Raw genomic sequence first — 52,412 nt, forward strand, 5'->3', positions numbered from 1 at the left:
CTACCTCCCGCCAGGGGTGATCAAGGAATATCGCAGACCGTATTTCGCATACAGTCCGCAAAGCAAGAGGTCGGCTCACATGACGGACAGCTTTTACCTGACGATCGGATAACGGAGCGGCGGCGACCGGGCAGCCGGCAGCCCGGCTGCCGCCCCACAGCGGGACACACGGCATCCACGGGCCCGCCACCGGGCCCCGCACACCGCCTCGCGGTCGTATACCAAAGCGGAGCCGGTCGCTCCACGGAGCCGCGGCCATGACCGCGGAGCCTTCCCCCGGCCGCGGAGCCGTGGCCCGGCCGCGGAGCCGCCGGGCCTCAGGGAGCCCTGAAGTACTCCGGGAACCTGGGCCCCCACCACGGCTTGCGGCCCCACGCGAGGACCCGGCCCCTGGCCATGGCGCCCACCGGTGAGCAGCGGCCGAGGGCCATCAGCAGGAAGGTGACCGGCTCGATGGAGATCGTGCAGTCCGGGCGGTCCGGAAGGTCGTGACCCACGGTCGCCGTACCGTCGGTGAACGTCACCCCGAACCGGCCGCCGCCCCACAGCCGGACCGCGTAGCGGGCGTTCAGCCCCGCCGTGGTCGCGGCGTCGGTCACCCGTGGCATCGCCTCGACCATGAACGGGAGCGTCAGCGCGACCCGGGCGCGGTCGAGCATGTGCGGACGCCCCAGCGCGCGGGCCAGGTCGTAGCCGTGGCCCAGCATGTGCGTCAGGAGGTACGAGCCGAGAACCGCCCGGTTCATCGGGCCCATCGGCGTCATCAGCGTCTCGTCCACGGGGTGCCCGGCCACCGCGTCCAGACACGCGCCGGCGTGTGTCTCGATCATCGCGGCCAGCGGCTCCACCCGCCGTTCACGGAAAGCGGCCAGGGCCTGCTCGTTGGCGGCGGCGATGCCCTGCGGAGTGCCGTCGCCGTAGGGGTGGGGCCGCCCCGCCGCCACCTCCGCCATCAGCTCGTTGGCCTGGGCGAGGTGCGCGGCCAGCTCCCCCACCGTCCACACCAGCCCCGGCACGGGAGCGCCGCTGTCAGGTGCGCCGCGCAGCAGCTCCGCGATCTCCCCGGCGGTCGCGCGGACCGCGTCGGCCAGCCCCTCGGGAAGGCACTCGGGAAGGCTCTCGGGGCCCGTCTCCCGGACGTCCCGCCCCTGATCCGCCGCTGAGCCCATACCGTTGCCACTCCTCTGAACGCGGGCCCGTCGCCCGGACCCGCCACCCGTGCCGATGGCCTGCGGATACACAAGAGCAGTCCGTACGGCTTCCCGGCAAGGGGCCGGTAGCCGTTCGTCACGAGCGAGCATTAGAGTCCGATATGACGCATGTGCACGGTTGTCCGGATGTCGGAGCACCAGGCTCCCGGTCCACGCCGTGCACGGGAAGGAACTCCGCCGTGCACGGTGAGTACAAGGTCCCCGGCGGCAAGCTGGTCACCGTCGATCTGACCGTCGAGGGAGGGGCCCTGCGTGACGTGCGCGTCGCCGGGGACTTCTTCCTGGAGCCCGACGAGGCGATCCTCTCGATCAACGGGGCCCTGGAGGGCGCTCCCGCGTCGACGGACACCGCGGGCCTGGCGGCCCGGATCACGGCGGCGCTGCCGGAGTCGGCCGTCCTGCTGGGACTCACCGCGGAGGGCGTCGGCATCGCCGTACGGCGCGCCCTGGCGCACGCCACCGAGTGGAGCGACTACGACTGGCAGCTGGTGCACACCGAGCCGCAGGCCCCGGCCCTGCACATGGCGCTGGACGAGGTCCTCACCGCCGAGGTGGCCGCGGGACGGCGGGCCCCGACCCTGCGCGTCTGGGAGTGGGCCTCCCCCGCGGTCGTCATCGGCAGCTTCCAGTCCCTGCGCAACGAGGTGGATCCGGTGGGGGCGGCGCGCCACGGGATGACCGTGGTGCGCCGTGTCTCCGGCGGCGGTGCCATGTTCGTCGAGCCCATGAGCACGATCACGTACTCGCTGTCCGTGCCGGAGTCTCTGGTGTCGGGGCTGTCCTTCGCCGACAGCTACGCCTACCTCGACGACTGGGTCCTGGGCGCGCTGGGCGACATGGGCATCAGGGCCTGGTACCAGCCGCTCAACGACATCGCCACCGACGCCGGCAAGATCGCCGGTGCCGCCCAGAAGCGGATGGTCGGCCCCGACGGCGGCCCCGGGGCGGTCCTGCACCACGTGACCATGTCGTACGACATCGACGCCGAGAAGATGCTCGAGGTCCTGCGGATCGGCAAGGAGAAGATGTCCGACAAGGGCACCAGGAGCGCCAAGAAGCGCGTCGACCCGCTCCGCCGCCAGACCGGCCTCGCCCGGGAGCAGGTGATCGAGAACATGATCGCCTCCTTCCGCGGCCGCTACGGGCTGACCACCGGCGGGATCACCGCGGAGGAGCTGGCCCGGGCGCAGGAGCTGGTGCAGACGAAGTTCGCGACCGAGGAGTGGACCGCGCGCGTGCCGTAGGCGCCGCCGGGCCCCGGTCGCCCCGGGGCCCGTACGCACGACCGCCCCGGCGGGCGGGAAGCCTGCCGGGGCGGTCGTGCGTACGGTGTGCGGTCCGGGGTCAGCCCAGGGTCGCGATGGCCTTGTTGAAGGTGGCCGACGGACGCATCACGGCCTCCGCCTTCGCCGGGTCGGGCTGGTAGTAGCCACCGATGTCGGCCGGCTTGCCCTGGACGGCGGCGAGCTCGCCGACGATGGTCTGCTCCTGCTCGGACAGCGTCCTGGCGAGCGGCCCGAACGCCTCGGCGAGCGCGGCGTCGTCGGTCTGCTGCGCCAGCTCCTGGGCCCAGTAGAGCGCCAGGTAGAAGTGGCTGCCGCGGTTGTCGATGCCACCGATCTTGCGGCTCGGGGACTTGTCCTCGTTGAGGAAGGTGCCCGTCGCCCGGTCCAGGGTGTCCGCGAGCACCTTGGCGCGCGCGTTGTCCGTGGTGGTGGCCAGGTGCTCGAAGCTGACGGCCAGGGCGAGGAACTCACCCAGGCTGTCCCAGCGCAGGTAGTCCTCCTTGACCAACTGCTGGACGTGCTTGGGCGCGGAGCCGCCGGCGCCCGTCTCGAACAGTCCGCCGCCGTTCATGAGCGGGACGACGGAGAGCATCTTCGCGCTGGTGCCCAGCTCGAGGATGGGGAACAGGTCGGTGAGGTAGTCACGCAGCACGTTGCCGGTGACCGAGATGGTGTCCTCGCCGCGGCGGATGCGCTCCAGGGAGAAGGCGGTGGCCTCCTCCGGCGTCCGGATGGAGATGTCCAGGCCGTCGGTGTCGTGGTCGGCCAGGTAGGTGTTGACCTTGGCGATGAGGTTGGCGTCGTGCGCGCGGCCCTCGTCGAGCCAGAACACGGCCGGGTTGCCGGTCGCGCGGGCGCGGGTGACGGCGAGCTTGACCCAGTCCTGGATCGGCAGGTCCTTGGTCTGGCACATCCGGAAGATGTCACCGGCGCCGACGGCCTGCTCCAGCACGACGTCGCCCTTGGCGTCGACGACCCGCACGGTGCCCGTGGTGGGGACCTCGAAGGTCTTGTCGTGGCTGCCGTACTCCTCGGCCTTCTGCGCCATCAGACCGACGTTGGGTACGGAACCCATGGTCGACGGGTCGAAGGCGCCGTTGGCGCGGCAGTCGTCGATGACGACCTGGTAGACACCGGCGTAGCTGCTGTCCGGGAGGACGGCGATGGTGTCGGCCTCATTGCCGTCCGGGCCCCACATGTGGCCGGACGTGCGGATCATGGCCGGCATGGACGCGTCGACGATGACGTCGCTCGGCACGTGCAGGTTGGTGATGCCCTTGTCGGAGTCGACCATCGCCAGGGCCGGGCCCTCGGCGAGCTCGGCCTCGAAGGACGCCTTGATCTCGGCGCCGGCGTCCACGGAGTCGAGGCCCTTGAGGATGCCGCCGAGGCCGTCGTTCGGGGTCAGGCCGGCCGCCGCGAGCGCGTCGCCGTACTTGGCGAAGGTGTTCGGGAAGAAGGCGCGGACCACGTGGCCGAAGATGATCGGGTCGGAGACCTTCATCATCGTGGCCTTGAGGTGGACGGAGAACAGCACGCCCTCGGCCTTGGCGCGCGCGACCTGGGCGGTGAAGAACTCGCGCAGCGCGGCGACGCGCATGACGGCGGCGTCCACGACCTCACCGGCGAGGACCGGGACGGACTCGCGCAGGACGGTGGTGGTGCCGTCGTCGCCCGCGAGCTCGATGCGCAGCGAGCCGGCCTCGGAGATCACGACGGACTTCTCCGTCGAGCGGAAGTCGTCGACGCCCATGGTGGCGACGTTGGTCTTCGAGTCGGCGGTCCAGGCGCCCATGCGGTGCGGGTGGGCCTTGGCGTAGTTCTTGACCGACGCGGGGGCGCGGCGGTCGGAGTTGCCCTCACGCAGGACGGGGTTCACCGCGCTGCCCTTGACCTTGTCGTACCGCGCGCGGACGTCCTTGTCCTCGTCGGTCCGCGGGTCGTCCGGGTAGTCGGGAAGCGCGTAGCCCTGCTCCTGGAGCTCTGCGATCGCGGCCTTGAGCTGCGGGATCGAGGCCGAGATGTTGGGCAGCTTGATGATGTTCGCGCCGGGAGTCCTGGCCAGCTCGCCGAGCTCGGCGAGCGCGTCATCGATACGCTGATCGGCCTTGAGACGCTCCGGGAAGCCGGCGATGATCCGCCCCGCCAGGGAGATGTCGCGGCGCTCCACCGTGACACCCGCGGTCGAGGCGTAGGCCTCGATGACGGGCAGGAACGAGTACGTCGCCAGGGCAGGGGCCTCGTCGGTGTGCGTATAGATGATGGTCGAGTCAGTCACCGGGTGCTCCGCTCCACGTCTGCAACATTGCTTGACATCAAGATATCTCGTGACCGGCCCCCTCTCCACAGTGGCCCGCGCCCATTCCGGCGGAACCGGTCACTCCTGCCCGGCGGGGCCTGTCGCGGGGCCCCGGTCCTGCCGCACGGGCGGCCGGTGCTCGTACCAGCGCAGGTCGGCCTCCAGCTGGGCGGCGAGCGAGATGAGCCGCGCCTCGCTGCGGGAGGGGCCGAGGAGCTGGGCACCCAGCGGCAGGCCGTCGCGGGTGAATCCGGCCGGGACGTTCACCCCGGGCCATCCCAGGACGTTCCAGGGCCAGGCGTAGGGGCAGGCCGAGGTCATCGCGAGGTCGGTGCGCCAGGCGCTGAGCCGGTCGAACTCCCCGACACGTGGGGGCGGGGCGGCGGTGGTCGGCGTGAGCAGCACGTCGTACGTACGACCGCCCTCGCCTCGCGCCGCCTCGAAGAAGGCACCGATCCTGGCGTGCTGGCGCACCTCGCGTGCGCGGGCGGCCCGCACGATCCGGCCGCCGAGCCGGGTCCCGGTGCGCAGGGCGCTGCGGGTGCGGGGGTCCAGGAGCGCGGGCTCGGGGTGCAGCGCGGCGAGCTCGGCGATGCCCGCGGTGGCCCTGGGGACGAAGGAGAGGCCGATCAGCCCGTAGCGGGGGCGGGCCTCCTCGACGTCGTGACCGAGCCGCGCGAGGGTCTCGGCGAGCGCGGTGACGGCACGCAGGACCTCCGGGTGCGGCGCGTTGCGGGTGAGGGTGAGCGGAGGCCGCAGCGACAGGCCGATGCGCAGCCGGCCGGGGTCGCGGCGGGCGGCCGCGGACGCGTCGACGGAGGGCGGGCGGTGGTGGTCCCGGGGGTGCGCTCCGGCGGCGGCGTCCAGGAGGAGGGCGGCGTCCGCGACGGTACGGGCGAGGGGGCCGTTGACCGTGAGGCCCTGGAAGGCGTCGCTGTGGGGGTGGACGGAGATCCGGCCGCGCTGCGGCTTGATACCGACGAGGTGGGTCCACGCGGCGGGGATGCGGATGGAGCCCGCGCCGTCCGAGCCCAGTGCGGCGGGCACCAGCCCGGCGGCGACGGCTGCCGCGGAGCCGCCGGACGAACCGCCGGGCGTGTGTCCGGTGTTCCACGGGTTACGGGTGACGCCGAAGGCGGGCCCCTCGGTGAAGGCCCACTGGCCCAGCTCGCAGGAGTTGGTCTTGCCGACGATGACGGCCCCGGCGGCCCGGAGCCTGCGTACGGCCTCGCTGTCGGCGGTGGCGGGCGGGAGCGTGCCGTCGCAGCCGAAGTAGGTCGGCATGCCGGCGACATCGGTGTCGTCCTTGACGGCGACAGGCACCCCGAGCAGCGGAAGCCGCTCCCCCGCCGCGAGCCGCCGGTCGGCCTCGGCCGCCTCGGCGAGCGCGGCCTCCGCGCGCAGCTGGCGGAAGGCGTTGAGGGTGGGCCGGCTCGCCTCGATACGGGCGAGGGCCGCCGCGACCAGGCCGGACGAGGTCGCCCCGCCCTCGGCCAGCTCCCGGGCGCAGTCACCGAGTCCGGGCTGTGCGGGCGGCTCCACCGGCCTGGCCGGCCCGGTCCGCTCCGTGGGGTCCGCCGAGGACATCGCCACCGCCTCCTCACGTCCGCCGGGGCCTCGGCCCCGGGGTCCGTCCGGAGTCCGCCCGCGCGGTCTACCGGAGAGTAACGAGGGTGCGGGGCCCGCTCAAGCACGCCGCACACGGATCGGGACCCGGCGCGGCCCCCAGGCCGCGTCAGGTCCCACGGGCGCACCCCTTCGCCGAGGGCGCGTCCGTCCCCTACGGCCGTACTTGGATCTCGCCGATGCCCGTGCCGAGTCCGGCGCAGTGCGCGGTCGACTGCCCGGACTCGCCGGGCCTCAGCGTGACGTGCTCACCGTCCACGTCGGGCGACCAGCCGCAGACCAGGTGGACCCAGAAGACCTGCGTGGCCGACCCGTTGTTCCTGCAGAGCGCGTACCCCGTGTAGTCGTCGATCGCGTGCTTGCCGGTGTCGCAGGACAGTCCCGGCGGGATGGCGGCGGGTGCGACGGCCACCGCGGCGGTGACGGGCACGGCGAGTGCGACGGTCATCCCCGTGACGGCCGCGGCCCGGGCCAGCGTGCGGACGGCGTTCCCCTTGAACAGCTTCTTCATGTCTCCCCTTGATTCCGGTCGACGCTTCCGTCGAGTTCCGGTGATCTCCAGGGCAGTGCTCCCCCACGTTCCGTAGCCGAAAACAGCGCCGAACCTCACCCTCCGTACACCCGGTCGGCGGGGCCCGCAACCGCGCGCGGGCGTACGCTCACCGGATGGGGTGAACTCCTCCCGCGTACGTCCTGACCAGGGAGCCGGAGACCATGAACGACGCCGCCGCCGGGGACGACCGGTCCGCCCGCGACCCCTATGCCGCGTATGCGGCCACGCGCTCCGAGTGCCCCGTGCGGGCGGTGGCATCCGGATCCGGCGGACGCCTCAGCTATCTGGTCACCGGCTACGCGGAGGCCCGGCAGGCCCTCGGCGATCCCCGGCTCTCCAAGGACACCGCCGCCTTCTTCGCCGGGAAGGAGTCGCAGCGCCGTCTGCACCCCGCCGTCGCCCACACCATTCTGGCCAGTGATCCGCCCCGGCACACCCGGCTGCGCCGGTTCGTCACCGGTGCGTTCACGAGCGGCGCGGTCGCCGGCCTCTCCCCCTTCATCACCCGGCTGACCGACGAGCTGCTGGACCGGTGGCCGGCCACCGGTCCGGTGGACCTCGTGGCCGGCCTGGCCGCCCCTCTCCCGGTCATGGTGATCTGCGAGCTGCTGGGCGTTCCCGAGGGCGACCGGCCGCAGATCCAGCTCTGGTCGGCCGACCTGTTCGCCGCCGGACAGCCCGGGCGCGCCGACGCCGCCTCGCACGCCGTCGCCGCCTACATGTCCGGCCTCATCGCCTCGAAGCGCCTCCACCCCGGCGGTTCGCTCCTGGACCGCCTCATCGCCCTGCGCGACGGCGAGGACCGGCTCACCGAGGAGGAGCTGGTCTCCCTGGCCGTGCTGCTGCTCGTCGCCGGCCACGAGACGACCACGCACTTCCTCGGCAACGCCGCCCTGGCCCTCCTGCTCCACCCGGCCCAGCTGCAACGTCTCCGCGACGACCCCGGGGCCGTCCCCGGCGCACTGGACGAGCTGCTCCGCTTCGACGCCCCGGTCGCCACCTCCACCTTCCGGTTCACCACCGAGGCCGTCACCCTCGGCGCGACCGAGATCCCCGCAGGCGTCCCCGTCCTGGTGGCCATCGGAGCCGCCAACCGCGACCCGGGCCGCTTCCCGGCGCCGGACCGGCTCGACCTGGACCGGGACGCGACCGGTCACCTCGGCTTCGGCCACGGCATCCACCGCTGTGTCGGCGCGCCCCTCGCGAAGCTCGAAGCCGGGATCGCCCTGCGCGCGGTCCTGACCCGCTTCCCCGGTATCCGGCTCGCCGGGACCACGGACCGGCTGGAGTGGCGGAACACCCGCCTCGTCCGCGGGCCGGCCGCTCTGCCCGTCCTGGTCTGAGCCCGGCGTACAGCGCCGCTCCGGCGCCGGATTTCTCAGGGAGCGGTACGTGTACGCAGGACGAGCGCGGCGGTGACCGCGAGCGCGCCCGATCCGATCAGCGCGAGCGTGCCCGGGGAGCCGATCACGCGGTGGGAGCCGATGGCCATCACGGAACGCCGTGCCTGGATGGACAGCGCGCTTCCGGAGCTCTGGATGGACCCCAGCGACACCAGGGACAGCGCGGAGCCGATCGAACCGACGGAGAGCGAGGAGCCGATGGACCCGATGGACAGCGCGCTGCCGACCGACCCGATGGACAGCACGGACCCCACGGAACCGATGGAGAGGAACGAGTCCTTCGACCACAAGGAGAGCGAGGAACCCCGGACCGGACGAGCGGAGATATGCGGCATGGGGGTCATTATGCTGCGAGCGGGCCGGGATCGGCACGACGGACGACGACAACTTCACCGCCTCGCCGGTGACACCCCGTCAGGCTCCCAGCCGGCGGGCAGCACCTCGTCCACGGGTCCGCGCCGCACACAGCGCCCGCCTTCGAACAGCACGGCCTCCGTGGTCAGCGCACGCACCGCGGGCAGATCGTGGCTGACGAACAGCAGGGCCGTTCCGGCGGGGGCGAGCAGACGGGGCAGCGCGTCCAGGACCCGCTGCCGGGAGACGGTGTCCAGCGCCGAGGTCACCTCGTCGCACACCAGGAGGGCCGGCCGCGCCGTCAGCGCCCGGACCAGTGCGCAGCGCTGGAGCTGGCCGCCGGAGAGCCGGCCGGGAGTGCGGTGCAGGAGCGCCTCGTCGAGTCCCAGCGCCCCGGCGGCCTCCACCGCCTCCGCCGTGGCCCCGGCCTCCGGGAGACCGCGCAGCAGCCGTGCGGTGTCCGCCAGTTGAGCGAGCACCGGGCGGTGGTCCTCGAAGGATCCGGCGCTGCTCTGGTGCACGTACTGGACGGCGCGGCGCAGTTCTGCCGTGCGCCGGTCGACGCGTCGCGCCAGCGGCCGGCCATCGAACCGTACGTCGCTGCGGGAGGGCGTCGTCAGCCCGGCCAGGACCCTCGCGAAGGTCGTCTTGCCCGAACCGGAGGGGCCGAGCAGCGCGGTCCTGCTGCCGGGCGGGAACTCCATCGACACCGGTCCGGCGAGCGGATCGCCCGACCGGCGGCGCACGACGACACCCGTGGCGGTGACCCCGCCGCGCCCCGGAGGGAGGGCGGGCGCGGTCCTCGTCCCGGCGGCGCCGGTGCCGTGTTCCGCGGCGAGCAGGTCCCGGGTGGCCCGGTGGCGGGCGGCGGGAGGCCCGGCGGCGGTCACGGGGGCGCCGGTGCCGAGGATGTCCGACGCCGCGCCGTCGTCCACGACACGGCCGTTCTCCAGCACGAGGACCCGGTCCGCCGTCGCGCGCACCAGCCGAAGGTCGTGGCTGAACAGCAGCACACCGGTGCCGCCGTCCGCGAGCGCCCGTACCGTGCGGCCCAAGGCGTGTGCGAGCGCCGGGTCCAGACCGCTCGTCGGCTCGTCCAGCACCAGCAGTGCCGCCCCCGTGACCAGGGCGGAGGCCAGCGCCAGGCGCTGCTGCTGGCCGCCGGAGAGCTGGTGCGGGAAACGGCGCCGGACGGCCGTCCACTCCAGGCCGGCCAGGGCCGTCGCCCGGCGTGCGGCGGACGTCCGCGCGGCACGTCCCGCGTGACCGAGGGTGGCCAGCTCCGTCAGCGCGCCACCGGACCTGCGCAGCGGGTCCAGCACCGTCTCCGGGTGCTGGGGCAGGTGTGCGGCCGTGCCGGCGCGGGCGCCCGGACGCCGGGCGGGTGCCAGGGACAGCAGGTCGGTGCCCGCGAGCAGGGCACGTCCGTCCAGCCGTACGCCGTTCCGGGAGGCACCGAGCGCGGCCAGGCCGAGCGTGGTCTTGCCGCTGCCCGACGGGCCGACGACGGCGGTCACGCCGCCCGCCACGACGGTCAGCGCGACCCGGTCCAGCAGGGGGCGGTCCGCCCCTTCCGCATGGGCGGAGAGGTTCTGGAGATCCAGCAGCGGCGGGTCCACCCGGCCGGTCATCGGTCCCTCCTCCGCCGTGCGAGGGCACGGTCCACGAGCAGGTTGCCGCCGACGCACAGCGCCGTCAGCAGACCGGCCGGGACCAGTACGGCGGCGGGCTGGGTGAACAGGGCGTCGCTGTTCCGCTCGATGAGGACCGCCCAGTCCGGGGACGAGGCGGGCAGCCCCAGACCGAGGAAGTTGGCGGACGCCAGCAGGTACAGCACCACCGCGAAACGGCCGCCCGCGTCGGTGGCCAGGGGGGCGGCGAGCTGCCGCGCCAGGTGGCGGAGATGGATGTACGCCCAGCCGTGCCCCTGCATCCACAGCGCCTCGACGACCGTCCGGGAGCCCGGTTCGAGCGCCGCCCCGCGCACCAGGCGTGCCACCGCCGGAACCTGGAGGATCCCGGCGACCGCCACCAGCCAGTACCGGTCGCGGTGGCCCGTCGCGGCCAGCGTCATCAGGACCAGCAGCCCCGGGAAGGCGAGCAGCAGATCGAGCCCGCGCATCACGGTCTCGTCGAACCCGCGCCGCGGTCCCGCGGCGAGCAGCCCCAGCGGCACCCCCACGACCAGGCCGACCAGCAGTGCGCCCAGGGCGCTGCCGAGGACGGAGGCCCCTCCGTGCAGCACGAGCCACAGCACGTCGCGGCCCAGCACGTCCGTACCGAGCGGGTGTCCCGCACCGGGCGGCTGCGACGGCAGCGCGCCCTCGGCCCACGGCGCGTCCCCGGCCGCCCACGGCCCCGCCAGGGCGACGAGCACGGGCACACCGAGCAGGATCGTGGCGATCCACGGGTGGCGGGGCCCGGTGCGTACGGCATCGGTCTTCGTCCGTACGGTCATGCCGTGACCTCCCGGCGCGGTGCCAGCCGGAAGGCGACCAGGTCGCCCACGAGATTCACCACGACGGCGGTGCCGGCGAACAGCAGCGCGTACGTCTGCACCTGGGGCAGGTCCCTGTTCTGCACCGCCTCGACGAAACCGCTGCCCAGCCCACGGAAGCCGAAGACCGCCTCCACCAGGACCGCGCCGCCCAGCAGTCCCTCCACACAACGGGCGAACTGCTGCGCGGCGGGCCCCAGGGCCCCGGGCAGCACATGGCGCAGCACCACCGTCCTCTCCCGCATCCCCAGCAGCCGCAGGTGCTCGGCGACCTGGCCGTGCCGTCCCGCCGCCACACCGGCGCGGACCTGCCGTGCCAGGTCGCACAGGTGCCTGGCCGTCAGGACGGCGACGGGCAGCACCAGCACGGCCGGCTCCGCCATCAGCGCGGCCGTGTCCATGCCGATGGCGGTGGCGGGCAGCAGTCCGGCCGCCAGCGAGACGGAGGCGACCAGCAGCAGCCCGAGGACGAACTCCGGGACCGCGTGCAGCACGACGGCCACCGTGTTCAGCGTCCGGTCGGTACGACTGCCCTCCCGCAGGCCGGACACCGTGCCGAGCAGCGGCGCCACCAGCGTGACCAGCACCAGCGCGGGCACGCCCAGCAGCAGCGTCACGCCGACGCGGTGGCCGATGTCGTCGCCCACCGGGACCCCGGTCGTCAGGGAGTTCCCGAGGTGACCGGTGAACAGGCCGCCGAGCCAGTGCCCGAAGCGCGTCCAGGCCGGCTCGTCGAGACCCAGCCGGGTGCGGAGCGCCGCCACCTGTTCCGGCGTGCCGAGTTCGCCGCGGAGCACGTCGGCCGTGTCGCCGGGCAGCAGCGAGCCGACGGCGAACACGGCCACCAGCACCACCAGGCACTGGAGGACCGCGAGCAGCGAACGCCGAAGGAGATAGGCGCGCACGTCAGCCGACGCGGACCCGGTCGAACCGGGCCCAGTCGTGCGAGTTGGGCGGTGCGGCGCGCAGGCCGCGCACCGACGGTCCGACGGCGTCGTTGGCGTCGGAGAACGCCCACACCAGCAGCCCCGACCCGTCCCGTGCGATCTTCTGGGCCCGGGCGAGCAACGCCAGCCGTTCCCGCTCCTCCCGGGTCGTACGGGCGCGGTCCAGCAGCGCGTCGAACTCCTTGGAGGCGTACTGCGTCTGGTTGCGGGCCGCGCCGCCACGGACCCGCTGCTGGAGGAAGTCGGAGACCGGCAGGGTGGAGGTGGTGTTGAAGGCGGCGACCCCCTGCGTCCTGATCTCGCTGAAGTACGTGCTGGAGGCCCGGGTGTTGGAGGTCATCCTCAGCCCGATCTCCCGCAACTGACGGCCCATCAGCTCTGCGGCGGGCTCCCACGCGGCGTCGACGGAGCTGGTCTCGACGGTGACGGACAGGCCCTCCGCACCGGCTTCCCCGACCAGCCTCCGCGCCTCGTCGACGTCCCGCTCACGGGGTTCCAGGTCGGCCGGGTAGCCACGCAGGCCCATCCCGAACAGGTCGTTGCCGACCTCGCCGTGACCGGCCAGCGCGACCCGGACCAGCGCCTCCCGGTCGATGCCCAGCTGTACGGCCCGTATCAGGCGGGGGTCGTCGAACGGCTTGCGGCCGGTGCGCAGCAGCAGTTGCTGCGCGGTGGCTCGCGGCGCGGTCAGCAGCCGCGTGGAGCCCTCCTTCTTCAGCCGTTCCACGGAGGCGCCGGCCATGTCGGCGGCGTAGTGCACCTGCCCGGACAGCAGGGCGTTGAGCCGCGCCGACTCCTCGTTCGCGGGGACGATCTCCAGCTCGGCGATGTGCGGGGCACCGTCCCAGTGGTCGGCCCAGCGCCGGTACCGGGCGGTGCCGCCGGGTGTGAACGACACATAGGTGAAGGGGCCCGAGCCGACGGGCTCACGGAAGTCCGTCGTCCCGTCGGGGATGATCTCGGTGCCGGGGCCGGCGAGGACGGTGGGGAACTCGAAGTTGGGTGCCTTCAGCACGAGGAGGACGGACCGTTCGCCGTCGGCCCTGGAGGCGTCGAAGTCGATCGCGGAGAGCAGGACCTGCGAGGGCGAGCCGGTCGCGGGGTCGGCGGCGCGCCGGTAGCTGTACAGGACGTCCCCGGCGGTGACCGGTTTCCCGTCGTGGAAATCCGCCCTGCGCAGGCGTATGCGCCAGCGGGTGCCGGAGGTGTCGCTCTCCCAGGACTCCGCGAGCCGCCCGCGGACGGACATGTCGTCCGCGTAGGTGGCGAGGGTGTCGTACAGGGCCTTGGCGCGGGCCTGGTCGACGAAGTTCGGGGCGACATGCGGGTCGAGGGTCTCCTGCGAGCCGCCCGCCGTGAAGGCGGCGCGGAACCGGTCGCCGCCTCCCCCGTCCTTCGTGTCCCCGCCGCAGCCGGCGAGCAGGCCGGACGCCGCCAGCCCCAGGGCGCCTCCGGCGGCCAGTACGCTCCGCCTGCCGGGCTCGGGGCGGCCGCCGGGCCGCGGACCCGATGCCTTCCGGGCATGCCTCGTCACAGTCGATCCTCTCCGGGGTGTCCTCGCCCCTGCTGTCGGACCGGCGACGGGTCAGTCTCCTGGCTCCCGGATCATCGCTCTCCTCCGCCTTCCCGTCCGCACCCGCGGACAGTGACATACAGGAGGACCGCTCCCCGGTCACAGTGGCGGGACCGCGCCGGACTCGCACCGGCTTCCTGATCCCCGTCGCCTCGTGCCCCCATTGTGGCCCACGCCTTTTCGCCGGTTCACCCGGCCACGGACTCGCCGGGCCGGGGGCGGCCCGGCAGGCCGGTCACCCGGCGGTGAGGGGCGCCGCGCCGTGGCTCAGCGTCCCCTCGGCACCTCGATGTCGTAGACCAGCGCGTAGACGATGTCCCGGGCCTGACGCAGGTCGTAGCCGGTCGAGTCCACGATCACCTTGACCGCGCGGATGGCATCGCCCCCGAGCATGAACATGCGCGCGTCGGCCTGCGCCTCGGCCGGAACCGGCAGCGTACGGGCCCGCCGTGGATCCACACTGCGCGGGATCTTCGGCAGCCCGCCCGTCTCTTTCCTGCCCCACAACACCTTGCTCCCCCTTGTCGCCGCGGCCGGTGCACGACCGGTGTGCACCGGCCCAGCAGTACCGTCCCCGGCACATCCGGTCAACCTCCGTCCTCCCGGCCGTCCTGCGCGCGTCCGTACGCGGGCGTACGCTCGCTAGGTGGGTGATTCCCGCTTGCAAGGCCCTGAGCAGGGACGTTTCCGAGGAGGCGCCGTGGCAGGACAGCGCATCGCCACCCGTGCGGGCGCCTGCGCGGCTGTGGTCGTGCTCGCCGTCGCCGGTGGTACGGCGGCCCACGCGGACGACGACATCGAGTCGCTCCCCGCCGAGCAGATCGCCGACCGCTCCCGTGACGCCCTGCTGGACGCCGGCTCCGTCCACCTGCGGGCGCGGGGCGACCTCGGGAAGGGCCGCTCCCCGATGACGGTGGACCTCACGCTGGACCGGAACGGCAACTGCGCGGGCGGGGTCGACCTGGGCGAGGACAAGGGCTCGGTGAAGATCGTCAAACGGGGCGACTCGGTCTGGCTGAAACCGGACGCGGCCTTCTGGGAGAACCAGGTCCCGGTCGGCGGCTCGGCCTTCGAGGCCGTCCTGGCCGGGCGGTACATGAAGGGCTCCGCCTCGGACTCCCGGCTGCGCCCCGTCGTCGAGGCGTGCGACCTGGACACGTTCCGCGAACTGGTCTCCGACAACGCGGGCTCCGGCGCCGGGAGCTACAGCAAGGGGAAGGTGACGGCGGTCGACGGCGTACGGACCGTCCCGGTCACCAGGGCCCTCGGCGAGCAGAGGCTGACGGCGTACGTGGACACCGGCGGCAAGCACCACCCGGTGCGGATCACCGTGCGCGGTGCAGGGGCGGACGCGGCCGTGGACTTCTCCGGCTTCGACGAGCCGGTGCCCACGGCCACGCCCCCGGCGGACGAGACGGTGGACGTCAGCGCCGTGCTCGGCCGGGGTCCCGCGCAGTCCTGACGCCCCGGCTCAGCACCGTGTACAGGAGCAGCGAGGAGACCAGGCCGACGGCCCAGCCGTAGTCGGCGAGCGGTCGGAGGAACGGGATCAGCCCGTCGGCCGGGAACGGGCCCTTGCCCGGGGCCGAGTGGGAGCCGCCCACCGCGAGGACGCCGCCGACGGCGAAGGCCACGACGGCGCGCCAGTTCCAGCCGCCCCGGTACCAGTAACGGCCTCCCGGCAGATAGAGGTCGGGGAGGTCGAGCACGGTGCGGCGGATGATCCAGTAGTCGGCGATCAGGATCCCGGCCACGGTGCCGAGGAGACCGCCGACCAGGCCGAGCCAGGTGAAGATGTACAGCTCGGGTGTCTCGGTGAGCTTCCAAGGCATGATCAGGACACCGACGATCCCGGTGATCAGCGCGCCCGTACGGAAGTTGACGAACTTCGGGGCGAGGTTGGCCAGATCGTACGCGGGTGAGACGACGTTGGCCGCGATGTTCACGGAGATGGTCGCGACCAGCACGGTGATCAGTCCGAGGAGCAGGCCGAAGACGTTGTCGGTCTTCGCGACGAGCTGGACCGGGTCCCAGATCGCCTCCCCGTACACGGCCTGGGAGCCGGAGGTGACGAACACGGAGAGCAGGGCGAAGAAGGTCATCGTGGTCGGCAGCCCGAGCACCTGGCCCCGGATCTGGGCGCGTTGGCCGGCACCGAAGCGGGTGAAGTCGGGGATGTTCAGGGAGAGCGTCGACCAGAAGGCGATCATCCCCATCAGGGACGGGAAGAAGACCGGCCAGAAGTCCGCGCCCCAGCCGAGCGCGGACGGCTGGTCCAGGAGTGGCCCGAATCCGCCGGCCCTGACCGCGATCCAGACGAGCAGGACCACCGCGCCGACGATGACGAAGGGCGCGGCCCAGTTCTCGAAGCGGCGCAGGGTGTCCATCCCCCGGTGGATGATGGCGAGTTCGAGCGCCCAGAAGAGGACGAAGCACAGCCAGAGCGTCCAGGGCTGCCCGCCGACCTCACCGGCCTGTGCCCAGCCGCCGAACATCTTGCCGAGCAGCGTGAAGATCCCGACGCCGCCGATCCAGGTCTGGATGCCGAACCAGGCGCAGGCGACGGCCGCCCTGATCAGCGCCGGCAGGTTGGCGCCGCGCAGTCCGAAGGAGGCCCGCGCCAGGACCGGGAAGGGGATGCCGTACTTGGGTCCGGCGTGCCCGGTGAGCAGCATCGGTGCCAGCACGATCACGTTGGCCAGCGCGATGGTGAGGACGGCCTGCTTCCAGTCCATGCCGAGCGCGACGAGCCCGGAGACCAGCAGCCAGGACGGGATGTTGTGGGCCATTCCGATCCACAGGGCCGCGAAGTTGTACGTCGTCCAGCGGCGCCGCTCCAGGGGCACGGGCAGCAGGTCGTCGTTGACGAAGCGGGAGCCGGCGGGCACGGCCCCGGGGGCGAGCTCGACCCGGCCGCCCGGCGGGCCGGTTATCGGCTCCCCGGACGAGGCTGGTGGGACGGGTGGGACGGTAGCGGTCATGGTGGCGTGACCCTTCGCTCGGGAGAGGTGCCGTGCGGGGCGCGGGGATGCGGTGCCTGGACAGCCGCTGCGGGCGGGCGGCGGGACGTGGCGGGGCGTCAGGCGGACAGCGCGGGGATGACCGTGGAGCCGTAGGCGTCGATGGTCGCCTCACGCGCGTCGTGCATGTTGTAGACCGCGAACTGGTCGACGCCCAGGTCACGCAGGGCCTGGAGCTTCTCGATGTGGGCCTCGGCGGGGCCCAGCAGGCAGAAGCGGTCCACGATCTCGTCGGGGACGAAGGCGGTGTCCGGGTTCCCGGTACGGCCGTGGTGGCTGTAGTCGTAGCCGGAGCGTCCCGCGATGTACTCCGTGAGGGCCTCGGGTACGAGTCCGGAGTGCTCGCCGTAGCGGGAGACGAGGTCGGCCACGTGGTTGCCGACCATGCCGCCGAACCAGCGGCACTGCTCGCGCGCGTGGTCCAGGTCCTCGCTCACATAGGCGGGCGCGGCCACGCAGATGGTGACGGAGTCCGGGTCGCGGCCGGCCTCGGCGGCCGCGTCGCGCACCGCCTTGACCATCCACTCGGTGAGGTAGGGGTCGGCGAGCTGGAGGATGAAGCCGTCGGCCTTCTGCCCGGCGAGCGCGAGCGCCTTGGGTCCGTACGCGGCCATCCAGACGGGGAGGCTGCCGTCCTTCACCCACGGGATCTGGACCGGCTGCCCGTCGACGGTGGCCTCACGTCCCTCGGCGAGGTCCCGGATCACGTCGATGGCCTCGCCGAGCCGGGCCAGGGTGTTGGGGCTGCGGCCGGCCACCCTCATGGCGGAGTCACCGCGCCCGATGCCGCACACGGTGCGGTTGCCGTACATGTCGTTGAGCGTGGCGAAGGTGGAGGCGGTGACCTCCCAGGTGCGGGTCCCCGGGTTCGTCACCATCGGCCCGACGCGCATTCGCTCGGTGTGTTCCAGGATCCGGCTGTAGATGACGAAGGGCTCCTGCCAGAGCACCGCCGAGTCGAAGGTCCAGCCGTAGCGGAATCCGTTCCGCTCCGCGCGGCGCATGAGTCCGACGACGGCAGAGGCGGGCGGGTCGGTCTGGAGGACGAGTCCGAAATCCATGACAGATGCTCCTGGTCCAGGTGACGGCAGGCAACGCGAGGATGTGGCGGCCGGGACCGCCGGAGCTCGGGAAAACCTCCGAGCCGCGGTCCTCGGGTGTCCCGGGGGCGCGCCGAAGCGGCTCCGTGGGCGCGTCCGTGAGCGGCGTGCTCCGATAGAGCTTTCCACATCGGGGCGCGTCGAACCTCGTACGACGGCCGTCTCCCGGGCGAGTCGCGCGGGAGCGGTCCCTGCCGGTCAGGGGCGGGTCATGGGCGGGTCATGGGTCCGGTGCCGCGTGGACTACTGGGCGTACTCCTCGGTGAGGAACCGCATCGTCTGGTCGATGAAGACCCGCATCTCACGGGTCAGCGTCTTGCCCCGCCGCCAGGCGATCTGGGTGTACACCGTGAAGGGGATGGCCCAGGGCAGGGAGACCAGGGTGCCGGCTTCCAGGGCGTCGGCGACCGTGGCCGTGGGGAGGAGGCTGACGCCGAGTCCGGCGGACACCCCGCGCTTGATGGACTCGATCGTGCCGAACTCCAGGAAGGGCAGCGACTCCCCGGTGCCGTCGTTCAGTTCCGTCTCGAAGAGTTCCCGGTAGGCGCAGCCCGCTTCGGCGGACAGGACCTGGACGTCGCGGAGGTCCTCGGTGGTCACCTTCTCCGCCCGGGCCAGCGCGTGTCCCGGAGCGGCCACGAGGGTCAGCGGTTCGGAGCCCAGGACCTCGGTCTGGACGCCCGGGTGGCGGGTCTCGGCCTCCATGAGGAAGCCGAGGTCGAACAGGCCCTGGCGCAGGGCGTGGCAGGTCTCGGCGCAGAGGCTGGGGCGCAGGACGATCTGGAGGGCCGGGTGACGGTGGTGGAAGAACTCCAGCAGCATCGGCATGCGGTAGGAGGTGATGCTCTCCATGGATCCGACGGTGAGCGCGCCCGTGGGCTCGTCGGAACCCAGGGCGGCGCCCCGTGCCTCGCCGGCGAGCGTGAGCATCTGCTCGGCGTAGGGAAGCAGCCGCCGACCGGCCTCCGTGAGCTCGATCCGGCCACCGAGGCGGTCGAAAAGGCTGACCTCCAGCGATTCCTCGAGGCTCTTGATGTGGGCGGTCAGACTGGATTGCGCATACTTCAGTTCAGCCGCCGCGCGAGTGAAACTGAGCAGCGTCCCCACCTTGTGAAACGTCGCCAACTGCCGAATATCCATGTCCCCTCCGAGGTCCGGTTTTCGCCGAACGTGGCGGACACAAGAAAATCAGCCCACCGGAGGGTGAGGCCAGAACTGCCAGCTGTCTAATCGAGGACAGACGCCGTCAGGAAACGGCCACGCTTTCGTCGTCCTGTCCGAGCCCTTGCTTGGCGAGCAGGATCCCTGCCTGGAATCGGCTGGTCGCTCCGACCTCCCCCATGATTCCGGAAATATGACGGCGGCATGTGCGCGTGGAAATTCCCAGACGGCGGGCGATCACTTCGTCCTTGAGGCCCATGGCCATCAGCCGGACGACCGAGATCCGCAGGTCCTCGGCGTGGTGGTACTCGGCGGTCTCGCCGATGTCGAAGGCCTGGCTCCCCTGCCAGACCGACTCGAAGGACCTGTACAGATAGGCGACGATCGTGGGGTCGGTGACGATCGCCGCGCCGGGCGGCTCCTTGCCCGTGCGTTCCTTGGGGATGAAGGCGAGCTTGCGGTCGTAGATGATGAGCCGCTCGGAGAGTTCCTCGGCGGTGCGGACCTCGGCGCCCGCCTCGCATATCTGGCGTACGTAGGCGCGGGTCGCGAGGCTGGCGGTCGCGGTGTGCTGGTACAGCGTCCGGATCCGGACACCGCGCTCGCGCATCTCCAGGGTCTGCAACAGGTCTTGGTCGAGGAGTTCGGCACTGCGGCCTCCGCCGGGCTGGAGCGTGATGCGCTCCTCCGTACACCGTCTTCGCGCCAGGTCGATCTCGCGCCGTACGTCCTCGAAGTCGTCGAGGACACGGATCGGTACGTCCTCCGGCTCGGGCTGGGCCCGCGCGCGGTACATCGCGGACAGGGCACGCAGCTGCTGGTGGATGCTGGAGATCTCGCGGCGGCGCTGGGCGATCGAGAGCTCCAGCGGCGTGACCAGCTCCGCCTCGGCGATCTCGGGGTCGAGCGCCACCACGGCGCGATCGTCCCCCGTCGAGGCGAGCAGCCTCAGATCCTGCAGGGTCTTGCGCGCCTGGGTGACCAGGCGGACGTCGACACCGAGATGGCCGGCCACGTCCTCGTCCCCGAAGGAACCGGTGCGCAGCGCGAACTCGTAAGTCGCGACGGCTACTTCGTCCAGTTCGTATTGCTCGTCCATCGGCATCCAACCCCCATCGCATGCCCGATATGTCGCTATCCACTTGCTGCCGCTCCATCATAGGACACCCCGTGGCTCTCGAACTGGATCTTTGAACCTGACAGATTTCCAGTGCGGCCAGACGGGGCCGCAAGCAAATGAGACTCACTGGGGGGACTCGACATGAAGGCACGTACTTTCCTGACTCACGGCATCGCGGCAACCGCCCTCGCAATCGGAATCTTTCACTCCGTGGACTTGACGACCACAAGCACCGGAACGGACGAAACTTCGAGCAGAGTTATCGTCGCCGACGACAAGTGGGACGTCGTCCCGCCCACCGGCACCGGTGCGACCGCCGCGCTCTCTTCCCTTTCCTGAAACCGTGCCGAAATACCGAGGAGCAACGGTGTTCCAGAGGAATGCGACCGCAACCGGTCATGAAACGCGCTGCGATGACACAGGAACTCTGCACTGGCCGCGCCGGACCGCCTGACGCGGACCGGCTGTACCTGGGGGGCGGGTGCAGGACGAGCAGGACGAGCACGACGCGCGGATCCCGGCGTTCGAGGCGCCGGGACCCGGGCGCCGTGCTCGTCCCATGTGCGGGGTGACCACCGCGCCGTGTGACGGCGCGCGCGGTGGTCAGAAGTGCACACGGCGGTCCTCGGGGGTCACCCGGTACCGGATGTCCCAGAGGCTCCGCCGCACATAGGTCCGCTGGAGCCAGCGGTCACGGCCGTCGTGGCGGGCCTCGAAGGGTGAACGGGCGTGAATGCCCTTGCGGTTGTTGATGAGCAGGGCCTGTCCCGGCTCCAGCCGCACGGCGTGCGCCACCTCCCGGGCGACCGACTGGAGGTGCTCGAAGGCGGCCTCCGCCTCCCGGTCGAGCGCGCGGACCCCGTTCGCCGACACGGCGATCTCCGGGTGTTCCCCGGTACCGCTGATCACGGGCACCGGGTGGGACAGCACCTCCGCGCCGCCCGCGGCACTGCGGGTGTAGCTGCCCGGCGCGTTGAGCCGGAAGAGCGGACGGCGCAGCAGCTCCAGCGCCCCGGTGTCGAGCCGGCGGCACAGGTCGCGGGCGTCCGCGTAATAGGTGACCGCCCCTCCCGAGCGGTCGCCCCGCAGGCAGTTGAGCACGAGGAAGTCGGGGTTGGCGACGTCGTAGCGGCCGGTCGCGTCGTAGGTGATGTCGCTGTGGAAGTTCAGGAAGACCGCCGAGCTCTGGTTGGTCTGCGTCCGGGCGCCGCCGGCGACCGGAACGACGTCGTGGACCAGCCGGCCGCCCTTCTCCGTGAGCACACCGAGTGCCTCGCCGAGCAGACCGGTCAGGCCCAGCAGCACGCCCTCGCTGACGAAGCCGCTCTTCCCGAGGCCCGGTCCGCCGTCCAGCGGTGTGGGCCCCGTCGCGGTGTCGACGGGCAGGTTGCGCACCAGGGCGACGCCCGGGGCGTCGATGTGCCTGCCGAAGTCCAGCACGGCGCGCAGCAGTCCGAGCGGCAGCGTCGCGAAGATCTGGTGGCATCGGGCGGTGGCCCCGTCGAAGTCATGCCCCGGATCGGGCAGCCCGGCCAGTGCGCGGCCGATCGACTCCCGTACGTCATCGGGCAGTTCCAGGTACGTGAAGGTCGTGGTGGCCACGCTCATGTCGCTCGTACCCCTCCTCGTGTGCCGGTCCGCAGGACCGGGAGGTCCAGTGCGTCGTGCAACCGCTGTGCCAGGTGCAGCGCGTCGGCAGCGCTGTCGGCCACGTGCGTGGTGACCTTGCTCCCGCGCATCTCCGCGACGGGCACGCCCGCCTCCCGGCCGGGCGCCACCCCGTGCCGGAGCTGGACGGCCTCCGTGTCGACGTATCCGCCGACGACCGCCACCGACGGCCGGGTGCTGAGGCGTACGACGTCGAGCCCTTCGAGGTGGAAGGCGTGGTGCGCGGCGTCGGCGCGCGCCTCGTCGGGGTAGTCCAGGACCACCGACCGCTGGTTGAAGACCACGGCCCCGGCCTGGGTTCCCGCTCCGCCGATCGTCGTACCGATCGTGTACGGGGCCCGGTTGAAGCGCAGGAGGATCTCGATGCGGTGCCGCAGTGCCAGCTGGACGGCGCGGCGGTGCAGTACCTTCGCGCCGTACAGCGACATCAGGGCCGCCATGTTGTACGAGACCTCCGGGAGCATCCTGGCCCCGGTGATCAGATGGGGGTCGGACGTGTAGATCCCGTCGACGTCGGAGTGGATCTCGCAGGAGCGGCTGCCGACGGCGCGGGCGACCGCGAGCGCGGACAGGTCGGAACTGTTCTTGCCCAGCCAGGTCGGCCGCCCCTCGGCGTCGACCGCCTGGCCCCCGGGCACCACCACGACCTCGTACTCCGCGAGCGCGCGGCGCAGCGGCCGGGGATCGATCCTGGTCACCCGGGCCCAGAGGAACGAGGCGTTGGTGGTCAGCCCCAGCTGGTGTCCCGCGAGGACAGTGGCGGTGCGCCCCCTGCTGTGCAGCGCGCCGGCCAGCAGGTGGGCGCTGACCAGGTCGGCCGTGGTCAGCAGGCCGGCGGCGGTGGCCGCGCCCGGCTGGGCGTCGACCTCGTGGAGCCTGTCGCGCAGTCTCTCGGTCTCCCCCTGCATCGCGCTCACCACCACGGCCGTCGGCCTGCCCTCGCGGCGGATGCGCTCGTCGAGTCCCGCCGCGAGCTCGTGGTAGGCCTCGGGGGTGCGGAAGGTGGAGCCGCCGAACTTCAGGACAACCGGCGTGTTCACCGCACTCCTCCCGACAGGAAGCCGCGGGCGAGGGCGTATTCGGCGATCTGGACGGCGTTGAGGGCCGCGCCGACCCGCAGGTTGTCGGAGACGAGCCACAGCCAGAAGCCGCGCGGGTTGTGCGGTGACACCCGTACCCGGCCGACGTGCACATGGTCGGGGTGCCCCGCCTTGAGGGGGGTCGGGAACGCCGCCCGGTTCTCGGCGTCGTGCACGGTGACCTCGGCCTGGCGGCCGAGCAGGCCGACCAGTTCGGTGCGGTCCACCGGCTCCCGCGTCTGCACCCAGACCGCCTCGGAGTGGGAGTTGACGACCGGGACGCGGACGCAGGTGGCGGTGACGTCGAGATCGGGCAGGCCGAGGATCTTGCGGGACTCCTGGACCATCTTCTGCTCCTCCAGCGTGAATCCGCTGTCCTGGAGCTCGTCGACGAAGGGGACCACGTTGAACGCGAGCGGTGGGCTGAACCGTTCGGACGGCAGGTCGGCGTCGGGGTCGCGCAGGGCGACCTCGGTGCCTTCCAGCAGTTCCTCGATGCCCTGGTGTCCCTGCCCCGACGCGGCCTGGTAGGTGCTGACGACGACCTGCCGGATCCCCCAGCGCCGCTCCACCGGCTGGAGCACCCGGACCAGGGGGATCGTCGAGCAGTTGGGGTTGGCGATGATGCCGCTGCCCGGTGGCCGGTCCAGGACGGCGTAGTTGGTCTGCGGGACGACGAGCGGGGTGTCGGGGTCCATCCGGTAGGCGCGGGTGTTGTCGATGACCAGCGCGCCCTTGGCGACGGCGGCGGGTACCCAGGCCCTGCTGACGGAGGTTCCGGCGGAGAAGAACGCGATGTCCACGAGTCCGAAGTCGAAGTCCTCCAGGGAGCGCACCTCGTGGGTCTGTCCGCCCACCGGGATCTGGCGGCCGGCACTGCGGCTCGACGCGACGAGGTACAACTCGCGGTAGCGCAGGTCCCGTTCCTCGATCAGTTCGATGAGGGTGCTGCCCACGGCTCCGGTGGCACCGATGATGGCGATGCGTGGGGCGGTGGGGTCGGTGACGAGAGTCATTCGGACTTCTCCGTTCTGGGCGAGGGGCGGGTCAGTGGAGGGGCACGGGATAGTGCAGCCCGCCCGAGGTCCACAGATGGTTGAGTCCACGGGGTACGTCCAGGCCGGAGGCGGCGCCGAGGTTCCGCTCGTAGATGTCGGCGTACGTGCCGACCGCCGACAGGACCCGGCCGGCCCACCGTTCGTCCAGTCCGACCGCCGGCCCGTGCGGACCGGCGTGCCGGGCCGCGGCCTCCGGCCCCTCGTGCTCGGCGGCCAGCAGCAGTTGCAGCACCCAGCGGACCAGGCGGAACCAGCGCGGGTCGGTCTCGTGGACCGCGACGGCCATCGGCTCACGCGAGATCGAGACCGGCAGGATGTGGTGGTCCCGGGGCCGGGGCAGCCGGGACCTGGCGCCGGCGAGTGCGGTGCGGTCCAGGACGTAGGCCGCGCAGTCCCCGTCGGCGTACGCGGCGAGGGCGCCGGCCGGGTCGTCGAAGGGGACGGCCTCGACCTCCAGGCCGCGCGGGCCGTACCAGGCGTCCAGGTTGAAGGCGGTCGTGCAGCCCTTGTGGACCGCGAGGCGGCGGCCCGCCAGATCGGCGGGGTCGGTGACGCCGGAGTCCGCCGGGACCAGGAATCCCTCGCCGTCGTAGCAGGTCACGCCGGCGAAGAGCACCCTGCGGGTGGCCTCCCGGCCCATGGTCCAGGTCAGGTTGCACGTCGTCAGGTCGGCGTGCCCCTCTTCGAGCGCCGTCAGCCGGTCGCCCGCCGTGACGGGGCGCCAGTCGACGGCCTCGGGGTCACCGAGGGCGGCCGCCGCGACGGCGCGCGTGATGTCGGTGTCCAGCCCCGTCCAGCGCCCTTCCGGTGTACGCCGCGACAGTCCGTGGATGCCCTGCGAGACGGCCGCCCGCAGTGCTCCCCTGGCACGGGCGGCGCGCAGCGTCGCCGTCGCGGTCCGGCGGGACTCGGGGGGCCTCCCGTCGTGCGGTGCCGGGACGTTCGCCGTACGGGACGGGGCGTGCGGGGCCGGGCGGGACAGGGAACGGCCCGTGGCGCGCAGCCTCGGTGCCGGGACGGGGCGGGTCATCAGGCGCTCCTCAGCGGGTGGCGTCCGGCGTCGTGGTCGAAGCGCCGACGGTTGAAGGTGAGCAGCCCGGTCAGCCGTCTCGCGGTGACCGGGGCCGCGGCGGTCGCCGTCACGGGCATGGCGCCGGACCGGCTCCAGGCGAGCACGGAGCGGTCGTCGATGGTGGCGCGGGCGCGGTTGGCGTTGTCGGGGTGCAGACAGTAGGGCACATCGAGGACACCCCGGGCGAAGGCCTTCACCAGACACTCACCGAGCCCCCGGCCCGTCTCCAGCGTGGCGTCGACCAGGGTGCGGGCCTCCTCGTACAGGCCGGATTCGGTGGCGCGGGGGCCGTCGGCGCGGCCCACGGCGGTGGTGGCGGCCGTGGCGGCCGCGTACTCCAGCGAGGCCACGTTCTCCTCGACGGTCGGGATCCGGTGGGCCTCGGCCGGGGTCTTGACGACCAGGCGTTCGGCGCCGCCGTGCACGGCCAGGCGGGCGCTCTCGGCCAGGAGGCGGCGGCTGCCGCCCTCGGTGCGCGGGAAGACGCCCATGAAGGTGTAGAGCACGAGGTGGTGCGGGGTGGACAGCCGCTCGCCGGCGAGCCGCCGCAGCGCCGCGAGCGCCTCCAGGTCCTGGCCCTGGTGGACCTGCTGCGCGTAGCTGAGCGAGATGCCGCGCAGGCCGTGTTCCTGGAAGAACATGGCCTCCAGCACCGAGAGCGCGACCAGGAGCGACGGCGGGCACAGCTGGCCCAGCATGCAGCCGCCGAAGGTCTCGATGTGCGGAGGCACGGGCTGGGCGGCGAGGAGTTCGCAGCCCGCGCTCCACTCGGCGACCGCCCGTGCGAGGGGCACCCGGCCGTAGGGCAGGCAGTACGAGACGGGGCCGCCCTCCGTGGCGTCCGCCCCGGCCTCGGCCATCGCGCGGAAGAGCCGCAGGGGCAGGGGCGTGCCGTGGCGGATCTGTACGGGGAAGCCGTCCGACGAGCAGGTCCGCAGGAGGGACCGCACCGCGGGGACGCCGTGGGCGAGGAGGGGGAAGCCGTTGAGCCCGGCGGGGTCGTCCCGCAGCGCGCGGCGTGCCGTCCCGTCGTCGTGGCAGCGGGTGTAGCTGTCCAGGGTGACGGTGCCGACGGTGGTGGCGTCCGCGTCGCGTACGGCGCGCAGGCCGGCGCGCATGCGGTGGAGTTCGCCGAAGCCCATGCGCGGCTGGACGACGAGGCGCCCCTCGGCACGGGCGTGGTCGACGAAGGCGGTGAACCGGTCGGTGGGCTTCATCAGGCGGCTCCGGCCCCTGCGGAGGGCCGCCCGTGGGAGTGGCCGGCCGCCAGGTCCCCGAGGAAGGACTCGAAGCGCGCCAGCCCGGATTCGGGGCCGCCCTCGGCGGCGTCGTCGAAGACCGCGTCGTATCCGGCGGCCGTCAGGCGCGCGTCGGCGTGGTCGCGGCCGTCGATGCCGAGCTTGCCGCCGATGACGACGGGCAGGGCCGCCAGGGACGGCACCGCGCGGAGGGCGCGTATGAGCCGGAGCCCGTCCGTACGTCCGTGGCCGTTGACCGTACTGACGACGAGCAGGTCGGGGCGGCCCGTGCGGCAGGCCTCGACGATGGTCGCGTCGGGTGTCGTGTTGCCCAGGTTGGCCACCTCGTGCCCGAGGTCCTCCAGGAGCAGCTGGAGGTACACGAGGTTCCACAGGTGGGCGTCGGAGGACAGACCGGAGACGACGACGCGTAGGCGCCGCTCGGCGAAGGCCGTGACGTTCATGCGGTCCCCCCGGGGGTATGTGAGCGAGCGGTCGTGGAAACTATCCGCCCCGCCCCGCGGCCCGGTCCAGCAGCCTCGACGGTGATTCCCGATGCGGTCGATCAGCAATTCCTATGCACCGTCGTCCGGGCCCTGGGCGTCGCTGAGCAGGCCCAGCCGGGCGGCCGCCAGGCCGAGTTGGAACCGCGTCTCGACCTGGAGCTTGTCGCAGAGCCCGGCGAGATAGCGGCGCATCGTCCGGGTGGAGATCCCCAGTTTGCGGGCGATGAAGTCGTCGGACCTGCCGTGTTCCAGGTGGCGCAGGACGGCCAGTTCGACGTCCTCGAAGACCTCGTCGTCCGCGCCGCCCGTGCCGACCGGCCGGGCGTGCTCCCAGATGTCGTCGAAGATCACGGTGAGGAACGTGACCACGGTCGGGTCGTGGAGCACGGCCGCACCGCCCGTCGCGCTGGGCACGACCGCGGTGTCGTCGTCGAGGATGATCAGCCGGCCGGGGATCACCGCGGCGGTGCGCACCTCGGCGCCGAGGCCGTTGAGGAGCGTCATGTGGTGCAGGGCCTCGCGCTGCCGGCGCGCCGTGTGCGGTACGACGGTCCGGTACCGCACCCCGCGGTCCAGGAGTTCGCTGTCGAGCTCCCTGGCGGCGCGCAGCGTCTCGGGGCCGCCCAGGGTGGGGTGCGCGGTGAGCACGCTGTGCCGCACCTGGGCGGAGAGTTCGGCGAGCCGGTGGCGTACGGCCTCGCCGTCGGTGAGCAGCTCGGTCGCGGTGCCTTCGAGGCCCCGGCGCACCTGACGCTCGTACAGCGGTCCCAGCGGGCCGAGTTCGCGGTGGGTGGCGTCGATCCGCCGTGTCAGCTCCCGCACCTGGAGGTGGGAGGCGGTGGTGAGGGAGGCCGCCGCGAGCCCCGGGGAGAGCGCCTCGTGGCGGTGCGGTCCGTCGGGGCGCAGCAGCTGCCGGGCCGTGAGCCGTGCGACGGACTCCGCGAACCGGGCGGGCGGCAGGCCGAGGCGTGCCGGCGCCCCGTCCGCGTCCGGTGAGACCTCGAGGAAGTGGCGGTAGACGCGGACGTCCTCGTCGGTGAGCGGGCCGTCACCCGGTCCGGCGTCTCCCGGGGCCTCGCTCCCCCGTGCGGCGGTGCTCACAGGGCGAAGTGCCGTTCAAGGAAGTCGGTGGCGATGTCGCCCCGGCGGAACTCGGGGTGGTCGAGGATCTCCTGGTGCAGGGGGACGGTGGTGTGCACGCCGGGACCGGAGACGTCGAACTCGGACAGGGCGCGCAGGGTCCGGTCGATGCAGGTCGCTCGGTCCGGGCCCCACACGATCAGCTTGCCGATCATGGAGTCGTAGTAGGGGCTGACCCGGGAGCCCGGTGCGTAGTCGGTGTCGACCCGCACCCAGGGGCCGCCGGGGACGGTGTAGGTCTCCAGCAGGCCGGGGGTGGGGGCGAAGTTGCGGGCCGGGTCCTCGGCGTTGATCCGGCACTCGATGGCGTGCCCGCGCACCTCGATGTCCTCCTGCTTCACGGAGAGCGGCCCTCCGGAGGCCACCCGCAGCTGTTCGGCCACCAGGTCGACGCCGGTGACGAGTTCGGTCACGGGGTGCTCGACCTGGATGCGGGCGTTCATCTCCATGAACCAGTACGCGTCCTCGGCGGCGTTCTCCCCCGCCTCGACGAGGAACTCCACCGTCCCGGCGCCCCGGTAGCCGACGGCGCGGGCCCCGGCGACGGCCGCCTCGCCCAGCCGCGCGCGCAGCTCGGGCGTGACCATGGCGGAGGGCGACTCCTCGATGAGCTTCTGGTGGCGCCGCTGCACCGAGCAGTCCCGCTCACCGAGGTGGATGGCGTTGCCGAAGTCGTCGCAGACGACCTGGATCTCGATGTGGCGGGTCTTCTCCAGGTACCGCTCCATGTAGACGGCGCTGTTCTTGAAGACGGCCTGGGCGCTCGCCCGGGTGCTGGTGTAGGCGTCGCGCAGGTCCTGGGGACGGCGTACGACGGTGATGCCCCGGCCTCCACCGCCCGCCGCGGCCTTGATGATCAGCGGATAGCCGATGTCGGCGGCGACGGCCTCGGCCGCCTCGGCGGAGTCGACCGGTTCGACGGTGCCGGGGAGCAGCGGGAGGCCCGCCTCCGTCATGAGTCTGCGGGCGGTCGCCTTGTCCCCCACGTTCTCCATCACGTCCGGGGGCGGCCCGATGAAGGTGATGCCGTCGTCGGCGCAGATCTCCGCGAAGTACGGGTCCTCCGAGAGGAATCCGTATCCGGGGTGGATGGCCTGCGCGCCGGTGCGGACGGCCGCGCCGATGATGTTGGGGATGTTGAGGTAGCTGCGGGCGGGTGCTCCGGGGCCGATGTGCACGGCCTCGTCGGCCGCCTTGACGAACCGGGCGTCGGCGTCGGCGGTGGAGTGCACCGCCACGGTGCGTACGCCCAGATCACGGCAGGTGCGGATGATCCGCAGCGCGATCTCGCCGCGGTTGGCGATGAGTACCTTGTCGAACACGTCTCGGTCCTCCGGTGTGTGTGGTCGCCGGCTCAGTCGACGGGGACGAGGTCGAACAGGGGCTGGGCGTACTCGACGACCTCGCCGTCCTGCGGGTGCACGGCGTGGACCCGGCCCCGGACGTCGGCCGTGATGGAGTTGAGGAGCTTCATCGCCTCGATGATCGCGAGCTGGTGTCCGGGTTCGACGATGTCGCCGACCTGGACGAACGGCTCGCCGCCGGGTGAGGACGCCTGGTAGAAGGTGCCGACCAGCGGTGCGGTGACCTGGACCAGGCCGGCGGGCCGGTCCGGCTCGGCGGGCGCGGCGGGCGGCGGGGCGGGCGCGGCGGCGGGCACGGCGGGCTGGACGCCGACGGGGGCTGGCGCGGGGGCCGGCGCGGGGGCCGTCTCCCACTCGACGTCGACGCTGATCCCGCCGGCCTTGAGGGTGATCCGGCGCAGGGTGCCGGGCAGTTCGCCGGCGAGCAGCCTGGTCTGGGTGCGCAGTTCCTCGACCGTCATGGTGTCGGCGGTCGTCGTCTCAGTGGTCATCGTGGTCCTCCCAGTCGACTACCGGCTGGTGTTCGGGGTGCCCGAAGCGGTCGTAGCGTTCCCTGCGCAGCTCGACGAGCCGGTCGCCCGGCAGTTCGAGGAGCGGGGTGAGGGCGCGCACCAGGGCGGTCTTCACGTTGAGTGCGGTGGGGTGGGGCGCGCTGTGCGCGCTGTCCGGCGGTTCGGGGACGATCGCGTCCACGACACCGAGGCGCAGCAGGTCCGACGCGGTCAGGCGCAGGGCGTCGGCGGTACGCCCGGCGTGCTCGGCCGTGCCGAAGAGGATCGTCGAGCAGCCCTCGGGGCTGATCACCGAGTAGTAGGCGTTCTGGAGCATCAGCACCGTGTTGGCGACGCCGAGGGCGAGCGCGCCGCCGCTGCCGCCCTCGCCGGTGACCACGGAGACCACCGGGACCCGCACCCGGGAGAGTTCGAGGATGCACTCGGCGATGGCGAGGCTCTGGCCGCGCTCCTCGGCGCCGATGCCGGGGAAGGCGCCCGGGGTGTCGACCAGGGCGACGACCGGCAGCCCGAACCGCTCGGCGAGCCGCATCAGCCGCAGCGCCTTGCGGTACCCCTCGGGGTTGGGCATGCCGAAGTTGCTGCGGACGAGCTCGGCGGTGTCGTGGCCCTTCTGGTGGCCGAGCACGACGACGCTCTGTCCGCCGAGCCGGGCGATCCCGCCGAGCAGGGCCTGGTCGTCGGCGCAGACCCGGTCACCGCGCAGGGGCATGAACGCGTCGAAGACGTACCCGATGTAGTCACCGGCTGTGGGCCGGCCGGTGTTGCGGGCGAGCGCGACGGTCTCGCGGGCGTCGCGGAGCGCGGGGAGGGGTTCGGTGAGCGGTTCGGCTCCCCCGGGCTCGGGCAGTTCGGGCACCGAGGGCCCGAACAGGGACAGCAGCCGCGCGAGGTGTTCCCGCTGGTTCTCGCGCGGCACGACCGCGTCGATCATGCCGTGTTCGAGGAGGAACTCGGCGCTCTGGAAACCGGGAGGCAGCTCCTCGCGGATGGTGTTGCGGATGACCTGCGGTCCGGCGAAGCCGATGAGGCTGCCCGGCTCGGCGAGGATCACGTCGCCGAGCATGGCGAAGGAGGCGCTGACCCCGCCGAAGGTCGGGTCGGTGTTGAGGTTGACGACCGGCAGTCCCGCCTCGCGCAGCGCGGCGACCCACTGGGCGGTCTTGGCCATCTGCATCAGGGAGACGGCGCCCTCCTGCATACGGGCGCCGCCGGACGCGGCGATCAGCAGGAGCGGCAGCCGGCGCGCGAGGGCGTGCCGGGCCGCGGCCGCGATGCCCTCGCCGACGACGGCGCCCATGCTGCCGCCCATGAAGCTGAAGTCGACCGCGGCGACGACCAGGCCGTGCCCCTCGATCGTCAGTTCACCGGCGAGCAGGGCGTCGTTGCGCCCCGTCCGGGCCCGGGCGTCGCGCAGCCGGTCGGGGTACGGCTTGCTGTCGCTGAACGCGAGCAGGTCACGCGGCTCGTGGTCGGCGGGCAGCGGCCGGAAGCTGTCCGGGTCGGCGAGCTGCCGGATACGGGTGTCGGGAGAGATACGGAAGTGGAACTGGCACTCCGGGCACACCTTGAGGTTCCGGTCGAGCCGCTTCCCGTAGACGAAGGCCCCGCAGGCCCCGCACCGGCGCCACTGCACGTCCTGGCCGGCGCGCACCGGCTCCTGTTCCTGGCGCACGGCCGTCTCACGCCTTCCGGGAACCGGTGGCACCGGGCACGGAGGGGCTCTTGCGCTGCGGCACCGACTCGGTGGCGGCGGCGATCCCGAACTCGGGTATGTTCCGGTACACGGTGTGCATGCGCGCCGGGTCGACGATGTACGCCTCGTGGAAGATGCCGACGGCGCCGTCGTTGCGGACCGCGCGGTTGAACCAGGCCCACATCGAGCGGTGCTTGCCCGTGGTGTTGTGCGAGTAGCGCATCAGATCGTCCATGCTGCGCCAGTACTGGAGCATGATCACGGTCCGGTTGAACCAGGCCCGCGAGTAGAGGAACCCGTGGTCCTTGTTCTTCTTCAGCTCGATCAGCATCGGGATCATCGACGCGATGACGGGCATCCAGCGGTGCACCATCCAGAACTTGTTGATGCGGGTGCCGATCAGCAGCACCACCGTGCCCTCGGGTGCCTGGGCGATACGCGGTTCGGTGACGACCTTGAGATCCATGGTTTCCTCTCAGAAGGGGTAGGAGCGCGCCGGGCTGCTGACGGTGAGGGTGTGCCAGCGGGTGAAGGCGTCGATCGCCGCCTGCCCGCCGAACCCGGACGCGTTGCCCGAGGCGCCGACCCCGCCGAACGGCAGGTGGGGGTCGTGGTTGACCGTCTGGTCGCCGACGTGGACGACACCGCAGCGCAGCCGGGAGGCCAGGGCGCGGCCCTGCTCGGCGTCCGAGGTGTAGACGGCGGCGGTGAGCCCGTAGTCGGAGGTGTTGGCGAGTTCCACGGCCTCCTCCTCGTCGGCGAAGGAGGTCACGGTGGCCACCGGCCCGAACACCTCGGCATGGAAGACCGACATCTTCGGTGTCACGTCGGCCAGCACGGTCGGGGGGAAGAACTGCCCCTGCACCGTGCCACCGGTGACCAGGCGGGCCCCCTGCGCGACGGCGTCCTCGACCGCGGTGGCGATCCGGGTGAGCTGGCCCCGGTCGATGACGGGACCGATCTGGGCGTCCGTACGGAACGGGTCGCCGATGCGCAGCGCGGCGGCGCGGCGGGCCAGCGCCTCGGTGTAGCTCTCCACCACGTCCCGGTGGACCAGATGGCGCCGGGCGGCCATGCAGATCTGGCCCTGGTGCAGGAAGGAGCCCCAGGAGCCGGCGGAGGCGGCGGCCTCGATGTCGGCGTCGGGCAGGACGACATAGGCGTTCTGCCCGCCCAGTTCGAGGACGACGCGCTTGAGCAGCCGTCCCGCCGTGGCGCCGATCTCGCGGCCCACCTCGGTCGATCCGGTGAAGGACACCATCGAGACGTCGGGCGACCGGACGAGTGCGGCGCCCGCGTCGGCGTCGCCGTACACCACTTCCAGGACGCCCTCGGGCAGTCCGGCCGCCGCCAGCACCTCGGCGAAGAGGCGGCCGCCGCTCAGCGGGGTGTGGGGGTCGGGCTTGAGCAGGACGGCGTTGCCCAGGGCGAGGGCCGGGGCGACCGAGCGCATGCCCAGCAGCACGGGGAAGTTCCAGGGCACGATGACGCCGACGACGCCCAGCGGCACGCGCAGCACCTCGGTGTCCCGGCCCGGGTCGGAGCCGGGGCCGTGCGGGGCCTGGGGCGCGGTGGCGAGCTGGGCGGCGTGGCGCAGTTCCGCCGCGCCGGCGTGGACCTCGTAGAAGGCCTTGCCGGTGATGGAGCCGCCCTCCCTGACCAGCAGGTCCTGGGCCTCCTGGGCGCGTTCGAGCAGCAGGTCGGCGGCCCGGTCCAGGATCGCGGCCCGTTCGGCGGCCGGGGTGGCGGCCCAGCTCGGGGCGGCCGCGGCCGCCCGGCGGGCCGCCGAGAGCACGGCGCCGGAGGTGGCGAGCGGGACGCTGCCCAGCTCCTCGCCCGTGATGATCTCGCGGCTCGTCAGCAGGCCGGTTTCGGTGACGGTGCTCACCTGGTTACCTCGGATTCTCGGGAGAAGGGTCGGGGGTGCCGGCACGGGTGAGGACGGCGTGGGCGGTGACGCGGCCGGGGCCGGAGGTCACCGACAGGGAGACGTCCCCGTGCAGGACGCGCTCGGCGAACCGGGCCAGCTCGCCCCGGAAGACCAGGGTCCAGGGGCCTTCGTCGGTGCCGCGCAGGGAGATGTCGTTCCATCGGGAGGCGATCCTCGGCGGTGCGGCGAGGGCGCGCAGGGCGGCCTGCCGCAGGGCCCAGGCGACGGCGGAGCCGCCGGTGGCGGCGCCGCCCGGGGAGAGCTGGAGGGCTCCGGGGCCGTGCCAGGCGACGAGCCGCTCGACGGCGCCGGTGTCGACGCCGTAACTGCCCACCCGCAGGACGCTGCCGGCCCTGCCGGGCGGGCGGCCGTCGCCGGCCGTGGAGTTGCCGGGTTCAGGCATGGGCCGCCTGCCCTTCGGCCAGGAGGTTCTCGACCATCGAGACGAGGTTTCCGATGGTCATTTCCGCGAGCATGCGGTCGAGGGTGAGTTTCCCGTCCCACCTGACGGCGTCGAGCTGGGGCATCACGGTGGTCAGCTGTTCCATTCCGCGTCCGCTGATGATTCCTCGGGCGTCGCAGAACTCCGTGTCGGGAACCTCTCCCTGGAGATACCGCCCGCATTTCTCCACGGAGAGAATGACGGGCGCGGTGCATTCGATGCGGAAGAATATGTCGAGCAGATCCAGTGATTCCAGGCCGAGATCGGCCGAGAAGACCAGGTCCGCGCTGTACAGGTCCGCGGGAATTCCCAGTGTGTCGATGACGATCGACCGCACCAGTTCGTTCACGTCGTAGTGGGACATGCGCGTCACTCCTGTCCGGCCTGCCCGGCCTGTCCGGCCGCAGCTTCGGGGCCTCCCCCCACCAGAGCCTTCCGGTGCCGCGGACCGGACACGTCCGCATGTGCTGATACGAGGGGGCAGCGGGCGTGGCCCATCACCGCCGGAAGGCGTTCCCCGGCGTCGGCGGCGGCGAGCGCGCGGCGCAGTCTGCGCAGGCAGCGGGTGCGTATGGGGCCCACGGAGCCGACCGACATGGCCAGTGCCGTGGAGATCTCGTCGTAGGAGGCCGGCGGGTCCGCGAGGGCCAGCATCAGCACACCGCGGCACTGCTCGGAGAGCGTGTCGATGGCGCGCTGGGCGTCCTCCCTGCGCTGGGCGCGCAGGGTGATCTGCTCGGGGCTCTCGCTGTGGCCGGAGAGCCCGTCGAGGGTCTCGCTGTCACCGACCATGACGAGTCGTTTCCTGCGCGAGAGGACCTTGAGGGATTCCCGGCGCGCGACGGTGGCGAGCCAGTCACCGACCCTTTCCGGGTCGCGGATCCGCTCGACGTTCTGGACCAGGCGTAACCAGGTCAGCTGACGGACGTCCTCGGCGTCGACATCGCTCATCCGATGGCTGCGCACCACGGACCAGACAAGTCTGCCGAATCGTTCCACCATGGCGTCCCAGGATTCCTGTTCGCCACGTGCGCACCCCGCCAGCAGTTCCGCGTTCGCTTTACGGGGCATGGGAATTCCCTTCGTGAGGGGGGATGGTGCGGGGAGGTGGAAATTCTTCGGCGGGAGTACGGTCCATGGAATCCGCTGGGGGGCGTGCGGGGCAAGCGGATGCGCCTTCAGGTAGGGGACCGGCCGGAGGTGGACAGCGGTGGTCGGGGCCCGCACCGGTCATGAGCGCGCCTCCTCCGGCAGCAGGTCCGGGATCGCGGAGCGCAGCCGGACCGGAAGAGGGCCCGCGTCGCTCCGGTCGCCCCTGATGGCCACGCCGAGCGCGAACCGGTCCCACACCTGGAGGACCTGCACCTGCCACAGGTCCCGTTCCGTCTCGGGGATGTCCTCGTCGACGACCGCGAGGCCGCCGTCCCTCAGCCGGTGGACGGAGAAGGCGTCGAAGCCCCGGCACATCCCCATGCCGGTGGCCTTCGTGTACGCCTCCTTGGCCACCCAGGAGTCGGCGAAGGCGTGGCCCCGCTGGCCCTCCCGGTTGCGGCGCAGGACCTCGTTCTCCAGCGGGGTGAACACCTTCGGCGCGAACTGCATCGCCTCGGGCTTGGCCGGGGTGATCTCGGCGTCCACGCCGGCGGTCCGGCCGCGGACCACGATGGCCGCGATCAGCCCGTTGGTGTGGGTGATGTTGAAGTCGAGCCCCCAGGCGCAGCCCTCGACCTCGGGGCGGCCGTAGGTGCCGGTCCTGAAGCGCCATGAGTCCGGTGCCACGTCGGCGTACCGGGAGAGGACCTGGCGGGACAGGAGCCGGGCGCCGAGGAAACGCCGGCGGGCGGCCGGGAACAGGAGCCGGTCGTGCCGGGCCCGTTCCTCGTCCGTCAGCAGCGCGGCGCCGCCCGTCGCCTCGGCGAACCGGTCCACGTCCTCCTCCGCCAGCAGCCAGACCTCGGCCGTGTCGGCGAGCGGGTCGGCGAACGGTGCCGTGCAGTCCATGGGCTCGGTCTCCTTCCTAGGTTCACCAGTTGACGGAAAAGGACCGGAACGAGAAGAGGCGGCCCTCGCGGTGCGCGGCGGTGAGAGCGTCCGCGACCTCGGCGATCTCCTGAGGCCCGGCCACACCCACCGTGGGGTGGAAGCGCTTGAGCAGCCGCTCCAGGCAGACCAGCAGGACCGCCGGGGAGCGCAGTTCCGGGTGGACGCTGTCGTGTCCGTGCAGGTGCAGGTGGACGACGGCCGCCGCCGCCGAGACGGCGGTGTACTGCTTGGCCAGGTCGTACAGTTCGGCGGACTGGCCGGCGCTCTTGCCGAGGTCGGAGAAGAGCTTGCGGTGCTCGGCGGCGATGCGGTCCAGCTCGTCGGCGAGGGACCCCGCCGCGTCGGCCGCGGCGGCCAGCCGGGCCGCGTCGGTCCCGGTGGCGGCGGCCGCGGCCTGGTGCAGGTCGTCGACGGCCGAGCGGAGCGCGAGCACCGGGTCGTCGACGCCGCGGCTGAACAGCTGCTGCTCGGCGGGACGGTAGGGCTTCATGGGGTGGGCGGGGTCGAAGAGGGCACGGGTGCGCTCCACCGCGCCCGCGACCTTGACGGGGTCCTGGGTGACGGCGGTGTCCAGGAGGTTGCCGAGCTGGAGGGCGATGTTCTTCAGGTTCACGACGGTGTTGCCGTCGGCGAAGTCGGCGACCTCGCAGTCCCGTACGGCCTTCTGGAAGACCCCGTAGCGGGGGTGGGTGCGCAGGTAGTGGCGGGCGCCCAGCACGATGGCGAGCCTGGCCAGCGTCTCCTGGAGCAGCGTGGGCACGAAGTACTTCACCACCGAGGACCAGATGCTGGACTGCTCCGGGGTGAGCTGGAGGCTGCGGATCGCACCGGTCGTCAGCGCGTCGGCGACCAGCAGGTCGGCGTAGCTCTCCACGAGCTGGCGCTGGGAGTAGGGCACCTCGGAGACCGGCGCACCGAAGATCATGCGGCGGGTCGCGAAGTCGAGGGTGGCGCGCAGTGCGGTGTCCGCGCAGCTCATGGCGATGCTGGTGATGGCGATGCGGACCAGGTGGCTGCTCTTCAGGGCCACTTCGAGGCCCTGGCCCGCCTTCCCCACGACGGCGGAGTCGGGCACGAAGCAGTCGCGCAGCCGGACGCCGCTCATGTCCAGACCGCGCAGGCCGTGCAGCGGCTCGTGCGGCAGGGGTTCGCACTGTCCCTCCGCGAGCCGGCCCTTCTCGACGGCGAAGATGGAGTACCCGCCGGGGCCGCCCTTCTCCGACGTACGGGCGAAGACCATCACGACGTCGGCGACGGTGGCGTTGCCGATCGTCCACTTCTCCCCGTCGAGGATCCAGCCGCCCTCGGTCCTCCGGGCGGTGGTGGCGTTGGCCAGGATGTCGCTGCCGTGCTCGCGTTCGGAGAGGCCCCACGCGAGCTTCGACCCGCTCTTGATGAGGTCGGCGAAGTGCTTGCGCTGCTCCGGGGTGCCGGCGACCCAGAGCGGCATGAAGCTGATGGTGCTGATGACCATGGCGGTCGCGGTGGTCGGGTCGCGGCGGGCGACCAGCCGGTAGAGGTTGAAGCCGTCCTGGATGTCGACGGCCCGGCCGCCGCTCTCGACGGGGATGCTCCAGTCGTACAGCCCCCAGGAGGCGAGCACGTCGACGAACTCGTGGGGGTACGCCTCCCGCTCGTCCAGTTCGAGGACGCGGCTGAAGGGCAGGGGGCCGTCGTCGTCGAAGGGATCGCCCATGTGGCGTTCCAGGTCGGCCATGAGTGCCTGCAGATCGGTCATCGCTCGTCGGCCTCCTCGTTCTCGTCGCTGTTCGTGGATGTGTCGCTCAGCCGCACCGGCAGCGCGGTGAACAGGCGCCGCGCCGTGTCGAGTCCGGTGACCAGACGCCCGGCCGGGGCGACGTCCCGGTACGGCACGGTGCGCGGGTCCCGGCCGTCGGCAAGGGTGGTCAGCAGCGCCAGTACGGCGACGAGCCACGAGGTGTCACCGGGGGCGGCGCCGTAGAGGCCGTCCAGGTCACGGTGGTGCCACCAGGCCAGGGCCGCGGTGGCCGCCGCGTGGAGCAGGCAGAACCGGCCGGCGAGGTCCAGGGTCTCCGGGGAGACCTTCGCCGAGCGGGCGCGGTCACGCTGTGCGGCGGCCGTGTCGTGGACGACGGCGGCCAGCGCCGACCGCACCCCTGCGACCAGCCCCGCCGCCCGGTCCTCGCCGCGCCCGCTCAGCTCCCGGCCGATCGCACCGGCGTACGCGGCGAAGCCGAGCAGGACGTCGTCCTTGGGCCGTACGCCCAGGTCCAGTGCGGCGGGGTCCAGCGCGGGCAGCGAGGCGGGGTCGCCCAGGGCGAACACGGCGCGCAGCCGCTCCCCCGCCGGCCCGTCGAGCTCCGTGGCGGCGGCCGGGTCGTCGGGGAAGGCGGGCGCGTACGCCGGGAGGTGCATCGCGAGGGCGCGCAGGTTGCCCAGCACGCTGGTGTCGATGACCGCGACCATGGCGTTGTCGCGGACCGCCTTGTCGAGGACCGCGCCGGGGCCGTCCCGCAGGACCGCCCTGGCGCCGATCAGGGCGTGCGAGCGGCTGACACCGGAGGCGGTGAGGCGGACGGCGGTGTGCTTGACGACGGCCGACGCCAGGCCGAACGCGCCCGGTGCGACGTGCACCTGGCGTGCGGCGCTCAGCACGGCGAGATCGGCGGCGATCAGTTCGGTCGCGGCCAGGGCGAGTTCACGGGAGCCGTAAGGGGTGTCGGCGACGCGTTCGCCGCCGGTGCGGTGCCCGGCGGCGAACCGGAGTGCCGTGCGCAGCGCGGTGTCGGCGGTGGCGAGGCAGCCGGCCGTGCTCATCAGCCGGACGATCTGCTGGGCGCGCAGCGCGCCCGCCAGTCCGCTGCCGATGTCACCGACGACGGCCCGCGGCGGTACGGGCAGACCGTCGAACTCCAGGTCGGCGAAGTCGATGCCGCGCATCCCGGTGGTGCGCTGCGGCGCGTGCCGCCGCACCTGGGGGGCGGAGAGCTCCTCCGGTCCCAGCAGTACGGCGGTGAAGGCACCCGCACCGCGTTCGCCGGTCCGCGCCACGATCACCGCGGCGTCGGCCGAACTCCCCCGGCCCACGAGCCACTTCGTGCCGGTCAGCAGCCCTTCGGGGGTCAGCGCGCAGCTGTTGGTGAGCACATCGCTGCCGGCCTGCTCCTCGGAGAACCCGAAGGCGATGGTGCGGCCCTCGCGCAGCCAGCCGGCGACGACCTCGTGCTGGGCCTTCGTGCCGGCGGCGAGCACGGTCATGGCCGCCGAGATGCTGAACATGGTGGCGGGCATGACGTTGACGTCGCGCCGGGCGGCGACCCGGACCAGGATCTGGGTGTCCTCGAAGGAGCGCAGGGTGCCGCCGAGGGAGCCCGGGAGGTGGCACAGGTGGAAGTCCTCCGCGCGGAGCCGTGCCTCGGCCTCGTGCGGGTACTCCTCGGCGGCGTCCCGGGCCACGCCCGCCGCGAAGCCGTACGGGTTCGCCGGCGACCAGGGGTCGCCGAGCAGCCGGTCGAGGCGCTCCGCCCCGGCGAAGGCCGCGGCCGGGGCCGCCGGCGCCGCGTGGGCGTGCGCGGCGGCCGGGGCGGGAGCGTCGACGGTGGTCACTGCCCCACCCCGACGGAGGAGTCACGGGGCGCGGAGTCCTCCGGCGACGGGCGGGTGGCTATGCCGGCGGGGAACGCGACGCCGGCCGCCCTCAGCATGGCGAGCCGCTGGTGGAACGCGGCGCCCTTCATGATCTGCCGCCCGACGTCGGCGACCCTGCGGTGCTCGGGCGCCGCCAGATACGTCCCGCGTACCCAGGAGTTGAAGCTGCCCATCGCGGGCCCGCACCAGATCTGGTAGTCCACCGCCCGGTCCGCCTCGCCGGTCTTCGCCCAGCGCGACGCCATGCCCAGGTACCAGCGGAAGACGAGCGCCGCCCGCCGCTTGGGGTGCCCCTCGGCCCGTGCGAGCTGCTCCGGGTCGCGGCGCGCGAAGTACTCCGCGGTCTCCTCCCAGACGCTGTCCAGGGGGCGCCGGAAGATCTGCTGCTCGACCCGGGTCCGTACGTCCTGGGGCAGCCCCTCGATGCCGTCGTACGTGCGGTAGAGGTCGTAGAGCTGCTTGGCCCGCATCGGGAAGAACGTGCCGCGCTTGAGGACCTGGAGCTCGACGCCCATCTCGAACATGTCGGCGGCGGGGGCCATGTCGAAGTCGGCGATGCCGGCCTGGGCGAGCATCTCCTTGACGCGCGGGGAGGTGCCCGCCTCCACACAGGACTGGTTGACCGATCCGGTCACGACGTAGTCGGCGCCCATCGCGAACGCGGCGGCCGCCGCGTCCGGGGTCCCGATGCCGCCGGCCGCCCCGATCCGGATGCGCTCGGCGTACCCCGCCTCCTGCATGATCGCGTCGCGCTGCCGCATGATGACCGGCAGCAGGGCGGGAAGCGGCCGGCGGTCGGTGTGGCCTCCCGAGTCCGCCTCGACGGTGATGTCGTCGGCGAGCGGCACCCGGGACGCGAGGCGTGCCTGTTCCCCGGTGATGAGGCCGTCCGCGAGCAGCTGCCGCACCATCGCCTCGGGGGCGGGCCGCATGAACAGTTCGGCGGTCTCGGTGCGGGAGATCTTCGCGATGACCCGGTTCGCGGCGATGACCCCGTCCGGGCCGCCGGCCCGCAGGCCCGCGAGCCGGTAGCGGACCAGGTGCGGTGTCAGCTTGAGGAACGCGGACGCCTCGACGCAGGGCACGCCGTACTTGAGGAAGAGATCGACGGCGGTCCGTTCGAGGCGGTCCTCGCTCGGGCTGTGGATGAGGTTGCAGGCGTAGCCGAGGCCGGGGATCTCGTCGCGGAACCGGATCAGCGCCTTCTCCACGGCTTCGGGGAGCAGGCCGGCCGCTCCGTACGAGCCGAGGAAGCCCGCGCGGGCCATCGCGATGACGAGGTCGGCGGAGGCGATGCCGTTGGCCATGGCACCGCTCATGTACGCCTGCTGGAGGCCGTGGGCGGCGAGGAACCGGGCGCTGCCGAGGCGTTCGGGGCCGAGCGGGGGCGCGGCGGCGACCACCTCGTGGGGGCCGTCGCCGGTGAGTGTCCCGCCGGCGGCCGCGCCCAGTCCGTAGGGCCCGCGCACGATGTAGACGGGTTCGTCCAGGCGCATCAGGGTGTCGTAGACCCCGGTGTCGCCGACGGCCGGGTCTGCCGGCCCGGCCCACCGCGGCCGGTGCTGATCGGTGGTCATGCTGCGTCTCCTGTCGGTCGTACGCGGATCAGGCCTGGTCGTGGTGGATCTCGATGCCGATGCCACCGAGCTGGTAGATCCGCAGGGTGGACTTCCACACGCTCGCGTCGCCGATCAGCTGGATCCGGCCGGGTGCGCGGCGCACCTCCTTGATGTGCACGTCGAACTCCATCTCGGGGTCGTCGCGCAGGATCTGGCCCCGGTAGGACCAGGTCGTCTCGGCTTCGGAGAGCAGGGCGAAGCGGGGGTTGACCAGGCCGTCGGTGAGGCCGGTCTCCACCGCGTAGACCTGGAGGCCCTGGAGCAGGGACTCGACGCCGAGCGAGCCGGGCATCACCGGGTCGCGGTGGAAGTGGCAGGAGAAGTACCAGTCGTCGGGGCGGATCGTGCGGTGACCGCGCAGATAGCCGCGGCCGTGGTCGCCGCCGTCGGGCAGGACGTCGACCCACTGGACGAGGTCGAGGTGGTCCCGGCCGATCCGGGGGCCGGGGCGGGACTCCTCGGCGGCCCGGTAGGCCGCGAGGTCGACACGGCGGGTCTCCGCGGGGCGGGAGGGCTGACGGTCGATCCAGGGCGCCACGTGCTTGCCCTTGTCCAGGCCGACCTGGTTCTCGAGGGCCTTGGCGCTGAAGTATCCGAAGAGCGACTCGCCCCGGTAGAAGACCTCACCGTCAGCGGACAGTTCGTAGCTGTAGTTCTGCAGGATGGAGCCGGGCATCTGGTCGCTGGACAACAGCGTCGACCGGTGCTGGATGGTCTTGCCGCGCAGGTCGACGTCCTTGACGAGGGTGGCGCGGCCGTCGAGGTTGCGGATGCTGAACTGCTCCTCGGGGAAGGGCAGGGTGGCGCCGAGGTAGTAGCCGAGCAGGATGGCCGCCTGGAGGCTGGACTCCATGTGGACGCAGTTGGGCATGTGCGGGTGGCCGTTGTGGTCGTAGTACCAGGCGTCGTCCGGCGAGTCGTACTCGGTGACCATGACGGCCCCGCGCTTGAGGACGCCCCGGGTGCCCTCCAGCTCCATGACGCGGTCGACGAAGAGGAAGTCACCGTTGGGGATGTACGGGGCGCGGCTGTCGGCGTAGACCTCGAACTCGGGCCCCATCGCGGTGGCCAGGTCGCCCTTGGCGGCGTGCGCCATGTGGAACTCGCTGAGCAGCGCGGGCTTTCCGCTCGCCGGGCTCAGCCGGCCCAGGAAGTGCGGGACCGTTCCGCCGGTCTCGGGGCGGTAGGGCGCGCCCGGCTTCTCCACCAGCCGGATGCCGAGGCCGGTGACGCCGATGGACGGCTTGCCGTCGCGCAGGACGACGACGTCGGCGGTGATGGCGGGGCGCGGCACCAGCGTGAGGGAGGTGATGTCGACGCGGTACTCGATCCTGTCGTGCTCCGGGGTGATCTGGCCCCGGACCTTGACCTCGGTCCGCAGGTCAGGGACGGGCTGGAAGCGGGCGTCGGGGAACGACAGGTGCAGCCCGAGGGAGAGCGCGTACACCTCCAGGAGCTGGACGGCGCCCTCCGCGACCAGCGAGCCGGCGAGTACCGGGTCGTCCGGGAAGTGGCTGGTGAAGTACCAGCCGTCCGGCACCAGGTGCTTCACGGCCTCGATACGTCCGAGTCCCGCGGCCCCGCCCTTGCGGTCCAGGACGGTGATCTCGTCGGCCATCCGGAGCTGCTCGGTGGGGAGCCTCAGCGAGGTGTTGCAGCCGGCGGGCTGGCCGTGCCCGGGGCCGAACACGTCGGCGATCCGGCCCTCGGCGAGCCGCGCCAGGTCGGCGGGGCCCAGCGCGGTGCGCTCGGTGCGGGCCAGCGGCTTGAAGGCGCTGGAACCGGAGAAGGCACCGTCGCCGAGGGGCGGGCGGACCTTGGCCTCCAGGATGCCGAGGGAGCTCTCCAGCTCCTCGTCGGTGAAGAATCCGGCGCAGGCGTTGTTGAGCTTGAGGATCAGCTCCCCGTCGGCGTAGCAGTCGTAGTGGAAGAAGAAGAGGAGGGTGTCCCCCTGGCGCACGAACTGGTCGATCCAGATGTCGTAGCGCAGGGTCTGGCCGACGCGGGGCAGGTCGCCGACGAAGCTGAGGCTGCTGTCGAGCAGGCGGTAGACCCGGTCGCCGCGGTTGGTGAAGTCGGCGCCGAGGTAGCTGATGAGCAGCAGGTCGCACTGGCCGGCCTCGATGGTGACGGCCGGGGGGACCTGGCCGTCGACGGCGTACCAGGCGTCCACCGGCACGTCGTACTCGGTGCGGATGAACGAGGGCTTGAACTCTCCCGGCTCGGCCTCCAGCGCGGTGACCCGGGTCGCGAAGTGGTAGGGCGGGGCGGGCAGCCGGACGCGGCGGCGGTGCTCGTCGATCTCGGCGAAACGCGGGCCGAAGACGTTGCCGACCTTGCCGGTGGCGAACTCCAGGAGGTCGTGCTCGTCCCAGATCACGCCCTCGGGCTTGGGCGGGCGGGGCGGCGGGGTGCCGCCCTCGGTCAGCAGTGCGACGAGCTGGTCGCGCAGCTCGCGCTGGGCCTGGAGCACCTCGCGGTGCGCTTCCAGCATCTCGCTGCGCAGCCCGCGCACCAGCACGGCCGCGGTCTCGTCGCCGGTGAGCGCGGTGCTCCTGGCGGGAGCGGGCGGCACCGGCAGGGGGGCGCCGAACACGGCGCTCACCGGCGGCGTCCGGGGGGTGTCGGCGGGCGGGCCGGCGGGCGGCACCTGGGCACCGGCCGGAATCATCGTGACGGGCTCCCTTTCCAACGCCAGGGGGGCTGGCGTCGGCGGCTGCGCGGAGGGGTGGGTCGGCATCGCGGTGTCCCATTCCGTGGAGTTTTCGGCGCCCGTGCCGGGCGCCGGTTCGGCAAGGAGAGAGCCCGTGACCCCGAGGGCCGGCTCGGCCTCCGCCGGACGACCGGGGCGCGCCGCGACCGGAGCGGCGGGACGGGCGGGCGGGGCGGTGGGTACGGGGGCGGCAGCGGGTCCGGCGGGAGCACCGACGGCCGGGGCACTGGGGGCGGCGACGGCCTGAACCACGGCCGGGGCCGGGGTGCGTGGCGCCGGGGTGCTCGGGGCGGCCTGAACCACGGCCGGGATGCTCGGGGCCGGAGTGCTCGCGGCGGCCTGAACCACGGCCGGGGCCGGGGTGCTCGGCGTGGCCTGAACAGCCGCCGGGGCGCTCGGCAGTGTGGCCACCGTCGGGGCTGCCGCCGATGCCACCAGGGGCGGGACCGGGGCGCCGCCGGCCAGGAAGGGCCGCAGGCCCGGCGACCGGCGCGGACCGTTGTGCGGGAGCGGGGCGAAGGCGCTCAGGTCGACCGGGATGCCGTGGGCGGCGAGGCGGGCCGCCAGCCGGGCGATGTCGGTCGCCCCGCGGGCGCCCCGCCGGTCCACCGAGACCGACAGGTGCGGCTCGTCGGCCAGCGTCTCGTGGATCCAGCGCGAGCAGGTGCTGCTCGGGCCGACCTCGATGAAGCAGCGGTAGCCGTCGTCGTACGCCCGCCGGACCAGCCGGGGGAAGTCGACGGTCTCGCGCAGGGTGACCGCGATGTTCCCGGCCACCGCGTCCGCGTCGAAGTCCGTCACCGGTGCGTAGTGCCGGCTGCTGTAGAGGACCAGGTCCCCCACGTCGCCGGTCGGGTAGCGGTTGAGGTCGGCCAGCTCGGGCAGGACCCCGTCCACCACCGGGCAGTGCATCACATGGTTGGCGGGCGAGCGGGCGCTGCGGCAGTCCAGTTCGGCGATCAGGTCGCGGCACTGCTGCGGGTCGCCCGCGACGACCGCCTCCTGCGGCGTGTTGACGTGGGTGAGGAACACCCGGTCGTAGCGGCGCAGTGCGGCCCGTACGTCGTCGGCGGGCGCCAGCAGCACATGGGTGGCCCACACCTCCGCGTCCGGAACCTCGTCGCCCAGGCCCCACAGGGCGCGGACGGTGCGCTTGGGCCCGCGCAGCATGTCGTCGAAGAGCGGCGAGGCGCTGATCTTCTCGTCGCCGCGTGCGCTCTTGACCCATCCGCCGGTGGCGAAGAGCATGCTGCTCTCGCCCAGGCTGTAGCCGAAGGACCCGTGCACGGGGACGCCGAGCACCTCGCGGACCAGGTCCGTGGAGAGCAGGGCGTAGCTCGTGCCGGCCGCCAGCATCAGCGGGATGTCCTCGACGAGTTCGCCCTCCATCCGCATCAGCTCACGCCGGCCCAGGGCCTCCCTGGAGCGGGGGTAGAGCGCCGCGCTGCGCAGGAGCTCGGCGGGGAGTTCGGCCTGGGCCTCGAAGCGGGGAAGCAGTCCGGGGAAGGCGCGGAACATCGAACGCCCCAGCCCCAGGTAGGAGTTGAACGCCCCGGGGAACACCAGCGTGACCTTGGCGTCGGGACCGATCGGCCGGGCGGTGAAGCAGCTCCCGGACGGCGAGGTCCACTCCCCGCCGGACCGCCACACGTCGGGCAGGTCCTTGAGTGCCTGGTCGATCTGGCGGAGGAGGCCGGCCGGGTCGTCCGCGACGAGCACGGCCTTGACCTTCGCCGGCCGGTCCGCGAAGTCGGCCTGCCAGTCGCCGTCCCCGGCTTCGTCCGACCCGATCGCGGTGCGGAGTTCGCCGAGCCGCCGCAGCAGCCCGTCGAAGTCGTCCGCGCCGACGGGTACGACCACTCCCCCGCCGGAGCGGGTCCAGTCGGCCTCGGTGATCTCGCCGCGTACCTGGCCGCCGGTGAGCACCAGGTGGGCGTGGCTGCCGGCCGCGCCGACGACGCTGACGGAGGCGGCACGCCGTCCCTCGCGGTGGGAGCGCAGCCAGGGACGGGAGTCGGCGGCCAGGAAGAACGCGGAGCCGTCGGTCCCGTCCGCCGTGATCCCGTCGGGGGCGACGGGGAAGTAGGCGTGGTGCAGGCAGAGCGCCGCCCGGATGAGCGCGGCGAGTCCGGAGGCGCATCCCGTGTCGCCCACGGACCGGCGGGCCGAGGACAGGGCGGTCCGCAGTTCGCCGCCCGCGCGCTCGGTGCTCCAGACGCGGGTCAGGCCGTCGAGCTCCGCGGGGTGCGCGCCGCCGGCCTCGACCAGTTCGACGTCCGACGGGCCGATGCCGGCCGCGGCGAGCGCGTCCTCCGCGGCGCGTTCGACGAGTTCGGCGCGCGTGCCGGGGGCGACGTCGGGCGCGTGGTGCACGGCGATCGACTCCACCGTGGCGTACACCCTGCCGTCCTGGGGGACGGTGTCGGGGCGGGTGACGACGACGGCGCCGGCGCCCTCGCCCAGGATGCGCAGGCCGTCCCGTACGGTGCCCGGTTCGAGCAGTTCACGGGCGAGGGTGTTCTCCGGGCCTGCCGCGAGGTCGACCGCGCCCACGAGGACGGCTTCGACGGTGGGGTCGAGCAGCAGCAGCCGGGCGACGTCCAGGGCCTCGACGCCGACGGCGCTGTCCGAGGAGAGCGTGAAGGAGGGGCCGGTGAGGTTCCACAGCGAGGAGACCCGGCTCGCCATGATGTTGCCGATGTAGCTGAGGACCTCGTTGGGCTCGATGGAGTCGTGGACACCGTCGCGCGCGGCCCGGGTGAGGTCGGCGAGCTGCTGCGGCGAGGGGTCGACGCCTGCCGCCTCGCACCACTCGGTGAGCTTGCGGCCCAGCTCGTAGCGGGAGCCGTGGCCGTGCGCGCTGGGCTCCATCTCCATGCCGATGACGACACCGACCCGCCGTGCGTCCGGGCCGGCCGCGCCGCCCGGCCGCTTGCGCTCGAACCCCGCGTCGCGCAGCGCCTCCTCGGCGACGCGCATCAGCAGCAGCTGCTGCTGGTTGAAGTGGGCGAGGTCCTTGGGCGGGATGCGGTACGAGGTGGTGTCGACCTCGAAGTCCTCGATGTAGGCCGCCTCGGGGGCCGCGCCCCCGCCGAGACCTGCCCGGTCCAGGGGGCCGCCCTCCACGGTCTCGAAGCCGCGCCAGCGCTGCTCGGGAAGCGTGCGTACGCCGACGAGCCCGTCGTAGCCCGCCCGTTCGAACTCGTCGAGGGTGGCGAAGGACCCGAAGTGGGCGCCCATCCCGATCACGGCGAGCGGGGGCGGCTCGGTGGGGCCGCCTTCCGGTGCGGGCCGAGCAGCGGGTGCGGCCGAAGTCTCCGTTACCCCCGGTGTCTCCGTTACCCCCGGCGTCTCCAGGGTCTCCGCTGCCCCCGGCGTCTCCGGTGCGGAGAGGACGACGTGGGCGTTCGTACCGCCGAAGCCGAAGGCGGAGACGCCTGCCCGGCGGGGAGTGCCCGGGGCGGGGTCCGGCCAGGGCACGGCCTCCCGTACGACCCTGTCCGCGATCGTGCCCGGCAGCGGCTGTTCCACCCCGATCGTGGGGGGTATGACGCCGTGCGACAGCGAGAGGACGACCTTGAGGAGGCTGGACATCCCGGCCACGGTGAGCAGGTGCCCGATGTTCGCCTTGACGGATCCCAGCAGCGGGCCACGGCCGAAGAAGGCCTCGGCGCCCCCGAGTTCCGTGCTGTCACCCAGCGGTGTGCCGGTGGCGTGGCACTCCAGGTACTGGATCGCGGAGGGGTCGACACCGGCTTCCCGGTAGGCGAGTTCGTACGCGGCGAGCTGGCCGGCCTCGTTGGGCGCCAGCAGGTGCTTGCCGGGGCCGTCGTTGGTCAGGGCGAGGGCGTCGATCACCGCGTGGATACGGTCGCCGTCGCGCTGCGCGTCGGCGAGGCGCTTCACCGCGATCATCGCGGCGCCCTGCCCGGTGACGATGCCTCGGGAGCGGGCGTCGAAGGGCTGGCTGAAACCGTCCTGCGGATAGGCGCGCAGGTCGGAGAAGGACAGGTGGATCACGGTGGGGTCCGGGGCGCAGACACCCCCCGCGAGCATCAGGTCGGCCCGGCCCGTCTCCAGGTGGGCGCAGGCGAGCTTCAGGGCGTACAGGGCGGAGGAGCACGCCGCGTCGAGGGTGAACCTCGGGCCCTCCAGGCCCAGGGCGGCGGCGACGACGCGGGCCGGCATACCGCCCGCCCAGAGGTTGTGCGCGGTGACCGCGCCGGACGGGTCCGGGGCGCCGGGTGTGATCAGGTCGTCGGGCACGGGGAGACCGGCCTCGGTGAGGCCCTGGGCCACGGCGGAGTCCCAGAGCTCACCGGCGAACCGGCCGGAGGCCGGGGTGGGGAACGGGTAGTTCCCGAACACCACCCCGGTCCTCCGGCCCTGTCGGCCGTCCGCGGTCAGGGGGTGGCCCGCGTCGGCCAGCGCGTCCCCGGCGACCTTGAGCGCCCAGTGGAACGAGCGGTCCAGGCCGGCCAGGTAGTCGGCGGGAAGGCGGTAGTCCGCCGGGTCGAGTCCTGCGGCGCCCTCGTCGTACTCGTCCAGGAAACCGCCCCTGGTGCAGTAGATGCGGTGCCTGTCCTCGGGATCGGTCTCCCGGGCCTCGGGGCTGTGCCCGAAGACACGGTTGTCGCCGTCGGTGCGGGAGTCCACACCGGCGATCAGGTTGCGCCAGTAGTCGTCGGGTGTCCCGGCCCCCGGGAAGAGGCAGGCCAGGCCGACGATCGCGTACTTGCCCATGGTTGGGTCAGCCTCCGGGTGTCCGCATGGTTCGGTTCGGGGAGTCAGGGGTCGGGAGGGGTGGTACGGCCGGGTCCGGCCCCAGGGGGGCGGAGCCGGACCCGGCGGGGGGGGTGGCGTCAGACCGAGACGGTCGCGGTTCCGGTCCTTTCGACCGCTCCGAACTTGCCCTCCAGCTGTGCGTCCTCCACGACCACCACTCCGTCGAGGACCTGGAGCACACGGCCCTCCTGGTCGAGCGCGGTGATCGAGCAGGTGATGCCGCTCGGCCCGGAGACGAGGTTCTCCACCGCGATCAGGAACTCCCGGTCGGCCGGCAGCTCCGCGTGGAAGCGGGCGCTGCCGATCTCCAGCGGCAGGGAGGCGCGGTTACGGAACCGGCGCACCCACACCAGCGCCGACTGGAGCAGCAGATCGGCGATGACCGGGCTGTGGAACCGGCCGTGGTAGGCGCCGCGTGCCGGCAGCCCGTCACCGAGCCGTGCGCCGAGCAGCAGCAGTCCTTCCTCCGCGACCAGCACCGAGCGGATGCCGCGCAGCGCCGGGCCGTGGAAGAGGGTGCCGTTCCGGTAGAGCGGTGCGGCGTCCGTGCGGGTCGCGGCACGCGCGGCGCGTGCGAGGTCCGTACGGTCCGCGGGCGCCGGCGACGCTTCGGTGGAGAGGCTCGCCCCGTAGGACGGCCTGCTCCGGCCGGCGTCGTCGACCGCGGAGGCCAGCACCTCGATCGCGTTCGGGCGGGTGGCCGGTCCGGGCTCGATGAACAGCCGCAGCCGTGTGGCGTCGGCGCCTTCGCCGTCCGCCGCGTCCAGTACGAGGCCCTTGAAGACCTTGAACGCGGAGACCTCGGTCACCGGCCGGCCCGTCACGCGCTCGGTGGTGTTGACGAGCGCCCCGAGCGCGGCGGTGGCGGGCAGCACCCGCTTGCCGCCGATCGCGTGGTCCGCGAGCAGCGGGTCCGCGGAGATGTCGGCGAGCGTACGGTCGACGAGCAGCGTCGGCGAGGCCGGCGAGCCCTCCGCGGGCGGGGTGGACAGCGGGGTGAGCGGACCGGCGACGATCACCGTGTCCTGACCGCGGGCGGCGGTGAACTGCTCGGCGAACATGCCCGCACCCGTCGCCACCGGGACCAGCGCCACGCCCCGCGAGGCGAACATCTTGCGCAGGTCGTCGGTGACCATCCCGCCGTCCCACGCGCCCCAGTTGACGGAGGTCACGCGGGCCGAGGGCAGCTCCTGCCTGAGCCGCACCGCGAGGCGGTTGAGCGCCTCGTTGGCGACGGCGTAGTCCGACTGGCCCCGGTTGCCGAAGAATCCGGCGACGGAGGAGAAGAACACCAGGTGGCGCAGGTCGGCCGAACCACGGAGGGCGTCCAGCACGTTGCCGAGCCCGACGATCTTCGTACCGAGGACCCGGTCGATCTCCTCGGCCGCCTTGTCGGCGATCAGCCGGTCCGCCAGGACTCCCGCACCGTGCACCACGCCGGTGACGCGTGCGGCGTACGGAGCGAGCGCCGTACGGACGGCGGCCGCATCGGTGATGTCGACGACGAGGTACTCGACGGTGGCGCCGGTCGCCCGCAGCCGGTCGAGGTTGGCCTGGATCTCACGGCTGCCGGTCACCTCGCGGTAGACCGCCTCGACGCCGCGCGGGGTGGCCTTCTCCCCCGAAGCGGTGATCCGCTTGGCGATGAGCCCCTTGAGCGCCGCGCCTTCGGCACCCGCCGACCACGCGGGCTCGGGGTTCACCTGGCTGCGGCCGAGCAGCAGCAGCCCGGCGGGGCGGGCCTGCACCAGCGCCTGGAGGCAGTCCGCGGTGATGCCACGGGCGCCACCGGTGACGACGAGCAGATCCCGCGCCCCGATCTCCGGTACGGCCGTGACGTGCGCGGCCGGCGGCTCGGCGGACGGCACGATCGTACGGCGGCCCTCCGGGTCCACGCCGACGTCGGCGAGGTCGGACGACACGTCGTGGATCTCGTCCAGGAAGCGCGCGGCGACGGTGCGGTCGTCGAGGCCGGGAGCGAAGTCGACGGTGCGCGTGAAGAGCGCGGGGACCTCGATCGCCAGCGTCTTGACGAGCCCGCTCACACCGCCGAGCAGAGCGGATCCGGTGCTGCTGCCCCGGTAGCCGTTCGCACCGTCCAGCCGGGTCACCGCGACGAACGCGGCACGGTCACCGGCGGCGGCCTTGAGCGGGGCCTGGGTCACCTTGGCCACGAGCACGGTGTGCGCCAGGCGGCGTGCCGCCTCGGCCCACTCCTGCCCGGACTCGGTGGCCAACTGCACGACCAGGTCGAGCCGTTCGGCCGTGACGGCGGAGGCGAGCTCCTGCTCGTCCCACGTACGGAGCGGGCGGACGGCGTCGGCCTCCGCGGAGGTGGTGACGCCCGGCAGGACGACGACCTCCACCCGCCAGCCGTCGGCACGCAGGCCGGCCACCAGCGGCCGGGTCAGCGTCGACCCGTCGTCGAGGACGAGGGCGACGGGCTGTTCGGCGTAGGCCCGTACGACCCGGCAGACCGCGGGGAGTTCCCGTACGGCCGCGAAGGTGCGTCCCACGCCGGCCGCCTGGGGGTAGGTGACGACGAGAGGGGTCTCGACGGCGGGCACGGACGCATCGGCGGGCGAAGCGTCGGTGCTGGGGGCCGCGCCGGAGGCGGAGGCGAGGAAGCCGGCGATGTCGTCCAGGGTCCGCAGCTCACCCATCTGCTCCGGATCCACCTCACCGGAGACCGGGAACCGCTCCTGGAGGGCACCCATGATCTGGACCCGCTTGATCGAGTCGATCCCGAGATCGGCCTCGACGTCCATGCCCGGCTCAAGCATCTCCACCGGGTAACCGGTCTTCTCCGCCACGACCTCGAGCAACGCCGCGAGAACAGCGGCGTTCACCTCGCCGGACGGAGCAGACACGACAGGCTCCGAGGCCACCGGAGCGGCGGGAACAGGAGCAGCCGGTGTGGCCGGGGCAGTCGGGGCGGCTGTCGCACCGGAAGCAGAGGCCAGGAAGCCGGCGATGTCGTCCAGGGTCCGCAGCTCACCCATCTGCTCCGGGTCCACCTCACCCGAAACCGGGAACCGCTCCTGGAGCGCGCCCATGATCTGAACCCGCTTGATCGAGTCGATCCCGAGATCAGCCTCGACGTCCATGCCCGGCTCCAGCATCTCCACCGGATAGCCGGTCTTCTCCGCCACGACCTCGAGCAGCGCCGCGAGAACAGCGGCGTTCACCTCGCCGGACGGAGCGGAGACCACAGGCTCCGTGGTGACCACCGCAGCGGCCGGAGCGGGAGCGGCGGGAGCAGCTGGGGCAGGCTCGGCCGGGGACGCGGTCGCACCGGAAGCAGAGGCCAGGAAGCCGGCGATGTCGTCCAGCGTCCGCAACTCACCCATCTGCTCCGGATCCACCTCACCCGAAACCGGGAACCGCTCCTGGAGCGCGCCCATGATCTGGACCCGCTTGATGGAATCGATCCCGAGATCAGCCTCGACATCCATGCCGGGCTCCAGCATCTCCACCGGGTAACCCGTCTTCTCCGCCACGACCTCGAGCAACGCCGCGAGAACAGCGGCGTTCACCTCGCCGGACGGAGCAGACACGACAGGCTCCGAGGCCACCGGAGCGGCGGGAACAGGAGCAGCCGGTGTGGCCGGGGCAGTCGGGGCGGCTGTCGCACCGGAAGCGGAAGCGAGGAAGCCAGCGATGTCGTCCAGGGTCCGCAGCTCACCCATCTGCTCCGGGTCCACCTCACCGGAGACCGGGAAGCGCTCCTGGAGCGCGCCCATGATCTGGACCCGCTTGATCGAGTC

The 52,412-nt window shown here is 72.7% G+C and carries 38 protein-coding genes and 1 riboswitch; of the genes, 3 read left to right on the forward strand and 35 right to left on the reverse strand.

What is annotated here, in order from left to right:
- Positions 1 to 317: 317 nt before the first annotated feature.
- A complete protein-coding gene (locus ACZ607_RS06295; RefSeq protein ID WP_469732288.1) occupies positions 318 to 1,169 on the reverse strand; it encodes a maleylpyruvate isomerase family mycothiol-dependent enzyme in 852 nt (283 codons plus the stop codon).
- Between the two features lie 221 nt (positions 1,170 to 1,390).
- Here ACZ607_RS06295 and ACZ607_RS06300 point away from each other — a divergent pair, with 221 nt between their 5' ends.
- Positions 1,391 to 2,455 (forward strand): lipoate--protein ligase family protein, encoded by a 1,065-nt coding sequence (locus ACZ607_RS06300; protein ID WP_469732290.1) that lies wholly within the window; start codon positions 1,391 to 1,393, stop codon positions 2,453 to 2,455.
- A gap of 100 nt (positions 2,456 to 2,555) precedes the next feature.
- Here ACZ607_RS06300 and ACZ607_RS06305 read toward each other — a convergent pair whose 3' ends face one another.
- From ACZ607_RS06305 to ACZ607_RS06315, 3 genes are all read right to left on the reverse strand, one after another.
- The gene (locus ACZ607_RS06305) at positions 2,556 to 4,775 is read right to left on the reverse strand and encodes an NADP-dependent isocitrate dehydrogenase (protein WP_469732292.1); all 2,220 of its coding nucleotides are present in this window, start codon (positions 4,773 to 4,775) and stop codon (positions 2,556 to 2,558) included.
- Positions 4,776 to 4,874: 99 nt separating this feature from the next.
- Complete coding sequence (locus tag ACZ607_RS06310) at positions 4,875 to 6,383, reverse strand: amidase (protein ID WP_469732294.1); 1,509 nt, start codon at positions 6,381 to 6,383, stop codon at positions 4,875 to 4,877.
- A gap of 193 nt (positions 6,384 to 6,576) precedes the next feature.
- A complete protein-coding gene (locus tag ACZ607_RS06315; RefSeq protein ID WP_469732296.1) occupies positions 6,577 to 6,933 on the reverse strand; it encodes a hypothetical protein in 357 nt (118 codons plus the stop codon).
- 203 nt (positions 6,934 to 7,136) lie between these two features.
- Between ACZ607_RS06315 and ACZ607_RS06320 the strand changes: the two genes are divergently transcribed.
- Complete coding sequence (locus tag ACZ607_RS06320) at positions 7,137 to 8,318, forward strand: cytochrome P450 family protein (RefSeq protein ID WP_469732298.1); 1,182 nt, start codon at positions 7,137 to 7,139, stop codon at positions 8,316 to 8,318.
- Positions 8,319 to 8,353: 35 nt separating this feature from the next.
- Here ACZ607_RS06320 and ACZ607_RS06325 read toward each other — a convergent pair whose 3' ends face one another.
- From ACZ607_RS06325 to ACZ607_RS06350, 6 genes are all read right to left on the reverse strand, one after another.
- Positions 8,354 to 8,713: a hypothetical protein gene (locus ACZ607_RS06325; RefSeq protein WP_469732300.1), complete on the reverse strand. Its 360-nt coding sequence runs from the start codon at positions 8,711 to 8,713 to the stop codon at positions 8,354 to 8,356.
- Between the two features lie 54 nt (positions 8,714 to 8,767).
- Positions 8,768 to 10,363 carry an ABC transporter ATP-binding protein gene (locus ACZ607_RS06330; protein ID WP_469732302.1) on the reverse strand — a complete coding sequence of 532 codons (1,596 nt, stop codon included), beginning with the start codon at positions 10,361 to 10,363 and terminating at the stop codon, positions 8,768 to 8,770.
- Positions 10,360 to 11,190 (reverse strand): ABC transporter permease, encoded by an 831-nt coding sequence (locus ACZ607_RS06335; protein ID WP_469732304.1) that lies wholly within the window; start codon positions 11,188 to 11,190, stop codon positions 10,360 to 10,362. Before ACZ607_RS06335 ends, ACZ607_RS06330 begins: the two co-directional genes overlap by 4 nt.
- Positions 11,187 to 12,134, reverse strand: a complete 948-nt coding sequence (locus ACZ607_RS06340) for an ABC transporter permease (RefSeq protein ID WP_469732306.1) — start codon at positions 12,132 to 12,134, stop codon at positions 11,187 to 11,189. The genes ACZ607_RS06335 and ACZ607_RS06340 overlap by 4 nt, the downstream gene beginning before the upstream one ends.
- A gap of 1 nt (position 12,135) precedes the next feature.
- Positions 12,136 to 13,710: an ABC transporter substrate-binding protein gene (locus ACZ607_RS06345; protein ID WP_469732308.1), complete on the reverse strand. Its 1,575-nt coding sequence runs from the start codon at positions 13,708 to 13,710 to the stop codon at positions 12,136 to 12,138.
- Between the two features lie 52 nt (positions 13,711 to 13,762).
- Positions 13,763 to 13,889: riboswitch (cobalamin riboswitch) on the reverse strand.
- Between the two features lie 127 nt (positions 13,890 to 14,016).
- Positions 14,017 to 14,259, reverse strand: coding sequence for a hypothetical protein (locus tag ACZ607_RS06350; protein ID WP_469732310.1), 243 nt, complete (start codon positions 14,257 to 14,259; stop codon positions 14,017 to 14,019).
- 190 nt (positions 14,260 to 14,449) lie between these two features.
- On the opposite strand from ACZ607_RS06350, the gene ACZ607_RS06355 reads away from it, so the two are divergent.
- Positions 14,450 to 15,211, forward strand: a complete 762-nt coding sequence (locus tag ACZ607_RS06355; protein ID WP_469732312.1) for a hypothetical protein — start codon at positions 14,450 to 14,452, stop codon at positions 15,209 to 15,211.
- On the opposite strand, the gene ACZ607_RS06360 is transcribed toward ACZ607_RS06355, so the two are convergent.
- The 25 genes from ACZ607_RS06360 to ACZ607_RS06480 form a co-directional block, all read right to left on the reverse strand.
- The gene (locus tag ACZ607_RS06360; RefSeq protein WP_469732314.1) at positions 15,174 to 16,730 is read right to left on the reverse strand and encodes an NCS1 family nucleobase:cation symporter-1; all 1,557 of its coding nucleotides are present in this window, start codon (positions 16,728 to 16,730) and stop codon (positions 15,174 to 15,176) included. The two genes, ACZ607_RS06355 and ACZ607_RS06360, sit on opposite strands and share 38 nt — an antisense overlap.
- Positions 16,731 to 16,828: 98 nt before the next feature.
- Positions 16,829 to 17,830 carry a TIGR03842 family LLM class F420-dependent oxidoreductase gene (locus ACZ607_RS06365; RefSeq protein ID WP_469732316.1) on the reverse strand — a complete coding sequence of 334 codons (1,002 nt, stop codon included), beginning with the start codon at positions 17,828 to 17,830 and terminating at the stop codon, positions 16,829 to 16,831.
- Between the two features lie 282 nt (positions 17,831 to 18,112).
- On the reverse strand, positions 18,113 to 18,994 hold the full coding sequence (locus ACZ607_RS06370) for a LysR family transcriptional regulator (RefSeq protein WP_469732318.1): 882 nt from the start codon (positions 18,992 to 18,994) through the stop codon (positions 18,113 to 18,115).
- 121 nt (positions 18,995 to 19,115) lie between these two features.
- Positions 19,116 to 20,129 (reverse strand): helix-turn-helix transcriptional regulator, encoded by a 1,014-nt coding sequence (locus tag ACZ607_RS06375; RefSeq protein WP_469732320.1) that lies wholly within the window; start codon positions 20,127 to 20,129, stop codon positions 19,116 to 19,118.
- Positions 20,130 to 20,753: 624 nt separating this feature from the next.
- On the reverse strand, positions 20,754 to 21,758 hold the full coding sequence (locus tag ACZ607_RS06380) for a TauD/TfdA family dioxygenase (protein ID WP_469732322.1): 1,005 nt from the start codon (positions 21,756 to 21,758) through the stop codon (positions 20,754 to 20,756).
- The gene (locus ACZ607_RS06385) at positions 21,755 to 22,858 is read right to left on the reverse strand and encodes an amino acid kinase family protein (RefSeq protein ID WP_469732324.1); all 1,104 of its coding nucleotides are present in this window, start codon (positions 22,856 to 22,858) and stop codon (positions 21,755 to 21,757) included. Before ACZ607_RS06385 ends, ACZ607_RS06380 begins: the two co-directional genes overlap by 4 nt.
- Positions 22,855 to 23,913: an aspartate-semialdehyde dehydrogenase gene (locus ACZ607_RS06390; protein WP_469732326.1), complete on the reverse strand. Its 1,059-nt coding sequence runs from the start codon at positions 23,911 to 23,913 to the stop codon at positions 22,855 to 22,857. Before ACZ607_RS06390 ends, ACZ607_RS06385 begins: the two co-directional genes overlap by 4 nt.
- A gap of 31 nt (positions 23,914 to 23,944) precedes the next feature.
- A complete protein-coding gene (locus tag ACZ607_RS06395; protein ID WP_469732328.1) occupies positions 23,945 to 24,985 on the reverse strand; it encodes an amino acid ABC transporter substrate-binding protein in 1,041 nt (346 codons plus the stop codon).
- Entirely contained in the window at positions 24,985 to 26,244 is a 1,260-nt protein-coding gene (locus ACZ607_RS06400) for a methylaspartate mutase (protein WP_469732329.1), read from the reverse strand. Before ACZ607_RS06400 ends, ACZ607_RS06395 begins: the two co-directional genes overlap by 1 nt.
- A complete protein-coding gene (locus ACZ607_RS06405) occupies positions 26,244 to 26,729 on the reverse strand; it encodes a cobalamin B12-binding domain-containing protein (RefSeq protein ID WP_469732331.1) in 486 nt (161 codons plus the stop codon). Before ACZ607_RS06405 ends, ACZ607_RS06400 begins: the two co-directional genes overlap by 1 nt.
- Before the next feature lie 111 nt (positions 26,730 to 26,840).
- Positions 26,841 to 27,872, reverse strand: a complete 1,032-nt coding sequence (locus ACZ607_RS06410; protein ID WP_469732333.1) for a helix-turn-helix transcriptional regulator — start codon at positions 27,870 to 27,872, stop codon at positions 26,841 to 26,843.
- Positions 27,869 to 29,233, reverse strand: coding sequence for an acetyl-CoA carboxylase biotin carboxylase subunit (gene accC / locus ACZ607_RS06415; RefSeq protein WP_469732335.1), 1,365 nt, complete (start codon positions 29,231 to 29,233; stop codon positions 27,869 to 27,871). Before accC ends, ACZ607_RS06410 begins: the two co-directional genes overlap by 4 nt.
- Before the next feature lie 32 nt (positions 29,234 to 29,265).
- A complete protein-coding gene (locus ACZ607_RS06420) occupies positions 29,266 to 29,766 on the reverse strand; it encodes an acetyl-CoA carboxylase biotin carboxyl carrier protein (RefSeq protein ID WP_469732337.1) in 501 nt (166 codons plus the stop codon).
- Complete coding sequence (locus ACZ607_RS06425; RefSeq protein WP_469732339.1) at positions 29,756 to 31,462, reverse strand: acetyl-CoA carboxylase carboxyltransferase subunit alpha; 1,707 nt, start codon at positions 31,460 to 31,462, stop codon at positions 29,756 to 29,758. The genes ACZ607_RS06420 and ACZ607_RS06425 overlap by 11 nt, the downstream gene beginning before the upstream one ends.
- 7 nt (positions 31,463 to 31,469) lie before the next feature.
- Positions 31,470 to 31,949 (reverse strand): DUF4188 domain-containing protein, encoded by a 480-nt coding sequence (locus ACZ607_RS06430; protein ID WP_469732341.1) that lies wholly within the window; start codon positions 31,947 to 31,949, stop codon positions 31,470 to 31,472.
- 9 nt (positions 31,950 to 31,958) lie between these two features.
- Entirely contained in the window at positions 31,959 to 33,371 is a 1,413-nt protein-coding gene (locus ACZ607_RS06435; protein ID WP_469732343.1) for an aldehyde dehydrogenase family protein, read from the reverse strand.
- 4 nt (positions 33,372 to 33,375) lie between these two features.
- Positions 33,376 to 33,816, reverse strand: a complete 441-nt coding sequence (locus ACZ607_RS06440; protein ID WP_469732344.1) for a hypothetical protein — start codon at positions 33,814 to 33,816, stop codon at positions 33,376 to 33,378.
- The gene (locus ACZ607_RS06445; RefSeq protein ID WP_469732346.1) at positions 33,809 to 34,219 is read right to left on the reverse strand and encodes an acyl carrier protein; all 411 of its coding nucleotides are present in this window, start codon (positions 34,217 to 34,219) and stop codon (positions 33,809 to 33,811) included. Before ACZ607_RS06445 ends, ACZ607_RS06440 begins: the two co-directional genes overlap by 8 nt.
- Positions 34,220 to 34,224: 5 nt before the next feature.
- Positions 34,225 to 34,926, reverse strand: a complete 702-nt coding sequence (locus ACZ607_RS06450; protein WP_469732348.1) for an RNA polymerase sigma factor — start codon at positions 34,924 to 34,926, stop codon at positions 34,225 to 34,227.
- Between the two features lie 159 nt (positions 34,927 to 35,085).
- A complete protein-coding gene (locus ACZ607_RS06455) occupies positions 35,086 to 35,856 on the reverse strand; it encodes a 4'-phosphopantetheinyl transferase family protein (RefSeq protein ID WP_469732350.1) in 771 nt (256 codons plus the stop codon).
- 22 nt (positions 35,857 to 35,878) lie between these two features.
- The gene (locus ACZ607_RS06460) at positions 35,879 to 37,636 is read right to left on the reverse strand and encodes an acyl-CoA dehydrogenase family protein (RefSeq protein WP_469732352.1); all 1,758 of its coding nucleotides are present in this window, start codon (positions 37,634 to 37,636) and stop codon (positions 35,879 to 35,881) included.
- The gene (locus ACZ607_RS06465; RefSeq protein WP_469732354.1) at positions 37,633 to 39,486 is read right to left on the reverse strand and encodes an acyl-CoA dehydrogenase family protein; all 1,854 of its coding nucleotides are present in this window, start codon (positions 39,484 to 39,486) and stop codon (positions 37,633 to 37,635) included. Before ACZ607_RS06465 ends, ACZ607_RS06460 begins: the two co-directional genes overlap by 4 nt.
- Complete coding sequence (locus ACZ607_RS06470; protein ID WP_469732356.1) at positions 39,483 to 41,105, reverse strand: PfaD family polyunsaturated fatty acid/polyketide biosynthesis protein; 1,623 nt, start codon at positions 41,103 to 41,105, stop codon at positions 39,483 to 39,485. Before ACZ607_RS06470 ends, ACZ607_RS06465 begins: the two co-directional genes overlap by 4 nt.
- A 28-nt stretch (positions 41,106 to 41,133) precedes the next feature.
- A complete protein-coding gene (locus tag ACZ607_RS06475) occupies positions 41,134 to 48,603 on the reverse strand; it encodes a beta-ketoacyl synthase N-terminal-like domain-containing protein (protein ID WP_469732357.1) in 7,470 nt (2,489 codons plus the stop codon).
- 119 nt (positions 48,604 to 48,722) lie between these two features.
- The coding region (locus ACZ607_RS06480; RefSeq protein ID WP_469732359.1) for an SDR family NAD(P)-dependent oxidoreductase at positions 48,723 to 52,412 on the reverse strand (3,690 nt) is incomplete at its 5' end.

Source organism: Streptomyces sp. NPDC104381 (assembly GCF_055583745.1).

Excerpts from the sequence above, each read along its gene's own strand:
- ACZ607_RS06310 (WP_469732294.1), bottom strand. The coding sequence starts at position 6,383 with ATGTCCTCGGCGGACCCCACGGAGCGGACCGGGCCGGCCAGGCCGGTG.
- ACZ607_RS06390 (WP_469732326.1), bottom strand. The coding sequence starts at position 23,913 with ATGACTCTCGTCACCGACCCCACCGCCCCACGCATCGCCATCATCGGT.
- ACZ607_RS06320 (WP_469732298.1), top strand. The coding sequence starts at position 7,137 with ATGAACGACGCCGCCGCCGGGGACGACCGGTCCGCCCGCGACCCCTAT.
- ACZ607_RS06450 (WP_469732348.1), bottom strand. The coding sequence starts at position 34,926 with ATGCCCCGTAAAGCGAACGCGGAACTGCTGGCGGGGTGCGCACGTGGC.
- ACZ607_RS06445 (WP_469732346.1), bottom strand. The coding sequence starts at position 34,219 with ATGTCCCACTACGACGTGAACGAACTGGTGCGGTCGATCGTCATCGAC.
- ACZ607_RS06365 (WP_469732316.1), bottom strand. The coding sequence starts at position 17,830 with ATGGATTTCGGACTCGTCCTCCAGACCGACCCGCCCGCCTCTGCCGTC.
- ACZ607_RS06475 (WP_469732357.1), bottom strand. The coding sequence starts at position 48,603 with ATGGGCAAGTACGCGATCGTCGGCCTGGCCTGCCTCTTCCCGGGGGCC.
- ACZ607_RS06325 (WP_469732300.1), bottom strand. The coding sequence starts at position 8,713 with ATGCCGCATATCTCCGCTCGTCCGGTCCGGGGTTCCTCGCTCTCCTTG.
- ACZ607_RS06470 (WP_469732356.1), bottom strand. The coding sequence starts at position 41,105 with ATGACCACCGATCAGCACCGGCCGCGGTGGGCCGGGCCGGCAGACCCG.
- ACZ607_RS06460 (WP_469732352.1), bottom strand. The coding sequence starts at position 37,636 with ATGACCGATCTGCAGGCACTCATGGCCGACCTGGAACGCCACATGGGC.
- ACZ607_RS06400 (WP_469732329.1), bottom strand. The coding sequence starts at position 26,244 with ATGAAGCCCACCGACCGGTTCACCGCCTTCGTCGACCACGCCCGTGCC.
- ACZ607_RS06375 (WP_469732320.1), bottom strand. The coding sequence starts at position 20,129 with ATGGACGAGCAATACGAACTGGACGAAGTAGCCGTCGCGACTTACGAG.
- ACZ607_RS06295 (WP_469732288.1), bottom strand. The coding sequence starts at position 1,169 with ATGGGCTCAGCGGCGGATCAGGGGCGGGACGTCCGGGAGACGGGCCCC.
- ACZ607_RS06405 (WP_469732331.1), bottom strand. The coding sequence starts at position 26,729 with ATGAACGTCACGGCCTTCGCCGAGCGGCGCCTACGCGTCGTCGTCTCC.
- ACZ607_RS06380 (WP_469732322.1), bottom strand. The coding sequence starts at position 21,758 with ATGAGCGTGGCCACCACGACCTTCACGTACCTGGAACTGCCCGATGAC.
- ACZ607_RS06420 (WP_469732337.1), bottom strand. The coding sequence starts at position 29,766 with ATGACCACTGAGACGACGACCGCCGACACCATGACGGTCGAGGAACTG.
- ACZ607_RS06455 (WP_469732350.1), bottom strand. The coding sequence starts at position 35,856 with ATGGACTGCACGGCACCGTTCGCCGACCCGCTCGCCGACACGGCCGAG.
- ACZ607_RS06335 (WP_469732304.1), bottom strand. The coding sequence starts at position 11,190 with ATGACCGTACGGACGAAGACCGATGCCGTACGCACCGGGCCCCGCCAC.
- ACZ607_RS06315 (WP_469732296.1), bottom strand. The coding sequence starts at position 6,933 with ATGAAGAAGCTGTTCAAGGGGAACGCCGTCCGCACGCTGGCCCGGGCC.
- ACZ607_RS06430 (WP_469732341.1), bottom strand. The coding sequence starts at position 31,949 with ATGGATCTCAAGGTCGTCACCGAACCGCGTATCGCCCAGGCACCCGAG.
- ACZ607_RS06440 (WP_469732344.1), bottom strand. The coding sequence starts at position 33,816 with ATGCCTGAACCCGGCAACTCCACGGCCGGCGACGGCCGCCCGCCCGGC.
- ACZ607_RS06360 (WP_469732314.1), bottom strand. The coding sequence starts at position 16,730 with ATGACCGCTACCGTCCCACCCGTCCCACCAGCCTCGTCCGGGGAGCCG.
- ACZ607_RS06330 (WP_469732302.1), bottom strand. The coding sequence starts at position 10,363 with ATGACCGGCCGGGTGGACCCGCCGCTGCTGGATCTCCAGAACCTCTCC.
- ACZ607_RS06395 (WP_469732328.1), bottom strand. The coding sequence starts at position 24,985 with ATGACCCGCCCCGTCCCGGCACCGAGGCTGCGCGCCACGGGCCGTTCC.